Origin of the sequence: Streptomyces sp. CA-111067, from assembly GCF_050956065.1 — a bacterium.
GTDB lineage: Bacteria > Actinomycetota > Actinomycetes > Streptomycetales > Streptomycetaceae > Actinacidiphila.
Window position 1 is genome coordinate 6,973,689 of record NZ_CP192103.1, and the last position, 51,707, is coordinate 7,025,395.

The 51,707-nt window shown below is 70.8% G+C and carries 72 protein-coding genes and 1 pseudogene (2 of these 73 cut by a window edge); 21 read left to right on the plus strand and 52 right to left on the minus strand.

Annotation, left to right across the window (positions count from 1 at the left end):
• The 4 genes from ACQPW6_RS30910 to ACQPW6_RS30925 form a co-directional block, all read right to left on the minus strand.
• A protein-coding gene (locus ACQPW6_RS30910; protein WP_433892989.1) for a hypothetical protein crosses the window boundary here: on the minus strand, positions 1–67 show its start. Its footprint begins 2,003 nt before the window's first position; 67 of the gene's 2,070 nt are visible here — the first part of the coding sequence; it begins with the start codon at positions 65–67; the stop codon falls past the left edge of the window.
• Between the two features lie 280 nt (positions 68–347).
• A complete protein-coding gene (locus ACQPW6_RS30915) occupies positions 348–1,067 on the minus strand; it encodes an ABC transporter ATP-binding protein (protein ID WP_433892990.1) in 720 nt (239 codons plus the stop codon).
• A 226-nt stretch (positions 1,068–1,293) separates the two neighbouring features.
• Complete coding sequence (locus ACQPW6_RS30920) at positions 1,294–2,691, minus strand: aspartate aminotransferase family protein (RefSeq protein WP_433892991.1); 1,398 nt, start codon at positions 2,689–2,691, stop codon at positions 1,294–1,296.
• Between the two features lie 2 nt (positions 2,692–2,693).
• Positions 2,694–3,170: an Lrp/AsnC family transcriptional regulator gene (locus tag ACQPW6_RS30925; protein WP_433892992.1), complete on the minus strand. Its 477-nt coding sequence runs from the start codon at positions 3,168–3,170 to the stop codon at positions 2,694–2,696.
• A gap of 180 nt (positions 3,171–3,350) precedes the next feature.
• Here ACQPW6_RS30925 and ACQPW6_RS30930 point away from each other — a divergent pair, with 180 nt between their 5' ends.
• Positions 3,351–4,787, plus strand: a complete 1,437-nt coding sequence (locus ACQPW6_RS30930) for a gamma-aminobutyraldehyde dehydrogenase (RefSeq protein ID WP_433892993.1) — start codon at positions 3,351–3,353, stop codon at positions 4,785–4,787.
• A 96-nt stretch (positions 4,788–4,883) separates the two neighbouring features.
• Here ACQPW6_RS30930 and ACQPW6_RS30935 read toward each other — a convergent pair whose 3' ends face one another.
• The gene (locus ACQPW6_RS30935; RefSeq protein WP_433892994.1) at positions 4,884–5,594 is read right to left on the minus strand and encodes a glycerophosphodiester phosphodiesterase; all 711 of its coding nucleotides are present in this window, start codon (positions 5,592–5,594) and stop codon (positions 4,884–4,886) included.
• Positions 5,591–6,652 (minus strand): adenosine deaminase, encoded by a 1,062-nt coding sequence (locus tag ACQPW6_RS30940; RefSeq protein WP_433892995.1) that lies wholly within the window; start codon positions 6,650–6,652, stop codon positions 5,591–5,593. Before ACQPW6_RS30940 ends, ACQPW6_RS30935 begins: the two co-directional genes overlap by 4 nt.
• A gap of 225 nt (positions 6,653–6,877) precedes the next feature.
• Between ACQPW6_RS30940 and ACQPW6_RS30945 the strand changes: the two genes are divergently transcribed.
• The 8 genes and pseudogenes from ACQPW6_RS30945 to ACQPW6_RS30980 all read left to right on the plus strand — a co-directional run bounded on the left by ACQPW6_RS30945 (position 6,878) and on the right by ACQPW6_RS30980 (position 13,961).
• Positions 6,878–8,113: a polyamine ABC transporter substrate-binding protein gene (locus tag ACQPW6_RS30945; protein ID WP_433892996.1), complete on the plus strand. Its 1,236-nt coding sequence runs from the start codon at positions 6,878–6,880 to the stop codon at positions 8,111–8,113.
• Positions 8,114–8,157: 44 nt separating this feature from the next.
• Positions 8,158–9,369 (plus strand): ABC transporter ATP-binding protein, encoded by a 1,212-nt coding sequence (locus ACQPW6_RS30950; RefSeq protein WP_433892997.1) that lies wholly within the window; start codon positions 8,158–8,160, stop codon positions 9,367–9,369.
• Positions 9,366–10,310, plus strand: a complete 945-nt coding sequence (locus tag ACQPW6_RS30955; protein ID WP_433892998.1) for an ABC transporter permease — start codon at positions 9,366–9,368, stop codon at positions 10,308–10,310. Before ACQPW6_RS30950 ends, ACQPW6_RS30955 begins: the two co-directional genes overlap by 4 nt.
• On the plus strand, positions 10,310–11,107 hold the full coding sequence (locus ACQPW6_RS30960) for an ABC transporter permease (protein WP_433892999.1): 798 nt from the start codon (positions 10,310–10,312) through the stop codon (positions 11,105–11,107). Before ACQPW6_RS30955 ends, ACQPW6_RS30960 begins: the two co-directional genes overlap by 1 nt.
• An 84-nt stretch (positions 11,108–11,191) precedes the next feature.
• Positions 11,192–11,341 (plus strand): annotated as a pseudogene (locus ACQPW6_RS30965) (FAD-dependent oxidoreductase); the annotation flags it as partial.
• Between the two features lie 29 nt (positions 11,342–11,370).
• Entirely contained in the window at positions 11,371–12,918 is a 1,548-nt protein-coding gene (locus tag ACQPW6_RS30970) for a recombinase family protein (RefSeq protein ID WP_433893000.1), read from the plus strand.
• 426 nt (positions 12,919–13,344) lie between these two features.
• Positions 13,345–13,584, plus strand: a complete 240-nt coding sequence (locus ACQPW6_RS30975) for a hypothetical protein (protein WP_433893001.1) — start codon at positions 13,345–13,347, stop codon at positions 13,582–13,584.
• A 140-nt stretch (positions 13,585–13,724) separates the two neighbouring features.
• Positions 13,725–13,961, plus strand: a complete 237-nt coding sequence (locus tag ACQPW6_RS30980) for a helix-turn-helix domain-containing protein (protein ID WP_433893002.1) — start codon at positions 13,725–13,727, stop codon at positions 13,959–13,961.
• Positions 13,962–14,271: 310 nt separating this feature from the next.
• Here the strand turns inward: ACQPW6_RS30980 and ACQPW6_RS30985 are convergent, their stop codons facing one another.
• The 4 genes from ACQPW6_RS30985 to ACQPW6_RS31000 form a co-directional block, all read right to left on the minus strand.
• On the minus strand, positions 14,272–14,427 hold the full coding sequence (locus tag ACQPW6_RS30985) for a hypothetical protein (protein WP_433893003.1): 156 nt from the start codon (positions 14,425–14,427) through the stop codon (positions 14,272–14,274).
• Positions 14,428–14,481: 54 nt separating this feature from the next.
• The gene (locus tag ACQPW6_RS30990; RefSeq protein ID WP_433893004.1) at positions 14,482–14,877 is read right to left on the minus strand and encodes a hypothetical protein; all 396 of its coding nucleotides are present in this window, start codon (positions 14,875–14,877) and stop codon (positions 14,482–14,484) included.
• Positions 14,878–15,076: 199 nt separating this feature from the next.
• On the minus strand, positions 15,077–15,280 hold the full coding sequence (locus tag ACQPW6_RS30995; RefSeq protein ID WP_433893005.1) for a hypothetical protein: 204 nt from the start codon (positions 15,278–15,280) through the stop codon (positions 15,077–15,079).
• Between the two features lie 126 nt (positions 15,281–15,406).
• A complete protein-coding gene (locus ACQPW6_RS31000; RefSeq protein ID WP_433893006.1) occupies positions 15,407–16,642 on the minus strand; it encodes a helix-turn-helix domain-containing protein in 1,236 nt (411 codons plus the stop codon).
• 122 nt (positions 16,643–16,764) lie between these two features.
• On the opposite strand from ACQPW6_RS31000, the gene ACQPW6_RS31005 reads away from it, so the two are divergent.
• Positions 16,765–16,941 (plus strand): hypothetical protein, encoded by a 177-nt coding sequence (locus tag ACQPW6_RS31005; protein ID WP_433893007.1) that lies wholly within the window; start codon positions 16,765–16,767, stop codon positions 16,939–16,941.
• 1 nt (position 16,942) lies between these two features.
• Here ACQPW6_RS31005 and ACQPW6_RS31010 read toward each other — a convergent pair whose 3' ends face one another.
• Together ACQPW6_RS31010 and ACQPW6_RS31015 are read right to left on the minus strand one after the other, a co-directional pair.
• Positions 16,943–17,218: a hypothetical protein gene (locus ACQPW6_RS31010; protein ID WP_433893008.1), complete on the minus strand. Its 276-nt coding sequence runs from the start codon at positions 17,216–17,218 to the stop codon at positions 16,943–16,945.
• Entirely contained in the window at positions 17,215–17,436 is a 222-nt protein-coding gene (locus tag ACQPW6_RS31015) for a hypothetical protein (protein WP_433893009.1), read from the minus strand. The genes ACQPW6_RS31010 and ACQPW6_RS31015 overlap by 4 nt, the downstream gene beginning before the upstream one ends.
• A 103-nt stretch (positions 17,437–17,539) precedes the next feature.
• On the opposite strand from ACQPW6_RS31015, the gene ACQPW6_RS31020 reads away from it, so the two are divergent.
• On the plus strand, positions 17,540–17,914 hold the full coding sequence (locus ACQPW6_RS31020) for a WYL domain-containing protein (RefSeq protein ID WP_433893010.1): 375 nt from the start codon (positions 17,540–17,542) through the stop codon (positions 17,912–17,914).
• A gap of 18 nt (positions 17,915–17,932) precedes the next feature.
• The gene (locus ACQPW6_RS31025; RefSeq protein WP_433893011.1) at positions 17,933–18,328 is read left to right on the plus strand and encodes a hypothetical protein; all 396 of its coding nucleotides are present in this window, start codon (positions 17,933–17,935) and stop codon (positions 18,326–18,328) included.
• A gap of 61 nt (positions 18,329–18,389) precedes the next feature.
• On the opposite strand, the gene ACQPW6_RS31030 is transcribed toward ACQPW6_RS31025, so the two are convergent.
• From ACQPW6_RS31030 to ACQPW6_RS31045, 4 genes are all read right to left on the minus strand, one after another.
• Entirely contained in the window at positions 18,390–18,632 is a 243-nt protein-coding gene (locus ACQPW6_RS31030) for a hypothetical protein (protein ID WP_433893012.1), read from the minus strand.
• Between the two features lie 111 nt (positions 18,633–18,743).
• Complete coding sequence (locus tag ACQPW6_RS31035) at positions 18,744–18,974, minus strand: hypothetical protein (RefSeq protein WP_433893013.1); 231 nt, start codon at positions 18,972–18,974, stop codon at positions 18,744–18,746.
• A complete protein-coding gene (locus ACQPW6_RS31040; RefSeq protein WP_433893014.1) occupies positions 18,971–19,300 on the minus strand; it encodes a DUF6221 family protein in 330 nt (109 codons plus the stop codon). Before ACQPW6_RS31040 ends, ACQPW6_RS31035 begins: the two co-directional genes overlap by 4 nt.
• A complete protein-coding gene (locus ACQPW6_RS31045; RefSeq protein WP_433893015.1) occupies positions 19,293–19,571 on the minus strand; it encodes a hypothetical protein in 279 nt (92 codons plus the stop codon). The genes ACQPW6_RS31040 and ACQPW6_RS31045 overlap by 8 nt, the downstream gene beginning before the upstream one ends.
• Before the next feature lie 190 nt (positions 19,572–19,761).
• On the opposite strand from ACQPW6_RS31045, the gene ACQPW6_RS31050 reads away from it, so the two are divergent.
• The 9 genes from ACQPW6_RS31050 (at position 19,762) to ACQPW6_RS31090 (ending at position 23,817) form a co-directional block, all read left to right on the plus strand.
• Entirely contained in the window at positions 19,762–19,902 is a 141-nt protein-coding gene (locus ACQPW6_RS31050; protein WP_433893016.1) for a hypothetical protein, read from the plus strand.
• On the plus strand, positions 19,902–20,063 hold the full coding sequence (locus ACQPW6_RS31055; RefSeq protein ID WP_433893017.1) for a hypothetical protein: 162 nt from the start codon (positions 19,902–19,904) through the stop codon (positions 20,061–20,063). The genes ACQPW6_RS31050 and ACQPW6_RS31055 overlap by 1 nt, the downstream gene beginning before the upstream one ends.
• A complete protein-coding gene (locus ACQPW6_RS31060) occupies positions 20,063–20,257 on the plus strand; it encodes a hypothetical protein (protein WP_433893018.1) in 195 nt (64 codons plus the stop codon). Before ACQPW6_RS31055 ends, ACQPW6_RS31060 begins: the two co-directional genes overlap by 1 nt.
• Positions 20,254–21,363 carry a glycosyltransferase family 2 protein gene (locus tag ACQPW6_RS31065; RefSeq protein WP_433893019.1) on the plus strand — a complete coding sequence of 370 codons (1,110 nt, stop codon included), beginning with the start codon at positions 20,254–20,256 and terminating at the stop codon, positions 21,361–21,363. The genes ACQPW6_RS31060 and ACQPW6_RS31065 overlap by 4 nt, the downstream gene beginning before the upstream one ends.
• Before the next feature lie 42 nt (positions 21,364–21,405).
• Positions 21,406–21,570, plus strand: coding sequence for a hypothetical protein (locus ACQPW6_RS31070; protein ID WP_433893020.1), 165 nt, complete (start codon positions 21,406–21,408; stop codon positions 21,568–21,570).
• A 90-nt stretch (positions 21,571–21,660) separates the two neighbouring features.
• Entirely contained in the window at positions 21,661–22,479 is an 819-nt protein-coding gene (locus tag ACQPW6_RS31075; protein ID WP_433893021.1) for a DUF2637 domain-containing protein, read from the plus strand.
• Positions 22,476–22,643 (plus strand): hypothetical protein, encoded by a 168-nt coding sequence (locus ACQPW6_RS31080; protein WP_433893022.1) that lies wholly within the window; start codon positions 22,476–22,478, stop codon positions 22,641–22,643. The genes ACQPW6_RS31075 and ACQPW6_RS31080 overlap by 4 nt, the downstream gene beginning before the upstream one ends.
• Positions 22,640–23,185 carry a hypothetical protein gene (locus ACQPW6_RS31085; protein ID WP_433893023.1) on the plus strand — a complete coding sequence of 182 codons (546 nt, stop codon included), beginning with the start codon at positions 22,640–22,642 and terminating at the stop codon, positions 23,183–23,185. The genes ACQPW6_RS31080 and ACQPW6_RS31085 overlap by 4 nt, the downstream gene beginning before the upstream one ends.
• Positions 23,182–23,817 carry a hypothetical protein gene (locus tag ACQPW6_RS31090; RefSeq protein WP_433893024.1) on the plus strand — a complete coding sequence of 212 codons (636 nt, stop codon included), beginning with the start codon at positions 23,182–23,184 and terminating at the stop codon, positions 23,815–23,817. Before ACQPW6_RS31085 ends, ACQPW6_RS31090 begins: the two co-directional genes overlap by 4 nt.
• Before the next feature lie 142 nt (positions 23,818–23,959).
• Here ACQPW6_RS31090 and ACQPW6_RS31095 read toward each other — a convergent pair whose 3' ends face one another.
• The 36 genes from ACQPW6_RS31095 to ACQPW6_RS31270 form a co-directional block, all read right to left on the minus strand.
• Positions 23,960–24,619: a collagen-like protein gene (locus ACQPW6_RS31095; protein WP_433893025.1), complete on the minus strand. Its 660-nt coding sequence runs from the start codon at positions 24,617–24,619 to the stop codon at positions 23,960–23,962.
• Positions 24,616–24,963 carry a hypothetical protein gene (locus tag ACQPW6_RS31100; RefSeq protein ID WP_433893026.1) on the minus strand — a complete coding sequence of 116 codons (348 nt, stop codon included), beginning with the start codon at positions 24,961–24,963 and terminating at the stop codon, positions 24,616–24,618. Before ACQPW6_RS31100 ends, ACQPW6_RS31095 begins: the two co-directional genes overlap by 4 nt.
• Before the next feature lie 4 nt (positions 24,964–24,967).
• The gene (locus tag ACQPW6_RS31105; protein ID WP_433893027.1) at positions 24,968–25,249 is read right to left on the minus strand and encodes a hypothetical protein; all 282 of its coding nucleotides are present in this window, start codon (positions 25,247–25,249) and stop codon (positions 24,968–24,970) included.
• 40 nt (positions 25,250–25,289) lie between these two features.
• The gene (locus tag ACQPW6_RS31110) at positions 25,290–26,246 is read right to left on the minus strand and encodes a GH25 family lysozyme (RefSeq protein ID WP_433893028.1); all 957 of its coding nucleotides are present in this window, start codon (positions 26,244–26,246) and stop codon (positions 25,290–25,292) included.
• Positions 26,246–26,512 carry a hypothetical protein gene (locus tag ACQPW6_RS31115; protein ID WP_433893029.1) on the minus strand — a complete coding sequence of 89 codons (267 nt, stop codon included), beginning with the start codon at positions 26,510–26,512 and terminating at the stop codon, positions 26,246–26,248. The genes ACQPW6_RS31110 and ACQPW6_RS31115 overlap by 1 nt, the downstream gene beginning before the upstream one ends.
• A 34-nt stretch (positions 26,513–26,546) precedes the next feature.
• Positions 26,547–27,044 carry a hypothetical protein gene (locus tag ACQPW6_RS31120; protein WP_433893030.1) on the minus strand — a complete coding sequence of 166 codons (498 nt, stop codon included), beginning with the start codon at positions 27,042–27,044 and terminating at the stop codon, positions 26,547–26,549.
• A 9-nt stretch (positions 27,045–27,053) separates the two neighbouring features.
• Positions 27,054–29,867 carry a hypothetical protein gene (locus ACQPW6_RS31125; protein ID WP_433893031.1) on the minus strand — a complete coding sequence of 938 codons (2,814 nt, stop codon included), beginning with the start codon at positions 29,865–29,867 and terminating at the stop codon, positions 27,054–27,056.
• Positions 29,867–33,091, minus strand: coding sequence for a hypothetical protein (locus tag ACQPW6_RS31130; protein ID WP_433893032.1), 3,225 nt, complete (start codon positions 33,089–33,091; stop codon positions 29,867–29,869). The genes ACQPW6_RS31125 and ACQPW6_RS31130 overlap by 1 nt, the downstream gene beginning before the upstream one ends.
• A 150-nt stretch (positions 33,092–33,241) precedes the next feature.
• Positions 33,242–33,601, minus strand: coding sequence for a hypothetical protein (locus tag ACQPW6_RS31135; protein WP_433893033.1), 360 nt, complete (start codon positions 33,599–33,601; stop codon positions 33,242–33,244).
• Positions 33,602–33,637: 36 nt separating this feature from the next.
• The gene (locus tag ACQPW6_RS31140) at positions 33,638–34,051 is read right to left on the minus strand and encodes a hypothetical protein (protein ID WP_433893034.1); all 414 of its coding nucleotides are present in this window, start codon (positions 34,049–34,051) and stop codon (positions 33,638–33,640) included.
• 14 nt (positions 34,052–34,065) lie between these two features.
• On the minus strand, positions 34,066–34,509 hold the full coding sequence (locus ACQPW6_RS31145) for a hypothetical protein (protein ID WP_433893035.1): 444 nt from the start codon (positions 34,507–34,509) through the stop codon (positions 34,066–34,068).
• Positions 34,509–35,255: a hypothetical protein gene (locus ACQPW6_RS31150; protein ID WP_433893036.1), complete on the minus strand. Its 747-nt coding sequence runs from the start codon at positions 35,253–35,255 to the stop codon at positions 34,509–34,511. Before ACQPW6_RS31150 ends, ACQPW6_RS31145 begins: the two co-directional genes overlap by 1 nt.
• Entirely contained in the window at positions 35,252–35,713 is a 462-nt protein-coding gene (locus tag ACQPW6_RS31155) for a hypothetical protein (RefSeq protein WP_433893037.1), read from the minus strand. The genes ACQPW6_RS31150 and ACQPW6_RS31155 overlap by 4 nt, the downstream gene beginning before the upstream one ends.
• Before the next feature lie 4 nt (positions 35,714–35,717).
• The gene (locus ACQPW6_RS31160; protein ID WP_433893038.1) at positions 35,718–36,110 is read right to left on the minus strand and encodes a hypothetical protein; all 393 of its coding nucleotides are present in this window, start codon (positions 36,108–36,110) and stop codon (positions 35,718–35,720) included.
• A 3-nt stretch (positions 36,111–36,113) separates the two neighbouring features.
• Entirely contained in the window at positions 36,114–37,178 is a 1,065-nt protein-coding gene (locus ACQPW6_RS31165) for a hypothetical protein (RefSeq protein WP_433893039.1), read from the minus strand.
• 37 nt (positions 37,179–37,215) lie between these two features.
• The gene (locus ACQPW6_RS31170) at positions 37,216–37,623 is read right to left on the minus strand and encodes a hypothetical protein (protein WP_433893040.1); all 408 of its coding nucleotides are present in this window, start codon (positions 37,621–37,623) and stop codon (positions 37,216–37,218) included.
• Positions 37,623–37,853, minus strand: coding sequence for a hypothetical protein (locus ACQPW6_RS31175; RefSeq protein ID WP_433893041.1), 231 nt, complete (start codon positions 37,851–37,853; stop codon positions 37,623–37,625). The genes ACQPW6_RS31170 and ACQPW6_RS31175 overlap by 1 nt, the downstream gene beginning before the upstream one ends.
• Positions 37,850–38,287 carry a hypothetical protein gene (locus ACQPW6_RS31180; protein ID WP_433893042.1) on the minus strand — a complete coding sequence of 146 codons (438 nt, stop codon included), beginning with the start codon at positions 38,285–38,287 and terminating at the stop codon, positions 37,850–37,852. The genes ACQPW6_RS31175 and ACQPW6_RS31180 overlap by 4 nt, the downstream gene beginning before the upstream one ends.
• Positions 38,288–38,389: 102 nt before the next feature.
• A complete protein-coding gene (locus tag ACQPW6_RS31185) occupies positions 38,390–39,859 on the minus strand; it encodes a phage major capsid protein (RefSeq protein WP_433893043.1) in 1,470 nt (489 codons plus the stop codon).
• On the minus strand, positions 39,856–40,878 hold the full coding sequence (locus ACQPW6_RS31190) for a head maturation protease, ClpP-related (protein ID WP_433893044.1): 1,023 nt from the start codon (positions 40,876–40,878) through the stop codon (positions 39,856–39,858). Before ACQPW6_RS31190 ends, ACQPW6_RS31185 begins: the two co-directional genes overlap by 4 nt.
• Positions 40,862–42,652, minus strand: a complete 1,791-nt coding sequence (locus ACQPW6_RS31195; RefSeq protein WP_433893045.1) for a phage portal protein — start codon at positions 42,650–42,652, stop codon at positions 40,862–40,864. The genes ACQPW6_RS31190 and ACQPW6_RS31195 overlap by 17 nt, the downstream gene beginning before the upstream one ends.
• 224 nt (positions 42,653–42,876) lie before the next feature.
• The gene (locus tag ACQPW6_RS31200; protein ID WP_433893046.1) at positions 42,877–44,280 is read right to left on the minus strand and encodes a phage terminase large subunit; all 1,404 of its coding nucleotides are present in this window, start codon (positions 44,278–44,280) and stop codon (positions 42,877–42,879) included.
• The gene (locus tag ACQPW6_RS31205) at positions 44,277–44,807 is read right to left on the minus strand and encodes a hypothetical protein (protein ID WP_433893047.1); all 531 of its coding nucleotides are present in this window, start codon (positions 44,805–44,807) and stop codon (positions 44,277–44,279) included. Before ACQPW6_RS31205 ends, ACQPW6_RS31200 begins: the two co-directional genes overlap by 4 nt.
• Positions 44,808–44,859: 52 nt before the next feature.
• Complete coding sequence (locus tag ACQPW6_RS31210; RefSeq protein WP_433893048.1) at positions 44,860–45,117, minus strand: hypothetical protein; 258 nt, start codon at positions 45,115–45,117, stop codon at positions 44,860–44,862.
• 24 nt (positions 45,118–45,141) lie between these two features.
• Positions 45,142–45,837: a hypothetical protein gene (locus tag ACQPW6_RS31215; RefSeq protein WP_433893049.1), complete on the minus strand. Its 696-nt coding sequence runs from the start codon at positions 45,835–45,837 to the stop codon at positions 45,142–45,144.
• Positions 45,830–46,408 (minus strand): hypothetical protein, encoded by a 579-nt coding sequence (locus tag ACQPW6_RS31220; protein WP_433893050.1) that lies wholly within the window; start codon positions 46,406–46,408, stop codon positions 45,830–45,832. Before ACQPW6_RS31220 ends, ACQPW6_RS31215 begins: the two co-directional genes overlap by 8 nt.
• Positions 46,405–47,238, minus strand: a complete 834-nt coding sequence (locus tag ACQPW6_RS31225) for a DNA adenine methylase (protein WP_433893051.1) — start codon at positions 47,236–47,238, stop codon at positions 46,405–46,407. The genes ACQPW6_RS31220 and ACQPW6_RS31225 overlap by 4 nt, the downstream gene beginning before the upstream one ends.
• The gene (locus ACQPW6_RS31230; RefSeq protein WP_433893052.1) at positions 47,235–47,792 is read right to left on the minus strand and encodes a hypothetical protein; all 558 of its coding nucleotides are present in this window, start codon (positions 47,790–47,792) and stop codon (positions 47,235–47,237) included. Before ACQPW6_RS31230 ends, ACQPW6_RS31225 begins: the two co-directional genes overlap by 4 nt.
• On the minus strand, positions 47,789–48,298 hold the full coding sequence (locus ACQPW6_RS31235; protein WP_433893053.1) for a hypothetical protein: 510 nt from the start codon (positions 48,296–48,298) through the stop codon (positions 47,789–47,791). The genes ACQPW6_RS31230 and ACQPW6_RS31235 overlap by 4 nt, the downstream gene beginning before the upstream one ends.
• Positions 48,298–48,585, minus strand: coding sequence for a hypothetical protein (locus ACQPW6_RS31240; RefSeq protein WP_433893054.1), 288 nt, complete (start codon positions 48,583–48,585; stop codon positions 48,298–48,300). Before ACQPW6_RS31240 ends, ACQPW6_RS31235 begins: the two co-directional genes overlap by 1 nt.
• A 120-nt stretch (positions 48,586–48,705) precedes the next feature.
• Positions 48,706–49,071 carry a hypothetical protein gene (locus tag ACQPW6_RS31245; RefSeq protein WP_433893055.1) on the minus strand — a complete coding sequence of 122 codons (366 nt, stop codon included), beginning with the start codon at positions 49,069–49,071 and terminating at the stop codon, positions 48,706–48,708.
• The gene (locus ACQPW6_RS31250; protein ID WP_433893056.1) at positions 49,068–49,547 is read right to left on the minus strand and encodes a hypothetical protein; all 480 of its coding nucleotides are present in this window, start codon (positions 49,545–49,547) and stop codon (positions 49,068–49,070) included. Before ACQPW6_RS31250 ends, ACQPW6_RS31245 begins: the two co-directional genes overlap by 4 nt.
• Before the next feature lie 39 nt (positions 49,548–49,586).
• Entirely contained in the window at positions 49,587–49,931 is a 345-nt protein-coding gene (locus ACQPW6_RS31255; protein ID WP_433893057.1) for a hypothetical protein, read from the minus strand.
• Positions 49,932–49,942: 11 nt separating this feature from the next.
• Positions 49,943–50,548 (minus strand): hypothetical protein, encoded by a 606-nt coding sequence (locus ACQPW6_RS31260; protein ID WP_433893058.1) that lies wholly within the window; start codon positions 50,546–50,548, stop codon positions 49,943–49,945.
• Positions 50,548–51,378 carry a hypothetical protein gene (locus ACQPW6_RS31265; protein ID WP_433893059.1) on the minus strand — a complete coding sequence of 277 codons (831 nt, stop codon included), beginning with the start codon at positions 51,376–51,378 and terminating at the stop codon, positions 50,548–50,550. Before ACQPW6_RS31265 ends, ACQPW6_RS31260 begins: the two co-directional genes overlap by 1 nt.
• A gap of 79 nt (positions 51,379–51,457) precedes the next feature.
• Positions 51,458–51,707, minus strand: the 3' portion of a protein-coding gene (locus ACQPW6_RS31270; protein WP_433893060.1) for a hypothetical protein. It continues 188 nt past the right edge of the window; only the last 250 of its 438 coding nucleotides appear in the window; the start codon falls outside the window, past its right edge; it ends in the stop codon at positions 51,458–51,460.

Genomic DNA, 51,707 nt, shown 5'->3' on the forward strand with positions numbered 1-51,707 from the left:
CGACGGCGACCAGCAGCCACGCGGCCAGCCCCCATACCCGCGTCCCGCGCAGAACCCGCAGACTCAACACCCCGGCTGCCCTCCTCCGGCAAGAGCCACGGCCGCGCCGCGCGGTGAACCCGCTGTGCGGCACCTCATCGCGTCGGGCACGAATGCCCGAGGCGCCCCGCCTGCCCCGCGTACGCGTCCTCGCAGTGCGCCATGAGGTGAACGTCCACGTCCACCCGCCGCGCGGCGCCTCATCGCGTCGGGCGCCAACGCCCGAGGCGTCCGTCCCGCTCCGCGCAATCGCGTTCGCAGCCTCAACACGTCCGTCCCCCCTCCACCGCGCCCGCCCGTCGAAAGGGTCATGCCGGGGTCGCCTGGGGCTCGCGGTCCTGGGTGGGCATTGAGGTGCCGGGGCGGCCGTCGGTGAGGGGGAAGACGCGGTCGGCGTAGCGGGCCACGTCGGGGTCGACGGTGGACAGGACGACCGTGATGCCGTGGGAGCGGGCCGCGCTGGTGAGGGTGCGGAGCACCTGGGCGCGGTCGGGGCGGTGCAGCCGGGCCGTGGGCTCGTCCGCGAAGACCACCGCGGGGGAGGTGACCAGGGCCCGCGCCACCGCGACCCGCTGCCGTTCGGCCTGCTGGAGCTGGGCCGGGCGCTTGCGGGCCGCGGCGCCGATGTCCAGGCGGTCGAGCCACTCCTGCGCCGCGGCCCTGGCCTTGCGCGACCGCGTGCCGCGGATCAGCAGCGGCAGCGCCGCGTTCTCCCAGGCGGTCAGCTCGGGCAGCAGCTGCGCGTCCCCGTCGATCCAGCCGAAACGGTCCCGCCGCAACTGGTCCCTGGCGGCCTCGGGCAGCGTGTGCACCGGCGCGCTGTTGAACCACACCTCGCCCTGGTCCGGCACGCACTGCCCGGACAGGCAGTGCAGCAGCGTCGTCTTGCCGGCGCCGCGCGGCCCGAGCACGGCCAGGATCTCGCCCTCGCGCACCCCCAGCGAGACGCCGAGCAGCGCGGGCGAGCCATGATGGGAGTGCCGCAGGGCGCGAGCCCAGAGCACGTCGTTGTCCGGCGGGGCCGCCATGCCGTTACCTCCGCGAATCGTTCCCCCTGGCGCGTTGTGACACTCCGTCAAACGAAACGGGGGGAGAGCGGTCACTGCCCCGGCACCGTAGTCAGGGTGCCGGGGCAGTACCGCGCAGGCGCGGCGTCGGGACGGCCGGTGTCGTCCGGACGGGTGGCGGATCGTTACGCAGGGTGGCCGGGGTCGCCCGGCCCGACGTAAGGGGACGCGAGCCCAGCGGCAGGCGTCAGAGCTTGGTCCACGCCTGCGTCAGCACCCCGCGCAGGATCTCCTCGATCTCGTCGAACAGCGGCTGCTCCGAGATCAGCGGCGGCGCCAGCTGCACCACCGGGTCGCCGCGGTCGTCGGCGCGGCAGTACAGGCCGTTGTCGTACAGCTCCTTGGACAGGAAGCCGTACAGCACGCGCTCGGTCTCCTCGTCGGTGAAGGTCTCCTTGGTGGCCTTGTCCTTGACCAGCTCGATGCCGTAGAAGAAGCCGTTGCCGCGCACGTCGCCGACGATCGGCAGGTCGCGCAGCTTCTCCAGGGTGGCGCGGAACGCGCCCTCGGTGTCCAGCACGTGCTGGTTGAGGCCCTCGCGCTCGAAGATGTCGAGGTTGGCCAGGCCGACCGCGGCCGACACCGGGTGGCCGCCGAAGGTGTAGCCGTGCAGGAACGTGTTGTCGCCGTGGTAGAACGGCTCGGCCAACCGGTCGGAGACGATGCACGCGCCGATCGGCGAGTAGCCGGACGTCATGCCCTTGGCGCAGGTGATCATGTCGGGCACGTAGCCGAACTTGTCGCAGCCGAACATCGTGCCGAGCCGTCCGAACGCGCAGATCACCTCGTCGGAGACCAGCAGCACGTCGTAGGTGTCGCAGATCTCCCTGACCCGCTGGAAGTAGCCGGGCGGCGGCGGGAAGCAGCCGCCGGCGTTCTGCACCGGCTCCAGGAAGACCGCGGCCACCGTCTCCGGGCCCTCGAACAGGATCTCCTGCTCGATCTGGTCGGCGGCCCAGCGGCCGAACGCCTCCGGGTCGTCGCCGTGCAGCGGAGCCCGGTAGATGTTGGTGTTGGGCACCTTGCGCGCGCCGGGCACCAGCGGCTCGAACGGCGCCTTGAGGGCCGGCAGACCGGTGATGGACAGGGCGCCCTGCGGGGTGCCGTGGTAGGCGACGGCCCGGGAGATGACCTTGTACTTCGTGTGGTTGCCGGTCAGCTTGTGGTACTGCTTGGCCAGCTTCCACGCCGTCTCGACGGCCTCGCCGCCGCCGGTGGTGAAGAAGACCTTGTTCAGGTCGCCCGGCGCGTAGTGCGCCAGCCGCTCGGCCAGCTCCACCGCCTTGGGGTGCGCGTAGCTCCACACCGGGAAGAAGGCCAGCTCCTGCGCCTGCTTGTAGGCCGTCTCGGCCAGCTCGTGCCGGCCGTGGCCGGCGTTGACCACGAACAGCCCGGACAGGCCGTCGATGTACCGCTTTCCGCGGTCGTCGTAGATGTAGGTGCCCTCGCCGCGGACGATCGTCGGCACGGGGGCGTTCTCGTACGACGACATGCGGGTGAAGTGCATCCACAGGTGGTCGTAGGCGGTCTTCGACAGGTCGGTGCGCGGGTCGGCGCTCGGGCTGGCGGCGTTCGTGGACGTCATGGCTATCTGGTTCCCCAGGTGTAGGTCTGCTTCCGGAGCTTGAGGTAGACGAAGCTCTCGGTGGACCGCACGCCGGGCAGCGCGCGGATCCGCTTGTTGATCAGCTCCAGCAGGTGGTCGTCGTCCTCGCAGACGATCTCCACCAGCAGGTCGAACGAGCCCGCGGTGATCACCACGTACTCCACCTCGTCGAGCGCGGCCAGCGCCTCGGCGACCGGGTCGATGTCGCCCTCGACGCTGACGCCGACCATCGCCTGCCGCCTGAAGCCCACGGTCAGCGGGTCGGTGACGGCGACGATCTGCATGACGCCCTGGTCGAGCAGCTTCTGCACCCGCTGCCGTACCGCCGCCTCCGACAGGCCGACGGCCTTGCCGATCGACGCGTACGGGCGCCGCCCGTCCTCCTGGAGCTGTTCGATGATCGCCTTCGACACCGCGTCTATCGGCGGCGCTTCGCCGTTCCTGTCACGTGTGGCCACGCGCACCACTGTGCAGGAGAGGTTGACGGTGGCGCAAGCCCCGCACGATGGGATTCGTCGCCAGCGGCCGATTATGGAACTGAATCAGTTGTTGCGGCACAGCGGGTATGTCGAATACGGCAGTCCTCCGGCTAAGCTGGGCGGTGTCTCAGCAGTTGGACACACCAGGGAGCTAGCGCCGTGACCGAACTCCGTACTCTGCGCAACTACATCGACGGAGAATTCCGCGCCGCCGCCGACGGGCGCACCACCGAGGTGGTCAACCCGGTGACAGGGGAGCCGTACGCCACCGCGCCGCTCTCCGGGCAGGCCGACGTCGACGCGGCGATGGCCGCCGCGCGGGCCGCCTTCCCCGGCTGGCGGGACGCCACCCCGTCCGACCGGCAGAAGGCGCTGCTGAAGATCGCCGACGCCGTCGAGGCGCGGGCCGACGAGCTGATCGCCGTCGAGAGCGAGAACACCGGCAAGCCGCTCGGCCTCACCGCCAGCGAGGAGATCCCGCCGATGGTGGACCAGATCCGGTTCTTCGCCGGCGCCGCCAGGATGCTGGAGGGCCGCTCGGCCGGCGAGTACATGGAGGGGCTGACCTCCTTCGTGCGGCGCGAGCCGATCGGGGTCTGCGCGCAGGTCGCGCCCTGGAACTACCCGATGATGATGGCGGTGTGGAAGTTCGCGCCGGCCCTCGCGGCGGGCAACACCGTGGTGCTCAAGCCGTCCGACACCACCCCCGCCTCCACCGTGCTGCTCGCCGAGATCATCGGCGGCATCGTCCCCAAGGGCGTCTTCAACGTGGTCTGCGGCGACCGCGACACCGGCCGGATGATGGTCGAGCACCCGGTGCCCGCGATGGCCTCCATCACCGGCTCGGTACGGGCCGGCACCGAGGTGGCCGGCTCGGCCGCCAAGGACCTCAAGCGGGTGCACCTCGAACTGGGCGGCAAGGCGCCCGTCGTGGTCTTCGAGGACGTGGACATCGCCAAGGCCGTCGAGGACATCACGGTGGCCGGCTACTTCAACGCCGGCCAGGACTGCACCGCCGCCACCCGCGTCCTGGTCCAGGAGTCCATCCGCGAGGAGTTCACCGCGGCGCTCACCAAGGCCGCGGCCGAGACCCGCACCGGCGCGCCGGACGACGAGGACGTGCTCTACGGACCGCTCAACAACGCCGGCCAGCTGGCCCGGGTGGCGGGCTTCATCGAGCGGCTGCCGGCGCACGCGAAGCTGGAGACCGGCGGCCACCGGGTCGGCGAGCGCGGCTACTTCTACGCCCCGACGGTGGTGTCGGGCCTGCGGCAGGACGACGAGATCATCCAGGACGAGGTGTTCGGCCCGGTGATCACCGTCCAGTCCTTCACCGACGAGGAGCAGGCGGTGGAGTGGGCGAACGGCGTGGAGTACGCGCTGTCGTCCTCGGTGTGGACCCGCGACCACGGGCGGGCGATGCGGATGGCCAGGCGGCTGGACTTCGGCTGCGTGTGGATCAACACGCACATCCCGCTGGTCGCGGAGATGCCGCACGGCGGCTTCAAGAAGTCCGGGTACGGCAAGGACCTGTCCGGCTACGGGTTCGAGGACTACACCCGGATCAAGCACGTGATGACGTCGCTGGACGCCTGATCCGGCGCCCGTCCGCGGGCGGCGGGGGCGCGCGGCCCCGCAACCCGCGGACGGATGAGGCCCGTTCAGCACCGGGCCCGTTGGTATCCGGCCCCGTTACCTCCCGGTGCGGCCCGCGCGCCTGGCCGCGTCGGCCCTCAGCACCCGCTGAAGCGCCGTCAGCCGGTTGCTGGTGACCGCGTCCACGCCCAGCCGCGCCAGCCGCCCCATCGACCGCTCCCAGTCCGCCGTCCACGCCGCCACCTTCAGATGGCGGCCGTGGCACCAGGCGACCAGCGGCGCGTCGATCAGGCCGAAGCGCAGGTTCAGCCAGCGCGGCTGGATCTCGGCGAGCAGTCCCTTGCCGGGGAGGGCGGAGGTCGTCCAGGTGAGGGCGATCTCCACGTCCTGGTCCAGGCCGCGCAGCTCGCGCATCGCGGCCGGCCCGCCGCAGTAGTACACCCGGTCGCCGAGCGCGGACTCGCGTGCCGCGGCCAGCGCCGGGGCCGCCTGGGCCGGCTCGGTGAGGTCGAGCAGCATCCGGCCGCGCTCGTGGCCGGCGAGTTCGCCGAGCGCGTCGGCCAGTGACGGCACCTGGCCGTCGGTCAGCTTGAACAGCGCGTCCGAGGTCAGCGAGGTGACCGGGTCAGGACTGCCCCAGAGGCGTTCGAGCGTCGGGTCGTGCAGCAGCACCGGCTCGCCCGCGGAGGTCAGCCGGACGTCCACCTCGACCACGTCGGCACCCTTCAGCAGTGCCGAGCGCACCGAAGGCAGCGTGTTCTCGCGGTGGTGGTAGGGGTCGCCGCGGTGGGCGACCGCCTCGGTCACGCGCTCCGCCAGGCTGCCGTGTACGCGTCGATCTCCGCGGCCAGCCGGGCCTTGCCCGCGTCGTCCTGGAACGAGACGGCTACCGCGTCCTTCGCCAGCGCCGCCACCCCCGCGGTGTCCAGGCCGAGCAGCCGGGCGGCGACCGCGTACTCGGTGTTGAGGTCGGTGCCGAACATCGGCGGGTCGTCGCTGTTGACGGTGACCAGCACGCCCGCGTCCACCATCTGCCGGATCGGGTGCTCCTCCAGTGTGGCGACGGCCCGGGTGGCGATGTTGGAGGTCGGGCAGACCTCCAGCGGGATCCGGTGCTCGGCCAGGTGGTCGAGCAGCCGCGGGTCCTGCGCGGCGCTGGTGCCGTGCCCGATCCGTTCGGCGCCGAGGTCGCCGAGCGCGTCCCAGATCGTCTGCGGCCCGGTGGTCTCGCCGGCGTGCGGCACGCTGTGCAGGCCGGCGGCCCGCGCCTGGTCGAAGTACGGCTTGAACTGCGGCCTGGGCACGCCGATCTCGGGGCCGCCGAGGCCGAACGAGACCAGGCCCTCGGGCCGCAGCTTCAGCGCCAGCCGCAGCGTCTCCTCGGCCGAGGTCAGGCCGGCCTCGCCGGGGATGTCGAAGCACCAGCGCAGCGTCACGCCGAGCTCGGCCTCGGCGGACTTGCGGGCGTCCTCTATGGCCTCCATGAACGCCTGGTCCGGGATGCCCCGGCGGACCGAGCTGAACGGGGTGACGGTCAGCTCGGCGTAGCGGATGTTCTGCCTGGCCATGTCCCTGGCCACCTCGAAGGTCAGCAGCCGGACGTCGTCGGCGTCCCTGATCAGGTCCACCACCGAGAGGTAGACCTGGATGAAGTGCGCGAAGTCCCGGAAGCTGAAGTAGTCGGCGAGCGCCGCCGGATCGGCCGGGACCGCGGAGTCCGGGTGCCGGGCGGCCAGTTCGGCCACGATCCGCGGCGAGGCGGACCCCACGTGGTGGACATGCAGCTCGGCCTTGGGCAGCCCCGCGACGAATTCGGTCATCCCCCCGCCGGTGGCTGGTCCCGCGCCGGGTGCGATGTCGGTCATGCCGTGTCCTCCCTGGTGCGAAGCGGTGCGGTTCATCGTAAGCGGCGGACCCGGTCCGGCGGCCGGCGGCACGGGTGAGGCGGTTGGGCACAGATTTCGTCGCGTAACCAAAAGGCAACAACGGAATCCCTTGTTGGAGGACCGTTCCTCTGCCAGGATCAGCCTCCATTCCGGACTTTGGCCACGCTGCCAGGCGCGGGCCCCGTTCACCGGAGGGCAGCACCCATGGAGCAGTACCCGACTCCACTGTCACCAGCGCAGCGGGCGGCGAACCGGCGCAGCATGACCGGCGGCAGGGGCGCCCTCGGCCGCCGTTCGCTGCTGCGCGCCGCGGGCCTCGGCGCGGTGGCCACCGCGGGGCTGACCGCCTGCGGCATCCCGGCCGCCGGCCGCACCGGCGACAGCACGGCCTCCACCGACCACTCGGCCAAGGAGAGGACCGTCAACTTCTCCAACTGGACCGAGTACATCGACGTCAGCGACGACGGCAAGCACCGCCCGACCCTTGAGGCCTTCACCAAGCGCACCGGCATCAAGGTCAAGTACACCGAGGACATCAACGACAACATCGAGTTCTTCGGCAAGGTCAAGCCGCAGCTCGCGGCCGGCCAGGACACCGGCCGGGACCTGATGGTGCTCACCGACTGGCTGGCCGCCCGGATGATCAGGCTCGGCTGGGTGCAGCAGCTGGACCCGGCGCACCTGCCGCACGCCTACGCCAACCTGGCGCAGCGCTTCCGCAGCCCCGACTGGGACCCGGGCCGGGCCTACACCTATCCCTGGCAGGGCATCGCCACCTGCATCGCGTACAACAAGAAGGCCACCAAGGGCCGGGCGGTCACGTCGGTGGCCCAACTGCTCCAGGACCGCTCGCTCAAGGGGCGGGTCGCGATGCTCTCCGAGATGCGCGACACCGTCGGGATGACGCTGCTGGACATGGGCAGGAAGCCAGAGACCGTCACCGACGACAGCTACGACGCGGCGCTGGCCCGTATCCAGCAGGCCGTGGACAACCAGCAGATCCGCAAGTTCACCGGCAACGAGTACACCGACGGGCTCAGCAAGGGCGACATCGCCGCGTGCCTCGCCTGGGCCGGCGACCTGGTGCAACTGCGCATCGACGACCCCGACATCGAGTACGTCTTCCCCGACGCCGGCTTCCTGTTCTCCACCGACAACCTGATGGTCCCGGCCAAGGCGCGGCACAAGACCAACGCCGAGCGGCTGATCGACTACTACTACGAGCCGCAGGTCGCCGCGCAGGTGTCGGCGTACATCAACTACGTGTGCCCGGTGGCCGGGGTCAAGCCGTACCTGGCGAAGATCGACAAGTCGCTCGCCGACAACCCGCTGATCCTGCCGGACGCGGCGATGGACGCGAAGTCGCACAGCTTCCGCTCCCTCAGCCAGGACGAGGACACCCGGTACGAGGCGAAGTTCTCCAAGCTCATCGGCGCCTGACGGCCCGGCTGCCCGCACCCCCCGACGACTTCCGGGACTCCACCATGACGACCCCCAAGACGCCCGCCGTCCGCCTGACCGGGATCAGCAAGAGGTACGGCTCCTTCACCGCCGTCCACCCGCTCGACCTCGCCGTGCCGGCCGGCTCGTTCTTCGCCCTGCTCGGCGCCTCCGGCTGCGGCAAGACCACCACCCTGCGGATGATCGCCGGCCTGGAGGACCCCACCGCCGGCACCGTGCAGCTCGGCGGCCAGGACGTCACCGCGCTGCCGCCGTACAAGCGCCCGGTCAACACCGTCTTCCAGAACTACGCGCTCTTCCCGCACCTGGACGTCTACGAGAACGTCGCCTTCGGGCTGCGCCGGCGCGGCATCAAGTCGGTGAAGAAGCAGGTCGGCGACATGCTGGAGCTGGTGCAGCTCGGCTCGCTGGCCCGCCGCAAGCCGCACCAGCTCTCCGGCGGCCAGCAGCAGCGGGTCGCGGTGGCCCGCGCGCTGATCAACGAGCCGCAGGTGCTGCTGCTCGACGAGCCGCTCGGCGCCCTCGACCTCAAGCTGCGCCGGCAGATGCAGCTGGAGCTGAAACGGATACAGACCGAGGTCGGCATCACCTTCATCCACGTCACCCACGACCAGGAGGAGGCCATGACGATGGCCGACACCGTCGCGGTGATGAACGCCGGCCGGGTCGAGCAACTCGGCGACCCCGCCGACCTGTACGAGAACCCCGGCTCCACCTTCGTCGCGAACTTCCTGGGCACCTCCAACCTGATCGAGACCGAGGTGGCCGGCACCGGCGACGGCCTGCTGCGGCTGACCGCCGCCGGGCAGCAGCTGACCCTGCCGGCCGCCCGCTGCCGCGCCGAGGTCGGCGCCGGCGACCGGGTGCTGGCCGGGGTCAGGCCGGAGAAGATGACGCTGGCCCACCGCGACGACGAGGACGCGATACCGGCGGGCCGCAACCGGATACCCGGCCGGATCGTCGACTCCAGCTTCATCGGGGTGTCCACCCAGTACGTGATCGACAGCCCGGTCTGCCCGGAGCTGGAGGTGTTCGTGCCCAACGTGGAACGCGACGGCCGGCTGGTCCCCGGCGCGCCCGTCGTCCTGCACTGGAACCCCGAGCACACCTTCGGCCTGGACGCCGGCCAGGACATCGACGCCGGGATCGACGCGGGCGCCGACGGCGATCCGGGGACCGGCCCGCGATCGGAACAGGACCCGGCGCGTGACTCGGCCAAGGGGGTCCCCGCGTGAGCGCCGCCACCGCCACCGAGCCGCCGCCCGCAGGCGCCGCGCCGGGCCCGGCCCCGTCCGGCCTGAAGCGGGCCGCCCGCCGCCGGCGCGCCGTCCCGTACCTGCTGCTGCTCGCCGGGGTGGCCTGGCTGCTGGTCTTCTTCGTCGCCCCGATGGTCTACCAGGCCTCGACCTCCGTGCAGACCGGCTCGCTCGACGCCGGCTTCAAGGTCACCTGGCACTTCGCGACCTACTGGAACGCGCTCACCGACTACTACCCGCACTTCCTGCGGTCGCTGCTGTACTCCGGCATCGCCACCGTGCTCTGCCTGGCGATCGGCTACCCGCTGGCGTACACCATCGCCTTCCGGGCCGGCCGCTGGCGCAACGTGGTGCTGGTCCTGGTGATCGCGCCGTTCTTCACCAGCTTCCTGATCCGCACGCTGGCCTGGGAGACGATCCTGGCCGACCAGGGCCCGGTGGTGTCCTTCCTGAACGACATCCACCTGCTCGACGTCACCTCCTGGCTGCGGATCACCCAGGGCGACCGGGTGCTCGCCACCCCGCTCGCGGTGGTCTGCGGCCTGACCTACAACTTCCTGCCGTTCATGATCCTGCCGCTCTACACCTCGCTGGAACGGATCGACGGCCGGCTGCACGAGGCATCCGGGGACCTCTACGCGACCCCGTTCACCACCTTCCGCAAGGTGACCTTCCCGCTGTCGATGCCGGGCGTGGTGGCCGGCACCCTGCTGACGTTCATCCCGGCCTCGGGCGACTACATCAACGCCGAGCTGCTCGGCTCGACCAACCAGCAGATGATCGGCAACGTCATCGAGTCGCAGTTCCTGCGGGTGCTGGACTACCCGACGGCCGCCGCCCTGTCGTTCATCCTGATGGCGGCCATCCTCGCCGTCGTCACCGTCTACATCCGCAGGTCCGGAACCGAGGAGCTGGTCTGATGCGCCCCGTCCGGTGGCTGCGCAAGCACGTCGTGGTGCTGATGGGCCTGCTCACGCTGGTCTACCTGATCGTGCCCAACCTGGTGGTGCTGCTCTTCTCCTTCAACAAGCCCAAGGGCCGCTACAACTACACCTGGAACCACTTCTCCACCGACGCCTGGCAGCACCCCTGCGGCGTCGCCGACATGTGCGGCTCGCTGACCCTCAGCCTGCGGCTGGCCGCCTACGCCACCGTCGGCGCCACCGTGCTCGGCACGATGACCGCGTTCGCGCTGGCCCGCTACCGGTTCCGCGGCCGGGCCGCCACCAACATGCTGATCTTCCTGCCGATGGCGATGCCCGAGGTGGTGATGGGCGCCTCGCTGGGCACCCTGTTCCTCAACATGCGGATCCAGTTCGGCTTCTGGACCATCCTCATCGCGCACATCATGTTCTGCGTCAGCTTCGTGGTGGTCGCGGTCAAGGCCCGGGTGATGAGCATGGACCCGCGGCTCGAACAGGCCGCCCAGGACCTCTACGCCTCGCCCGCGCAGACCTTCCTGCGGGTCACCCTGCCGCTGGCCGCGCCCGGCATCGCGGCGGGCGCGCTGCTGTCCTTCGCCCTGTCCTTCGACGACTACATCATCACCAGCTTCAACGCGGGCAGCACCGTCACCTTCCCGATGTTCGTCTGGGGCTCCGCCCAGCGCGGGACGCCGGTACAGGTCAATGTGATCGGTACGGCGATGTTCGCGGTCGCCGTGCTGCTGGTGCTCGCCGGGCAGTTCCTCGGCGGGCGCCGCAAGGCGCGCGGCTGACCGCCGGAGCCCGACGCGAAGCGCCCGGCCGACCGCCGGGCGCCCCGACCGCCGTCAGGAGACGTCAGGGAAGTGGTGACCCGCATGGACCCGGCCGCCCGCTCGCTCGCCGCAGCCGAGCCGACCCCGTTCTGGCTCGACCAGCCCGGCCGGCCGCCGGCCGGTCCCGCGCTGACCGGCGAGGAGCACTGCGACCTGCTGGTGGTCGGCGGCGGCTACAGCGGGCTTACCACTCATTAACCCCATCCACTATTCTGCTGGGTATGACGCCAGAAGGCACACCGCAACGCGCCGGGGTCTACTGCCGGCTGAGCTACGCCCCGGACGGATCCGTCGAGAAAGTCGAGCGGCAGGAGGCCGACTGCCGCGACCTGGCCGCCCGGGGCGGCTGGGTCGTCTCGGAGGCCCACGTCTTCGCCGACAACTCCCGCTCGGCCTGGCAGCGCAACCGCAAACGGCCCGGGTGGGACGCACTGCTGTCTGCGGTCGTGGGCGGTGAGATCGACGGGATCATCGTCTACCACGGCGACCGCCTGATGAGGCAGCCCTACGACCTGGAAAAGCTCATCAGCGCGGCCGACAGCAAGGGCCTGCGGATCGCCTCGGTCAGTGGCACCCGCGACCTCGACAACCCCGACGACCGGTTCATCCTCCGCATCGAGGTCGCGCAGGCGTGCCGCGAGTCGGACAACACCAGCAGGCGCGTGCGCCGTGGCCTGGAAGCCCGGGCCGCCGACGGGCTCACACAGGTCGGCGGCCATCGGCCTTTCGGGTACGGCGTGCAGGTGGGGACTCGGACCCGCACCGACCCCGACACCGGTGAAACCATCACCGCCCCCCTGTACGACACCACGCAGATGGTGCCCGAGGAGGCAAAAGTCCTTGCCGCTGCCGTCTCCCGGCTCCTCGCCGGGCAGGGCAAGCTCGGCGTGATCCGGTGGATGAACGAGCGCTCGCGCACTACGGAGGGCAACCCGTGGACGGGGAGGACCCTCACCAAGCTGCTGCTGTCGCCGCGGATCTCCGGGCAGATCGAGCGCGACGGGATGCTGCTGCCTGCGGCGTGGCCGGGCATCATCACGCCTGAGCAGCAGGAGGACGTCAAGGCGCTGCTGCGGCGCAACGCAGAGCAGCACCGCTACCCGGGGCGTGAGCGCCGGTACCTGCTGTCCGGGGTCGCGGAGTGCTGGAACTGCCAGCACGGGCTGCGGGTGAAGCCGCGGACGGGGAAGAACCACAGTCCGGGGATGTTCTACTACTGCGCGAACTGCCGGAAGGTCGGCCGCGATGTGCCGCGTACCGACGGGTACGTGATCGGCCGCACCTTGCGGGTCCTGCACGACCCGCAGTTCCTGGCTGACATCTACGATCATGCCGACAACCCTGAAGTAGGTGCGGAGATCGTGGCGCTGGAGGCGCGGCGAAGGACGCTGACCGGCCAGATCGAGAACGCCGCAGACCACCCGGACGTCGATCCGGTGCTCGCCATGGCGGCCCTTGCCTCCTACGACCGGAAGATCGGTCACCTGCGGCGTCAACTGGCCGTCACCTCGGACACTCGGAAGCTTGCTCGCATGGCCGGTATGACGCTGGAGCAGTGGGCGGCTGAGCCGGTGGACGTGCGGTCGTGGACGGTGAAGACCTTGTTCCGGGTGACGATTCTGCCCGCGACGTGGCGGGGGCCTGGGTGGGATCCGGCGTGTATCGAGCTGCGGCGCAAGCATCTTTCACCTGTGGGTGCCGAGGCAGAGGTCGACGGCCACCACGGGGCGCAGGTCGATCCCGAGGCACAGGCCGGGGCGGGGAGTTGACGGGGCAGTAGGGGGCGGGCTGGTTGGTGGGGGAACGGTTGGTGGGCTGGTTGGTGGCTGCACTGTCGTCGGGATGGAGCTCGGCGATGGTGTGGGCGTCCCGACAGGTGGCGCCCCGGTGGGCGGCATGCCGGGGGACAGGCTCACGGCAGGTAGGAGCGGCGGCCATGACGGAGGGCCGGGGCGGACGGGTGGGGTCGTGGAAGGCGCTGCCGAGGGCGTTGGGGGGCCTGGTGCGGTGGCGGGCGGCCCCGGGGTTGGGGGCGGCGGTGTGGCCGGCCGGGGTGGCCGTACCGTGGTGGCCGGCGCCGTCACGCCCGGTGGCCGGTGCGCGGCTGGGTGGTCGGTGTGGTCCTGGGTGAGCCAGAGGGTGGCTCCCACGGCTGCTGCGGCGAGGGCTGTTCCGGCGGCTACGGTGGGGGCGGGGTGCTGTCGGGCTCGTGCGGCGATCGCGGACAGGCCGGTGACCGCCAGGCCGCCCTGGATGAGGCGCAGTACGGGGCGCCGTTGGGCTTCTTCGACGGCTTCCTGGTACTGGCGGCGGGCTGCGTCTGTGGCTCGTTCTGCGACGCGCGTCAGGTAATCCTGCCGGGCGGGGTCGGGTTCGTCGCGTATCTGCTCGATGACCAGGGCGACGGCTTCGAGTTGTCTCCCGAGCCGGGCTAGTTCGTCTCTCACTTGTTTCCTCCCCCGCCTCTTCTCGCCGTTGAGGAGAGGTGACCTGTGCGGTGGTGTGTGGTGTGGTGCTCCTCGATTTACCAGGTTTGGTAAAGACAGGATGATCAAGGTTCCCGCAGCGTGGACGGGTGTCCGATGATGATGTTCCGCCGTGGATTCAGCAGCACCGGTGGGACACGGGGCGGCGTCTGCGCGACCTGCGCCGGGAGCGGGGGCTGACGCAGATGCAGTTGGCGGACCGTTGCGGCATCGACAACAAGACGATCAGCCGGGCGGAGAACGGGGTCTTCGCGATCTCCATCGATCAGGTGGCGCGGCTGACTCGTGCGCTCGACGTCCCGTCGTGGCGGTTGTTCCGCGACTGATTCCGGCTCATGATGCCGGGCGGTGATCTATCGCATGTATCAGTCACCCACCTCACACTGCCTGTTACGCGCGTAGCGTTCAAGAGGAATGGCACAATCCGGTGCACTGCTGCCCCACTGGGTGGGCCGCCGTCGGCCATAAGCACACTCGGGGCCCTGTTGGTCCGGTGTACCGGCGGCGACCCGGCGTGAGCGCCCCGCCCCTACGCGGCCTAAGCGGGGCCAGGGGCGGGGCGTGCCTACCACCCGGGATCGCGACCAGGTGGCAAGCGGGCGCCGGAGGTCCAGGCGGCGCCCAGTGCAGGGGCGGCTACTTATCTCGGCCGCGACGTCGATCGGCCGTGATCTCCGCGGCGCGCTCGGCCAGGGCCCGCAGCGCCGGGTCGAGATCGGGGTTGGTGGCCGCTGCGGTCGTGGCGCCGAGCGTGGCGATGTCGTCGAGCTCCTGCTCGTCGTCGTTGGACATGGTCGCCTTCTCCTTGGTGATGGGTTGGGTGGCCGGCGGTGGCGGCGGCCTGGCTCAGGGGTGGGTTGCCGCGGCGAAGACAGCGCGGGCATGCGCCTGCCGCAGGTCCCACAGGGCGGAGGTGTGCAGGCCCGGATGCGCGGCGAATCCGGAGCAGGACTGCTCGCCGTCGCCGGGGCAGTCCGGGAGGACTACCAGGTGCGGGGCGCCCCCGGGGGACCACACCGCCCACACTGCGCCGGAGAGGATGCCGTCCAGGTCGAGGACGAGACCATAGTGCGGGGTGTCCGGCGCGTGCTCCTGGATGAGGCAGGCCGGCGTCTCCTCCACGTCGGCCAGACACGCGGCCCCGGGCACGGTCTCCATGGCCAGCGCCGCGGCCACGAGTCCGGCGGGGAGGCGTACGCCGCCGTCACAGACACGGGCACCGCCCGGGTCCAGGCCGGTCACGACGGTCTCCCAGCCGGCAGCACGGGCGCAGCATCACGGCGCCCTATGAATGCGGCAGCCCGTGGCACCAGCCCGTTGTCACGGATGCAGGCGTGGCAGGCGTAGACCGGGATGGGTGTACCGGAGCCGGTCTCGGTGGCGGTGATGATCTGCGCCTCGTGGTCGGGCACCGTACCCCCATGCCACCGGCACCAGCGGCTCACCACCGGGTCAGCCCCGCGCAGTGGTGCACGATCGGCTCGCCCGTCGGCGGGTGCGCAGGGGGGTGGACGACGCGGATGACGCCCTCGGTTCGGGAGCCGTCCGCGTGGATCGTGATCAGCGGCACCGTCGTCGCTGGCAGGGATGCGAACCGGGGCGCGGTGCTCGAATCGGCGATGGCGCTGGCGCTGCTGGGGGTCACGCGCTTCTCCCTGTCGCTGCCGACGATCAGTCACCAGCGACGTTACGAGGGGGCACGGTTGCCAACCAGTCACGGAGCGTAGACCTTGACCGCCCGTCAGTGGCCAGGGTCTACGGAGCGTGGACCCTACGGCGCGGCGAAGAACGCGGCCAGGTCGCGCTGCTTGCGGCTGACTCGGCCGCCCATCTCCTGGACCTGGGTGAAGACGTCCTCCGCCATTTTCTGGTGCCGCAACCACTGCGGAGTCGTGGCCTGCAACCGATCGATGACGGCGAGAGCCTGCTCGCGCTGGCGAAGCGTGGCATGGGCCTGAGCGACATCGAGGAGATGGCGGCGCAAGAACGTGGTGTCACCAGATGCGGCCATCTTCTCGGACAGGCGCAGCACACGGCCCGGTTGGCCGCCGACGAGCTGGTTCTCAATTCCCTGCAACGCGACGGTGCGCCAGTCGAACCTGCCCCAACTGGACTGGGCTACGACCGTGCCGCCGGTGAGCGCGGCGCCCGCCGTGCGCCCGAGCCGCAGCATCTCGCGGGCCTCGGTCGGCCGGTTGTTGCGGGCCGCCGCGGCGGAGCCGTGGACCAGCAGCTTCCCCCAGGCGCCGAGGCTCTTGCGGGACGCGCGGGAGATCCGCGGCTCGACGGCCTCCGCGGTGACCACGGAGACCTGCTCCGCCTCGTCGAGCCGGCCCTGCCGCATCAGCAGCCAGCCCTGCTGGTACACGGCCGCAGCGACCGCGCCGGTGTCGCCGATGGCCACCGCGTCGGTGATGGAGTCGCGCAGCGCGGTGTGGGCGAGGTCGTAGGCACGGACCTGGGTGAGGTACCGGCCGGCCATCTGGAGGACGTCGGAGCGCAGGCGTAGCGCGTCTCCGTGCGCGGGCGTGTGGGCGAGGTGGTCGGCGTGGACGTGCGCGGCCTGGACGAGGGCGGGCAGCAGGTCGGCGACGGTGGTGTAGTCGTCGCCGTGGTACGCGGCGGCGAGGGATTGGACGGTCGCGGCGAGCCGGTCGAGGTCGGGCTCGGTGTCGTCCGCGACGGGGGCGAGGCGTCCGCCGATGCTGACGGGTGGGGCGATGGCCTGCCGCAGCGGCATCAGGTCCAGGTTGGTGACGTCTGCCCGGCGCTGCTGGTGGGGCGGACCGGCGGATTCGAAGAGGGCGGAGGTGCGCACGTTCAGGGCTCTCGCGATGGCGTGGTAGGTGTCCAGCCGGCCGGTGCCGCCGCCCTCCAACTTCTTGATCACGCCAAGGGAGAGGCCGGCGCGCTCGGCGAGTTGTTCTTGGGTGAGGCCGGCGCGGGCGCGGGCGGTTTTGAGCCGGTCGCCGGTGACGGGTGCCGTGCTGTCGGAGGGGTATGGCATGCTGAACTCCGTTCTGACTCGACACCAGAACGGTACGCCGGGCACCTGCCGGGCGTTAGCGCCTCGGGTTCTTCGGGCTCCGAGGCGCTTTGGTGTTCACTGCCCGCCGATATCCTTGGCCTATGCCTGCTATCCCCGCCCTGCCCGCGCCTGCGCGCCTGCGGCCGGCTGCTGTGGTGAACGAGGAGATCCGCCGCCTGGCCGCCCGCATCGCGCTGACCGGCGCCGAGCGGGCGCAGCTCGCGGAACTGTGGGCGGAGTGGCAGGCCGCGGTCGACGCGGAACAGGCCGCGGCGTAGATCAGGCCAGCGCGGCGCGCGCGGCGATCCGAGACATCTCGTAGTCGAGCCAGCGCAACTCGGCCTCGCGGGTCACATCGTTCAGCCACCGCTCGCCGTGCTGCGAGCAGTAGGTACAGCCGTCCTCGTACCCTTCCGAGATCCGGCACCAGTCCTGCTCGTCCACCCGGGGGCAGAAGCCGCAGCTCCCTTCGCAGCACTCGTCGTCCGGCGCGCAGTCCGCGCACCGGCTGCCCACGCAGTAAGGGGCGACCTCGGTGGCCGTGGCGTCGATCACGGGCGGGGCTCCTCGGCGACGGGCGGCGTGGTGAGGGCGCGGCCGTCGGCCGTGAGTCGGCGGACGGTCTCCCGGCTGTAGCCGGTCGCTTCGATGATGTCCTTCTGTGGCATCTGGTCGGCGAAGTGCGCGATGTCCAGGGCGCGTTGCCTGTTGGCCGCCTGGATCGCCTTGTCGTACTTGGCGATGGCGGCTTCGACGTCGGTCTTGGTTGCCATCCTCCGATGATGCCACATGGGCTAGGCCCAATCCACTTGACGTGCCTTATGGATTGGGCCTAATCTATGAGGCATAGGAAGAAGCGCACCGAGGGGGACCACCGTGAAGCTCACCAAGAACCAGACCGACGCCCAGGCCCTCACGGCCCTCTACCGCGCCATGGACCGCCAGCACCCGGTGACCATCACCTACACCAAGGCCGACGGCACCGAGACGATCCGCACGATCGAGATCTACGACATCCGCACCACGTCGAAGGGCTTCACGATCGTCAAGGCCATGGACCGCCAGACCGGCGAGTCCCGCACCTTCCGCACCGACCGCCTCGTGGCCTACACGATCCACCGCACCGCCTACACCGTCCCCCGCGAGCAGCCCGCCACCATCCGCGTCGCGCCGACCAGCACCGCCGCGATGGTCGCCTACGAGCTCGCCCGCGACGAACGCACCACCCGCCACCTCGCACCCGCCGCCTGACCCGGAAGGGGGCCCGCCATGTACCTCGCCGAACTGCGCGCCGCGCTCGCTACCATCCACGCCCGCTGGGAACACGGCCACGACGGACTCACCCCCGACTGCGCCCTGTGCGCCGACGAGCAGGCCGAGGTACGGGCGCTCACCGCCATCAGCTACGCGCTCAGCCCGAACCGAACGGAGACCACCATGACCTACAAGGAAGCCCTCGCCGAAGCCGCCAAGACCGGCGCCGACCACGCCACCGACGCCGCCCTCATGGCCCTGTTCTGCAAGGGCCCGCTCCAGACCCTCGTCGGCGCCGTCTCCCCGCAGCTCGTCTGGGAGGGCGCACAGAAGGAGGGCCTGAGCACCAGCGAGCTGGGCGCGCTGTGCCTCCGGGACGTCATGGCCGTGTCCAACCTCCAGTGGCTCTGACCGTTCCGCCCTGCCCGGGCCGTGTGGCCGATTCCCCTCGGTGGCACGGCCCGGCGGCGCGTCAGCCGTCGTAGTCGTCCGTATACGCCGGCCCACCAGGCTCCGTCTCGCAACCCTGAGTAGAGCCCGGCGTACCGAAGTGCGTCACCGACAGGACGTACGACTGAGGGATCGCGTCACACCCCTTGTCCGTCCACTGCCGGGCGGCCAGCGACCAGATCAGGAACAGCAGCAGCACGATGCCGGCCTGCGTGGTGCGGCGGCGAATCCAGGGCGTCGGGGCGGGTCTCTCGGTGTCCGTCATGGCCGCGAGTATCCGCGCCGGGTGAAGACGCTGTGCGCGTTGTGACGGTCTCGTGACACGGCGCCGCCCCGTCGCCGAGCAGCCGGTGGCGGGGCGGTCGTATGCCCGGGGTCAGTCCTTGCGCTCATTGAGGTGCGCGAGCAGGTGCTCGCCGAGCTGCTGCTCGGTGGCCTGCGCCCGCCAGAGCAACGCCCGCCGGGTCTCGCTGATCACGATGCCCTGCATGGTCGTGGCCTGCGGGTCGGGCACGATACCGGCGAGATCGACGTCCGAGAGGGCGGGCTCGTCGTAGTGCCAACCGCAACCGTGCGGGCAGACGAACCGCGCCGTCCCGGCGCTCACGGCCGCCAGTCCTCGCGGTAGTCCGGGTGACCGTCGTACGCCTGTGCGAGCAGCCGGAGTGTGCCGACCATCGCAGCGCCGATGCCGCTCATGAAGATCGGCGAGTAGTCACGGGTGCGTTCGAAGATGTGCAGCACCTCCCGCTTCGCCTCGATCTCGGCGAGCACGCGATCCGGGTTCGCGAACCGCGCGATGTGGATCGCGACGGGAGCCTCCGCGTACGAGCGCGGGATGCCCGTCACCATCTCCGGTGAGGTGTTCGCCTCGCGCACGGTCAGGTCGTCCTCGTCGAGCCGTGCCCGCAGGAACTCGATCAGGTCATCCACCGTCGGACTCCTTCTTCACCCTCGGGCGCGTCGTCCCCGACCCCTTGCCGCGGAACACCGCCTGAACCGTCGTCTTCTTGATGCCCAGACGGTCGGCGATCTCCTGATACGACAGGCCCGCACCACCGTCCCACAACTCGCGGACCAACTCGTCGCGCTCCGCCGACCAGTCCTTGTTCCGCTCAGCCTGGGCGGCCATCACGCGGCTCTTGGTCCTGACCCGCTCCTCGCGGTCGGGGATCTGGTCCACCGCCTCCACAGCGTCTGTCACGCGCTGCACCTCCTCGTCGCCCATGCCAGCCCTTCCGTTTCGGCGGGCCGCTTGCGTGAACTGTAGGGGACCCCTACGGTGGTCAGCAAGCAGCACGCGCTGCCCAAGTAGAGACGGCCCGGCCGGAGTTGCTGCTCCACATGGCCGGGCCGTCAGCACCACCACAAACACACGAAAAGGCGGCACCACCGTGCAGCGTAGCGATCACCCCCCGAACCAGCCCACCCCCGCGCCGACCCTGGCCAACGCCAGCATCTGCCCCGAATGCGGCGCCCTCGTCATCAACGGCCAGTACGTGTGCCGCCCCAAGTACGCCCCGGCGAGCGCCTGATGGCGCCCGCGACCGGCGACGCTGCCGGGCAGGAGCCGCGCCCCGAGGACGCCGAGCAGCCCGCGTACTGGCCGACCGAGCACCGCGAGCCCGCCCCCACTTCCGCGCAGCACAACGCGACCGTGCAGGCCGCGCGCGCCGAACGGGAAGGCCGCCGCTGATGGGCTGGTTCCGCAGCGACCGCGAGCTGGCCGCCACCAAGTACGCCGGCCGCGAGTCCGCCACCGACCGCAAAGCCCGCAAGGAAGCGCGGCGCGCCGCCCACCGCATGGGCCGCCCCCACCGCAACGCGGCCAGCGCCGACCGGCAGGGATGGGCATGGGCCGACAACGAGCACAGAGGGCGCAGGCGATGAGCACCCCCGTCCTCGAACACCCCGCCACCCACACCACGGGCGGACGCCGGGTCATCGCGCTCATCCCCGCCCGCAACGAAGCCGACCGCATCGCCGCCGCCATCCGCGGACTCGACGCGCAGACCCGCGTCCCCGACGAGATCATCGTCATCGCGAACAACTGCACCGACGACTACGCCACCTGCATCGCCGCCCGCGACGCCGGAGCCGCCGTCCTCAACCTCCGCGGGATCCCCGGCAAGAAGGCCGGCGCGCTGAACCGGGCGCTCGACGAGATCCTGCCCGACCTCGACGACCACGACCTGATCCTCATCCAGGACGCTGACACGGTCCTCACCCCGGGGTTCGTCGAGCACGCCGCAGCCGGCATGCGCCGGAAGGTCGGTGCGGTCGGCGGTGTGTTCTACGGCGAGCCCGGCGGCGGGTTCCTTGGGCAGTTGCAGCGGATGGAGTACCAGCGGTACGCGTGGGAGATCGGCCGCCGCGGTGACCGGGCGACGGTCCTGACCGGCACCGCGTCGCTGTTCCGGGTGCGGGTGCTGCGGCAGGTCAAGGCCGCCCGCGCTGACGGGTTGATCCCCGACGGCGGGACGTCCTCGTACTACTCCCTGACCGGCTTGACCGAGGACGACGAGATCACCAAAGCGGTCAAAACGCTGGGGTACCGGACGGTGTCGCCGCGGGAGTGCCACGTCACGACCGAGGTCATGACCACTCTGCCCGCGTTGTGGTCGCAGCGGTTGCGGTGGCAGCGCGGTGCCCTGGAGAACCTCCGCGCCTACGGCGTGACCCGCACGACCGCCCCGTACTTCGGGCAGCAGATCATGATGGGCGCCGGCGCCCTCGCGTTCGGCCTGTACCTGGTGTTCGTCGGGCTCGAACTCGCCTACGCCGGGCACCTCGGCGTCAGCCCGTTCTGGACCGCGGTCGGCGGCATCTTCGTCATCGAGAAGGTGACCAGCGTGTGGCGGTCGGGCTGGCCCGGCCGGCTCATCGCCGCGGCCCTCATCCCCGAGTTGCTCTTCGACATGTTCCAGCACGCCGTGTTCTTCCGCGCCCTGGCCGACCTGGTCCTGCGGCGCGAGGAGTGCTGGGTCGCGACCTGAGCGGCCCGGCCCGTCACCACTACCGAGAGGCACACCACACCCATGTACGGCATGAACACCGTCGGCCCCGCCGGCGGCGCAGCAGCAACCGGGACGCTCGCCGCGACCGGCCTCAACGGACTCGCGATGGTCGTCGGTGCCCTGACCCTGATCGCGGCCGGCCTGTCCGTGATCAAGCTCGCCCGAGTCCGCCGCCGCGACCACTGACCCGCCCCGACCGGCTGTGCCCGCGCCACCCCCTCCCGCGCGCGGGCGCAGCCACCCGCCCCCAACCACGCCGCACCGGAAGGACCCGACGTGACCACCCCGCCACCCCGGCGCCGACTCGGAGGACTCGTACGAGCCGCCTGGTTCCTCGTCCTCCTGATGATGCTCGCCGCCGCGGCCTGGTCCATCTCCGGCCAACTCACCGGCTGGGGCATGGCCACCTGGCTCGCCTACGCCCTCTCCCTCATGTTCGACCTCGCCGGCCTCATCTGCGCCGAGTACGCCCGGCGCGCCGTCGAACGCGGCACCCCCGCCGGCCTCCCGCGCGCCGCGATCCTCGCCTTCGTCTCGGTCTCCGCGATCCTCAACTGGACCCACGGCCGCCAACTCGGCGGGCTCCCCGCCGCATACGGTCTCGCCGCGATCTCCGGCGCCGTCGAACTCCTCTTCGAACTGCACCGCCGGGACGTCCGCGACGAGCAGCGTCGCGAACGCGGGCTCGTCGCCGAGCGCATGCCGCACATCCCCGTCCTCGCCTGGGTGATGTTCCCGGACCGCGCGTGGCGGACCCTGCGCGGCGCCGTCGGCGCTCGCCTGGACCAACTCGATCCCGTCCAGCAGCCCCCTGCCGCATCAGGTGATGCGCGTGATGCGGTGCCCGCGCACCACGATGCGGAACCTGATACGCCGCAGGTCCCGGCGATGCCGCGCATCAGCGCGCAGACCACGAAGACCGCGGCGATCCTCGCCGCATCGGCCGTGCTCCAGCCCGACGCATCACCCGCGGCGATCGCGCTTCTCCTCGCGCAGCAGGGCGTCGCGGTTGATACGGCGTACATCCGCACGGTGCTGTCCCGGTCCAAGCCGAAGGACGGCAACGTCGGCCAGGGCGGGGGCGGCTACGCATGACCACCGCCATCTGCCTCGTCGTGTTCCTGATCGCCATGGCCGGGTCCGCCGCCGGCCTCCTCTCGGTTGACCGCCGCACCCTCCGCCCCGTACTCACCACCAGCGCCCTGATCGTCGCCGTCAGCGGCTACGTGGCCCTCGTCTTCCACTGGGGACTCCTGTGAACCTCAACCTCGGCAACCCCAAGGTGACGCTGGGCTGCGTCACCATCGGCACCGTCATCATCGCGCTCGTCATCCAGCGCTGGTGGCACAAGAGCGGCGGCAAGAAGGGCGAGGACGGCTCCGGTGGGCGCTCGTTCACCGCGCTGCTGCCGTTCGTCCTGGCGCTCTGCTACGGCATCCTCGTCGTCCTTGCGTCCCCGTCGATCAGCGTCCTCGGGACCATCGGGAAACTCGGTCTGTGGGGCGGCAACGGCATCGGCTACGCCTACCTCGTGTGGGGCATCGGCGGGTCGTCGCCGTCGGTGAACCGGGCCGTTCCCGTCGTGCTCAGCGACGGCGGGTACTGCGTCCTCGCGATCTGGACGGCCCTCGTCCTCGGGCATCATGCCTGGTCGCGGCGCATGCCCCGGCTGTACAGCCTGCTCGGCACTGTCGCGGGCATGCTGGTGGGCACCTCGGCCGGTGTCGCCGGGATCGCCGCGGTGCCGCTGGCCTCGGCCGTGAACCTCGCCGGGTCCTGGTACGGGGCGGTCGCCCGATGAGCGCCCGTATCGGCCAGCGCATGGCGGCCGGCTCGATGGTCCTACTGCGCGGCCTACCCAAGATCATCTGGGCGGGGGAGTGGCGCGAGACCCTCGCCCGCTGGGTCGTGTTCGGCGTCGCCGCATCCCTCGCGCTCACCGCGATGGCGCTGCACCCATGGCTCATGCCGGCTGCGTTCCTCCTCGGGTGCGTGGCTGCCGCCGTGGCCGGCGCGGCACCCGACGAGGAGGAAGCGGAGGACGACGAGCCCGTCATCTCGCCGGCCGCGTTCCTGGAGCTGCTGCACGACGTCGCCGGCGGCGGCAACGTCCACCTCCGGGCGGTCCGCGAACGCCTCGACGTCGAGCTGCCCGACTACGAGTGGACGGGGCCCGTCGTCACCGCAATGTGCGAAGAGGTCGGGGCGACCGTCCGCAAGGGCGTGCGGGTGGCCGGCGCTCAGCCTGCCGTCACCACCGGCATCCACCGGGACGACCTGCCGCCGCTCCCCCGCGTTGACGGACCGCCCCCTGTTGGTGTTGTTTCCGCAGATCAGGACTCCAACAACAACACCAACACGTGGACGGCCACCGACGTCGGGCAGGGCGGTCGGGTGCTCACCTACGGCGCCGCGCAGAAGGGCCGCCGATGATCCGCCGCCTGATCGAGTTCGCCGCCGACGGCCTCGGCTACTGCGCCAAGTGCGGGTGGTGGACGAAGCCGCGCTGCGGGCACTGACCCCGGACGCACGAAAGCCGCCCCCACCGCAACGCGCGGTGGGGGCGTACGTCTGCTCAGGGCCGGCGGCGGTCCTGCGCCACGGCCGGCGGCGACGAGGACGGGGCCGACGGTGACGACGGGCTGTCGCGCCGGCACACCAGCGCGTCCGGGTCATCGAGCGCGGGCTGCTGGGAGTACCCGGTCGGGCAGACCGGCCCCGGCGCTCCGTCGGTCCCGTCCTTGCCATCAGCCCCGTCCTGCCCCGCAGGGCCGGCAGGACCAGCCGGACCCGGATCACCCTGCGAACCGGCCGGCCCCGGGTCGCCCTGAAGGCCCTGCTGCCCGTCCGCGCCCGCCGGGCCCGTAGCCCCGGTCCCCGGCGAACCGACAGCGCCGTCGATACCGGCCGCACCCGTCGGCCCCGTCCGGCCGGCAGCACCGGGCGAACCGACCGGGCCGGGCGATCCCGGCGGCCCGGACGGCCCCGGCACACCCGCCGGGCCCTCGTGCCCTGCACCGCCCGGCTCCCCGCGGGACCCCGGCGGGCCCGCTACCGGCGACGCACCCAACCCCTGCACCTGGCGGGCCAGCTGGTCCCGCGCCGAGTTGGCGTCCCGCAGGTCGTGGGCGAGGGACTGCATGGTGATCACCACCCACGCCAGCAACGCCACCGCGATCACGACGCCGACGGCGAACACCGCGTCAGCGCGCCGATCCGTCCTGACCGACTTCATGATCCGGCCCCCTTCGTCGCCAGGTACGCCGCCAGCAGGACCATCAACACGGGGGCGATAAGCGCCGTGAGGACCAGCCGCCGGTCGGCCGCCCGCTGGGCAGCAGCCGCCTGACGTTCGTCCTCGCGTCGCTGCGCCTCGCGGCGGGCTGCCTCCTCCAACGCTGCGATGCGGGCCGCCTGCTGCGCGGCCCGCTCGTCCTGCGCCTGCTGTTGCAGTGCCAGCATCTGCGAATCGACCTTGCCGTCGAGCCGTCCCGCGAGGCTGCCGATGTCCTCCTTGAGGTCAGTTCGTACGTCCTCCAGGCGGCGCATCAGCTCGCTCGTGGTCGGCTCGTCCGGCACTGGTTCAGGCGCCCTTGACCGGGGGTGCCACCGTCGGGGATGCGGCAGGCGCCGGGTAGGCCGGCGGCCGTGCCAGGCCGAGCAGCCATCCCCAGGCCGGGGAGACGTGCGCCTCCAGGAGCCGGAACAGGGTGTAGTAGGCGCCGGAGAACGCGGCGGTCAGCCACGCGATGGCCGCGGCGGAGTCCACGTTCAGGCCGGCGTGCGCCAGCACGGTGACGAGGGTGCCGACGATGATCGGGACGGCGGTGCGCCACAGGGACGCGAGGGTGTCGTAGATGGTCATGGTGCGGATCCGTTTCTGCTGGTTGGGTTGATGAGGGGGCTCAGCCGGCGGCCGGGACGTCGCCGTCGGCGCCGATGATGGTCACCTGCACGTGCGTGTCGGCGATGGCCTGGGTGACGCGGGCGACGATGGTGTCCACGTCGTCCCCGGAGCCGATCGCCGCGGCGAGGGCCTTGATCGTGGCGGTGCTCGCAGCCTGCTGGGCGAGCAGCTGCTTGACCATGTCGTTGAGCTGGCTCACCAGCGCGGCGGTTCCGCGCAGGTGCCGGGCGGCCTCAACCTCGGCCGCTCCCTTGTCAGGGCTGACGGGGATCTTGTAGTTCCAGACGTCTGCTGCAGTCATGTCGTCCTCCGGGGTCGGGGCAGGGGTGGGGCCCGAGACCGTGACGCGGAGGTCTGCGGGGCTGGCGTAGATCACGGTCATGTCCCGGGGCTCGCTGGTGAACTGCCAGCCCCACACGGAGCCGGCGCCCGCCACCGAGGGCCGGGCCAGCGCAGCGGCCTGCGCGAAACTCCTGCCTTGGACTGGATAGGCGGGGTACCAGTAGCCGCCGCTGTTGCCGGGGTAGTGCTTGGTCACGTTGTCCCGGGGGGTGTAGACCCGCACCGGTTGGCCGGGAAACGCCTTCTGCACCTCGGCGACCCACGCTGTGGCGTACGCCTTGATCTGCTCGGCCGTCCGACCGGCGTAGTTCCGCCCGTCGCTGTACGGCTCCAGGTCCAGCAGGTGGTACATCCCCTTGGCCGCGAACGGCTTCACGGTGGCGATGTAGTGCGCGGACTCCGTCAGCGCGCTCTGGTTGGGCCACGCGAAGTGGTACGCACCGAAGACCAGGCCGGCTCCCCGGATGTCGGCGGCGTGCTTGGTGAACCATGGGTCGGTCGTCTTCTGGCCTTCGGTGGCCTTCGCAATGCCCATGTGGCACCCGAACGACTTCCAATTCTGGTGGGCAGGCTGGTTGCCCGATACGTCCACCGCGAAGCTGATGGCGGCCATCAGACGCGCTCCGGCCAGTGCCAGGTGCCGCCGGTCTGCGCACCCTCGGAGTGCCGGCAACCCTGCTTGAAGAACATGCCCTCGGGGTTCAGTACGGCCAGCGAGACGGGCTCCGGGCCTCGCATGTTGGCCAGGCTTCCGTCGCCCTCGGAGGGCTCGACGGCGGTAATAATGGCGGCGCGGCACTCGGAGGCATATGCCCCGTCCGCACTGCCTCGGCTGACGTAGTGGACGGTGCGGCCGACAGACGGCTGCTGCTCGGTCATGAGCCCTCCCAGGGCAGGTGGTTGGGGATGCAGGTCAGGTCAGGCTGGTCGCGGACGGGTAGTCCGAAGCGGGCCCGATGTCCTCCACCATCAGGTACGAGGGATCGGCGGTGGACGCGGAGATGGCGACGCTGGTCCCGGTGACCCGGAAATAGGTCATCACCAGCGGCACGGACACATCCGATCCGCTGGTATTGATCACGATGTTCTGGAAGAAGTAGCCGTACGTTCCCGCCGGGCCGCCGCCGAACCGGAAGCTGTCGAACAGTTTCGGGTTGGTAGTCGAGTTGGTTTTGCGTACGCCGATCTGCCCCTCGTCGCCTGTCGCGGTCAGTGCCATCCGGCCTTTGATCGAGAGCCGGAATGCCCGCGCGGACCGGAACAGGATCGTCGGCGTGGTGATCGCCACCACTTCGGTGGTGCTCGCGGAGGATGCCGAGTTCGCGACGATCGCCGTGTAGGCCAGGGTCCGCGCGGAGTTGTCGTTCTCCCGGGCGGACAGGATCCGCTGGCCGGCCAGTACGCCCGTCATGGTCTGGTCTCACAATCCGTAGTAGGTCGGGGCGGCCAGGCTCACGCTCTCGCCGGTCACCTGCGCTTTGACGATGCCGTTGACGTGCCGGGTTAGCGTCATCGTCTGGTTTTTGGTGGTGCCGGTGACTGCGGTGCAGGTGCAGACCTCACCTGCGATGATCACGTCGAACGGGAAATCGTCGGGGTACGTGGCGGAGTCGGCCCACCGGTCCGCCGCGTAGGCGTGGGTCACGTCGCACAGTGTTTCGCCAGTGGTCAGATCCTCGGCCAGCGTGCACGTGGCGGCGTCGTACCGGCTCGTGGTGTCGTCGTAGCTTCCGATGGACCCGTACGGTCCGTGAGGCTGACAGGCCCCGGTCCACAGCCACGAGAACTGGTCGAACGTCTCGGAGTACCCCAGCAGCATCTGGTCCACGGTCGTGGGTGCCATCTGGTCAATGAGCGGGGCCAGGATCCGGAGGCGGTGCGTCACATCGAGGCGGGCCACGTCCGGCACCAGGGACACGTTCTTCTCCAGGCGGAGGTTGATCTGCGGGAACCGGTCTGCGTCGTACGTGCCGACGAAGGTGCGCCAGCTGGCGTGGTCGGCCGTGTCGAGCCCGGATGCCAGGTTCTCGGTCAGGGACTCCGCGTAGCCGGTGCCGATCCCGTTCGGGGCCTCCTGTACAGACAGACGCCCCTCCTCTACCTGGACCCGGGACGACGTGCCGTTGACCTGCGCGACGGTGCTGTCATTGATGACGTTCTGAAGATCACCGACGGGCGGGAACGGGGCGACGATCATTTGCGCATCGTTGCCGGACTGGTACGGCAGGTCGAGCATGGATGGCTGCGCATACACGGACTGGATGTTCCGGAACCGTAGCCCTGCGAATTCCCGGGCCTCGTAGAGGACCATCTCCTCTGCGTTCACGGCGTCCTGGATGGCGTTGAGTACGGTGTCGACGAGCTGGGGCCCCATCTGTGCACCGTTGGTCACCAGTCCGGCGATGGACATAGGGATTGCTCCCTCTGATGCGAGGCGCTGGATTCGCTTGGTGGTCCGTTCCAGGTTGTACCCGGTAGCCGCTCCGGACATGGCGTCATTAGCCAGGTTGTAGGTATTGAATACGGCGATGTGCCCGAACGACATCTGGCCGAGTGTTCCGCCATGGGACTGCACCACGCTGGTAACCCGGCCCGGCAGGATACCGGACACCGTGTCCTCTACGAACCGGCCGCCGCTTGCCAATTCAATCCAGGCCATGTGGTAAAACGAGTCCGACCCGGAGGTCTTTACCTGGAAGATGAACCTTTTCCAGACTCCCACGAAATCCGTGTTCAATTGGGTAGTGCTGTATACCGATGTGCCTGTGTTGTCGAAAACATCCACGTAAATCTGTGTGGCGTCCACGGCAATCCGCCACGTGCCCGTGGTCGAGTTGATGTAGAAGAACGCGCTCTTCCCGGTGGCCGCCTCCGGCATCTTGTACACCAGCTCGACATCCCATTCCCCAGGGGTGGCGAACGGCACGGCACCTTCCGAACTGGACGCGTCGGTTCCCAGGGTCGGGAGCGGGAGCGACCCTGGCAGCGTGCTGTCTGCCGCGAACGAGACTCCGGACGTGGTCATGGGGGCGATGCCCGGGATCGGCGAAGCGGCTGTGGTGGTGTCCGAGCCGTCCTCGCACGGCCAGTACGCGACCAGAGTGCCTGGCCCGGATGGTCCGTAGTAGGACGCGATCCGGCGGCGCAGGGTGGACTGGAGGACTGTGCGGGAGCGCCCGTACCGGTCCAGTGCGGAGGCCGCGACGATCGGGACGGTGACGTCGAACCCGCCCGTGTCCCAGGTCGGGGGCCACTCGCTGACCTGCCCGGTGAACCGGCGGTGCACGTTGGTGATGGCGGCGGCCGTCACGGTCCAGGTGCGCGGGGAGGGGGCGGTGTCCGCGAAGCTGGTGGCGCCCACGGACTGCGCGGTGAAGTCGGGGTTGGCTACGATCGTCCCCGCGATCCCGGACCGCACTTCCGCTTTGAAGATCTTCCGGGCGGGGCTGGGGGACGTGAGCGTGCTCGGGACGTCGCCCACGTACAGGGGCGCGGTGCCGCTGAACACGGACGTGGGCGACGTCCCGATCACGGGGTCCCCGAGCTGCGTCCAGGGCCCGGCTGTTCCCGGGGTGGTGCTGGTGTAGAACACGATCGTGTACCCGCCGGCGCCGTTGTTCACGTCCAGGGTGGCGCGCACACCCATCCGGGTGCCCGGCGGGTTGCTGCTGAGCGACAGGGACTGCTGGGACAGCCGGCTGGCAAGGGTGCCGTCCGGGGACCATGCCAGTTGGATGTTTCCCGTGTAGGTCACGCTCAGCCGGTAGGAGATCTGGGTTCCGGCCGCGTCGTACTTGCCCAGGATCTCCGAGAACCCTGCGAGGCCGTCCACTCCGGTTCCGTCCCCCCACACGGGCAGCTCGATGTCCGCCCGCAGGTCCAGGTCCCCGATGATGTCGAGCACGGATGCGTCCGGGGTGCTGGCGTTGTTGCCGAGCACCGCCGTCAAGGGGCCGTTCTCCACGTACAGCCACGGCGCGGCCCCGATCACGGCCTGCCCCACCCGGATCGGAGTGTTGACCCCCAGGTACGGGTAGTACGGCGACAGCGGGTTGCGGATCGACAGGGCCCCGTCGTTGTTGTCCAGGACCATGGAGCAACTGGCCGGGTCAGCGACCTTCCCCCCGGACGCCTTGATCCCGTACTCCACATCGATCGCGCTACGGACCCGGGACGACACATCCGTCCAGGTCCCGTTGATCTGGAGCTGCACACTGGGTGCGAACAGGGCCATCAGCCGGCCCTCTTCCCGTACATCTGCTGCACGTCGCCGCGGCCCTTACGGAGCACGAGGTCCCGGGTCGGCTCGACCATGCGCTCGGCGAGGATCCGCCCGTCGAGCATCAGCTGCACGACGATCGGCCGCATCGACCCGCCGCCGCCCGCCACGCCGCCGGCGAGCATCTGCTTGGTGGCGTTCGCGGTGTGCACCCGGGAGCCGGCCGCGAGATCCACGAGCTCCGGGCCCTGCTCGCCCACCAGCGTCAGCCGGGAGCGGGGGCCGCCGGTCGCGGCGCCGACGACGCCGCCGTGCGCGTAGCCGCCGCCCTCGTGGTACACGGTGCCGCTGGTGGTGTACGTCTGCTGGATGATGATCGGCACGGTCTTCCCGCGGAGCCGGTTGATGCGGGCCTGCGCGTCGCGGATGACGTTCTTCAGCTGGGAGGAGTCCGCCCGCACGGCGGCGGACCGCGACTTGGGCAGCGACGCGAGCTGCTTCTTCGCCGTGTTGATCTTCGCCTGGAGGTCCGCGATGTTGCCCCGCAGGTGCGCGGTCTTGTCGGGGGTCTTCAGGATCTGATCGGCCAGCGCCTTCGCCTGGTTCTTCGTCAGGCCCATCTGCTGCGCCACGCTGATCAGCTTGGAGCGGCCCCGGTCGTAGATCCCGAAGACGGTCTCCCACGACTTGCCCTGATCCCGGGCCGCCGTGCCAGCCGCGTCGGTCTTCTCCGCCAGGTCCGACAGCGGCTTGTACGCGTCGCGCGCTGCCTGGGTGTTGAGGTCCAGGGCCCCGTGCACTTCGGTCAGCGCGTGGTGGTGCCCCTTGACCGCGGCGGTGGCGTCGTCGATGGCCTGCTCGAAGTCGGACTCTGCGGACAGCCCGGCGCGGTTCACGTCGTTGAGCGCCTGGATGGACTGGCGCAGCCCGTCGGCGCTCTGCTTCTGCGCGTCGAGCTGCTTCTGCGTGGCCTGCGCCTGCCTCCCGAACAGGCCCATGCTGTCAGCGGTCAGGTCGCTCTCGAACTTGGCGTCGGCCAGCGCCGACTTGTAGTCGTCCAACTTGGAGGTGAGCTGGCTCGTGGGCTTCCCGGTCTTCGCGTACTCCTTCGACAGGCGGTCCACGGCCTCCGCCGCAAGATCCGCATGCCCCCCGGACACGAGGTTGGCCAGCGCCTTGTCGATCCCGTCGATGTCTTTCGCGGCGGCCTTCGCGGAGTTCGACTTCGCCATGCCCAGCGACAGCACTTTGTTCATGGAGTCGTTGAAGTGATCCATCTTGGAGCCGCCGCCGGACAGCCTGTCCACCGCGGCGTTCAGGTCACCGAAGTCCTTGCCGAGCACACGGGCGGCCTCGCCGCCGAGCTTCCCTGTCCGGCCGAAGTTCCCCAGCGCCGTCGTCAGCCGGTCCACGTTCGGCGCCGGATCCTTGCTGGACGACAGCTGCTTCATCACCAGCACCACGCCGGCGACGACCGCCAGGGCCCCGGCGACCTTCGTGCCCGTGGACAGCGTCGCCAGGGCCGCACGGACACCGGCGAGACCACCACCGGCGCCGGCCGACGCCGTGCGCAGCGCACCCAGCTTCGTCGCCAGGCTGCTCGCCCCGGTGCCCACGGCGACCAGCCCCGCACTGGACAGCTTGATCAGCTTGAACGCGGTGTAGAGCTGCATCAGCCGGCCGAGCAGCGCGGGCGGGATCGCCCCGATGAGCTTCGCCAGGCTGTCGACAACGGTCAGCATCCCGGGTCCGGCGTCGGCCGCCGCCTCCGTGACGTGCGCGAGCACCTTCGACAGATCCTCCAGCAGTTCCTTCGCAGCCGGGCCCTGCGACCGGGCGTAGTCCATGAACTTCGCGATCGCGGAGTTGTCGGCGTCGCCCTGCGACAGGACCCGGGAGAAGTGGACCGTCTCGTCAACGGCGCCCTTCAGCACCTTGTTGCTGTACGTGTCGAGCTTCCCCATCAGGGTGTCGAAGCCCCGGGTTTCGACCGCCCCGCCGGCCACCGTCATCAGCCGGTCCAGCTGCCCGGCAGCGCCCTTCGCGAGCGGGGTGAACTTCGGCAGGATCGCATCGACGACCGCGAACGATTTGGTGACGGGGTCCATCGTGAAGTCAGCCAGGTCATCGGACCAGGCGTTGAAGTCGTTGCGCAAGATCCCGAAGGCGGCAGCCGCGCGCTTGGTCTCCTCGGGCACCCCCGCCAGCGCCGCGCTGGCCTTCTGCTGCTCCTCAATGGACTTCTTCGACGCCGCCCCCGCCTGACCCTGCGCCGACGCCAGCGTGTCCATCGCCGCGGACAAGTCGCTGAGCTTCTTCACCTGCGGGATCACCGCGGCACCCAGTGCGGCCAGGCCGATCACGGCGGCGCCCGTCGCGGCGACCATCGGGGCCAAAGACGCGGCGACCGGCACCGCGGCCGGGGCGAGACTGAGGAGCGCCCCGGTCAGGTGACTGGCCGAGCCGCTGGCCTGGTTACTGCTGCTGGACACCGACCCGATGCGGCCGCTGAGTCCACTGAGGGAACCACCGGCGTGGGTGGCGCTGGTGCCCATGGTGTCGAGGTCGGCGGTCAGGGTGCGGGTGTGACCGGACAGGACGGTGACCCTGCTGCCAGCGGCGTCAGCCCGGTTACGAAGAGACCCGACGGCGGTCGCCGACGACGCGGCCCGGGCCCGCAACTCCGCGAGCGCCACAGCGGCCAGGGCGGCATGGTTGCGCAGTTCGTCGAGCTTGTCCGCCGCGCCACCGGCTGCGACCTTGAGCAACTCCAGTTTCGCCGCGGACACCTCGGCCCGGGTGCCGAGGGTCTGCGTGGACAGGCCGGCGTCACGGGCGTTGTCCTTCAGGGACCGCAGCGAGTCGGAGGTGGCGGTGATGTCGCCGGCGGCCCCGCTGAAGGTGACGTCGAGTCGGACCGGGCCAAGCCGCTTGAGGTCGTCGATGGCGGCCTTGACCTGATCGGCACCGGTCGTGGTGTCGTCGTGGATCGTGGCCCGAACTGTGATGTCCCCGGCGCTGGTGCGAAGCGAGTCGAGGGCGAGCGCGGTGTCGTCGGCGGACCGCTTCATGCTCTTGATCGACAGGTTCGCCGCGCCGGTGCGGGTGGTGAGGGTCCGCATTCCGGTGGCGGCGTTACCCGCGTTGGTCTTCAGCGTGCGGAGAGAGGTGTTGAGGGCGGTGAATTCGGCGCCGCTGTTGTTGGCGACCTTGACGCTGATGGAGATGTCATTCGCCACCGTCAATGCCTCCTTCCCTGCGGCCGAGTTGTTCGATGTTCAGTAGCCGAATGAGCTCGGCCGGTTCAGCGAGGATCTCGCTGGGCAGTTTGTGAAATCGGTCGCACAGAGCGAGGATCGTTTCCGCCCGGTGCAGTTCCGGTGGCTGCGTTAGAGGACGTCCATCGGAATCGGCACCTCCGGGGACGGCCCGCCACCGGGCGAGCTCGGCACCAAAGGGGCATCCACCCCGTTGACGGCGTCGAGCCACGCCTCGACGATCACCACGTTCAGGGACCGGTCCAGAGTGAGGACGCCCTCCAGCGTCGCCGGGAGCGGCTTACCCTTGTCGTCCTCCAGGTTCCACGAGGCGAGTTGCCCGGCGAACGCGGTGACGAGCGCCTCGTGGGTGGCCTGGTCTGGGAGTTCGATGACCTCACCGGACGTCATGTCCCGCACGGTGATCTCCATCCCCGCGTGGGCGGGGTCGAACTTCAGGTCGTACGTCTTGCGCTTCGGGCGGTATCCCATGGCGCGGCTCCTCCAGTAGGGACAGGGTGGTGGGGGTCAGGCGCTTTCCCAGGTCGGCACGGTGCCGTCGCACAACGCGAACGGCACAGCCCAGGTGAATTCCCCGGAGTCGGCGCGGGTCAGCGGGTAGTCGGTGATGAGGCACTCGTTGGTCATGCTGATGCCGCCGATCCCGAATTCCAGGGTCCGCGCCACCGACGTACTAGTCACCGTCTTGAACACGTCGTGCGACTTGTCAGCCGACGGGTTGAACACCCCGTTCGCCGTCGCGGAGAAATCAGCGAGGAGCAGCAGTCGCTCCATCGCGGACTTGTCCAGACCCGTGGTGTCCTGCGTTGCGCGGGGCGTCGCGAACTGGAAGTTGGTGGTGTCGTTGACGAGATCCTGGGGCGTTCCCGTCGCGTCATCGACGTTGAACGTGTCCCATCCGAGACCGGACTGCTTCGGCATGTCGTGTCCTTTCCTTATCCCCGGTTGATCAGGGTGCTCAGCCGGTCCTGGTGGGTCGCGAACTCATCGGTCCAGTCCGCCCCGGTGGCGTGCTTGCGTGACGGGGTGCGCGCCCCGAGCCAGTGCCCCTGGCGGACGAAGTACAGCTCGGGCACGTCCTGCCGGCGCACGCGGTGCTTGTCGGCGGCGAAGCAGCTCTGGCCGGCCTCGAACGCGAAGTGGGTCAGGCCGGCGTCGTCGCGGGTCTCGGTGCAGCGGCGGCCGGACTCGCGGCGGATGTAGTACGCCTGCCGCTGCCCCAGCTCGGTGCGCTCGTCGATGACGGACGACCAGCCCCGCAGGTGCGCGGCGCAGTCGACCTCGGCGCACGATGCCGCCCGGAAGTGCGTGGCCAGCGGGGCCCGCACCTCGAACGTCTGGTAGGCGTGCAAGGGCATCTGCGGCTGGATGGTGCCCATCAGAACCTCGTCTCCACGGTGTTGACGTTGGCCATGACGGTGAGGACCAGGCTCGTGAAGCCGCCGGTGGTGGTGGTGACCGCGCGGAGGTAGCGGCGCACGGTCGCGGTGCGGCCGGTCTGGATCCGCTGCGCCTGCCGGCCTGCGGTGATCGTGGTGAAGGCGCCGCCGGCCAGGTCCGCGAACGTGACGTTGTCCGCGGAGTCCTGGACCTTCACGGTGGCGTCGGTGCCGGTGAATGCCCCGACCTGGAGGTACGCCTGCAGGCCGTGGGTGTGGGCGGCGCCGGTATCGTACGAGGCACCAGTGGTCGCCGCGGTGTCGGTGCGGCGGACGGGGGTGATCAGGTTGCCCCACTCCAGGCCGAACCCGTTGGCCTGCGCGGACACCGCGAACGTGAACGCCCCGTCGTCCCCGCGCGTTCCGTCGTAGTTGACCTGCTTGGAGGGGACGCAGGCGGCCGGGACGCCGGCCGTGGACCCGCAGCAGTACAGCGGGTAGATGTCGGTGCGGGGCAGCAGCGACAGCACGGCGTGAGCGGCGTCCGCCTCCGGCCCGGGGTTGAAGAACGCGGTGCACCCGAGGGAGCCGTCGCGGACCCCGCCGAGGCGTTCGAAGGCGAACTTGTCGATGCCGGTGTCGACGAGCAGCGCGGGGCCGCCGGACAGCGCCGGGGAGTTGACGTCACCGGACAGGTCGTAGCCGCCGACGATCAGCCGGTGGCCGAGCCCACTGGATTTGGTCATGCGCTCTGCTCCCAGATGTCGTTGCAGATCAGCGGAAGGACGATCGTCATGACCCGCTGCGGTGGGCCGTCGGCGACGGGGAGGTATCCGGCGCGGGCCCGCAGCGGCTCGCCGTACGCGCCGAACACATCGACCTGCCGCACGCTGCCGCCGAGTTCGAAGTCGCCGTTGTACTTCGCGAAGAGGACATCGACCGCGCCGGTGACGGCCGGGTCGATCGCGTCGAGGGGCTCGGACACGGCACTGGTGTAGATCCGTTGGCCGATCTCCAGCCGCACCGATGTGGAGTTCATCCCGGACGACCGGATCGGTACGAGGTCGTTGACCCACGCCGCGCACGACAGGCCGCCGGACGGCGGGGTGTTGACGGGCTCGTGGCCGTTTACGTCCTCGAACAGGCCCGTCGCCAGGGCGTGCGAGATGACCTTGTTGAGGATGGTGTTCACGTTCAGGGCCACGGGATCACCTCATCTCCGGGAGGAACCGGGTCTGCAACAGCTGCTGCGCGATCCCCGGCGCATCACGGGCGACCCGCTCCTTGGTGCGCCGCCAGTGCCCGTAGCCCGCGAACCTGGTCACCGGGGCGTTCCGGGAGCCCACGCCCTCCAGCCACGGCCCGTACACCACGCCGCCGTCGGAGACGACCGACACGTCCGGGGCCGCCCGCTCGGTCGTAACCTGCGACTCGTAGTAGCCCGACGGGTGCCGCAGCACCATGCCCAACTCGGCGAGCACCAGGGTCTCGCCGTGCTCGGCGATGTCCTCCCGCGCCTGGTCCGTGAACGCCTGTACCGCCCGCGCAGCGCGCCCGTCGAACAGCGGCCCGGTCGCGGTCACCTTCACCTCATCGGCCATCGGTCACACCGCCCTGGTGCGGGCCTTGCGCCCGTGCTTGGCGTAGCACTGGTCCCGCAGGTCATCGATCGACGACGTCAGCGCGGGCGGGGTCGACGACCCGCGGCTGCTGCTCGACTTGCCGGTGCGGGCGTACCCGGCCGGCTCCTGCGTCAACGTCGTCACGGCCAGAGCAATCGTGTACGTGTTCACCAGCTCCGGGGGCACCCACCGCACCAGCGCGGCCCCGTCCGCGACCGGGCCGGCGGTCGTGCCCAGCACGCCGCGGGCCACGTGCAGGGTGCGGGCGGCGTACACCGGGTCGCCCTCGGCGTGTGCGGCCAGGACGCTGCCGTCCCACGCCCGCCGTACGACGGCGCTGGCCCCGGCGATGTCGACGACGAGCATCCGCTCCCCGCCGACGAGGAGTACCTCGTCTTCGTGGAGGGCACCGGTGTCGCCGAGGGTCAGTACGGTGTCCGCCGCGGACTGGGTCACCGCGGCCTGGAGGGTCTGGCCGGTGTCAGCCATGCTGCGGCCGGTGACGAGGAGCCGCTCGGCGCCGGCGCGCAGCACGCTGCCGACGCCGGCGGCACCGGCATCGGAGATCGGGAGCCGTACCGCGGCGGCATCGACCCCGCCGGCCGCGCTGCTGGCCGGGGCCTCGGTGTTGCGGTAGCCCCACAGCCCGGTCGCGCCGATCGCCTGCTGCTCGGTGTCCCCGGCCTGGAAGGCGCTGGGACTGCTGAGGTTGATCGACAGGCTGCGGTACGGCGGCCCGGTGCGGTTCGGCTCCAGCACCACATCGCCGGTGGGGATGGTGACACCGCCGGACTCCAGGGCGGTGAGGTCGATCAGCTCGGAGTCGTCGAGCCACAGCCGCCAGGAGCGGGCGTACTGCCCGTTCGGCCAGTCCCAGCGCCGGGTGTCGGTGACGGGGTAGAAGCGGCGGTGGCACAGGCCGTCGACGGAGCGGCTTGCCCCGGCGAGGGCGCGGTCGATGCGGGCGTCGCTGCGCGCGGTGGCCTTGAAGTCCAGCGCGGCCTTGACGTCTTCGCGTGTGGCGTACCACGGCTCTGTGCCGATCACCTGTGTCACCTCCCTTCTGTGTGCGGCGTGCTGGCGGTCAGGCGGTGGGGTCAGAGGCGGTCGCCGACGTACCGTCCGCCGGGCCGCCATCCGTCGGAGGGGCAGTAGAGGAGTCCGTCGGGGCCGGTGCGGAGGGGCTCGCCGTCTTGCGGGCACGCTTGCGGGGGGCGGTCGCGCTCGGCGGCGGCGAGGTCGGCTCCTTCTCGGAGGATGTCGACGAGGTCGTACCATCCGCCTCCGGTGTCGGCGATGGCTCCTCCTCGTCCTGCTGCTCGGTGTCGGTCTCCGGGTCGGGGAGCGCGGCGTTGCTCGCACCCCCGTGAACGGTGATCTTCGCCATGTCCTGGCGTCCTTCCTTCACGTGGTCGGTGCTGCCGCACTGCGGGCACTTGGGGGCACCAACCGAGTACGCGGCCGTGCAGTCGGTGCAGATCCACAGGGCCATCAGGGGGCCTCCAATGCGGTGATGCGCGCGGCGAGTTCAGCGAGGATGCCCTGCACGTCCGTTGCCGTGCCCGGGCTGATCGCCTCCGCGGTGACGTCCGCCGCGGTGGGTGCGGCCCCCGGTACGGCGCCGGTGACGCCGTCCGCCGTGACCGACGCGACAGTGGTGGACGGGTCGCCGTCGTCGTAGAAGTCGAGTTCACCCGTCCGCCGGGTCCGGCCGCGGATCATGCCGACAGGGCCTTGAGGTTCGCCGGGTCCCGCTGCGTCATCAGGTCCCGGGGGATCGGGGTGACGAGGCCGGCGCCGGTGGAGGTGACCTTGACGTGGGTGAAGCCGTCGTCGAGCTGGCTGGCTTCGACCTCGAACACCGCGTGGTTCTGCACGGCGCTCGCCGCGGTGACGACGGTCGCGGCTGCCGCCTGTGTGCGGTGCGTCCAGGTGTCGGTGCCGTCGCCGGTGCAGGTGTAGTAGTCGGTGACGGCCACGAGGTTCTTCGCGCCGGTGCCTGCGGAGTCCTTGGCCTGGACGAGGGTGTACGTGTCGCCTGCGGCGGCGGCGAGGTAGCAGGAGAACGCGATGCCGCCGGCCTCTCGCATGTTGACGTACTTGCCGTCTCCGATGCCCATGATGTTGAACGACCGGCCGAGTGCCTTCTGAGACATGAGTTTCGCCTTCCGTGTCGGTGGTGCGCGGGGTCGGGGCGACGCTGCCGGCCCGGTGGTAGTCGGCGCCGGGGGTTGAGTGCCGGCGCCGACCGGGGTGGATCAGGCCGCGTCGTCGAGCTCGACGAACGGCGACAGGGTGCTGCCGCCGTTGGCGGGGGTGATCGCGCTCTTGAGCCACGGGCGCCCGTCGACGCGCTGGATGATGCGGAAGGTCGTCTTGTCCGAGCCGAAGTTGTAGTCCGTCGAGGAGTCGGCGGTCATCGTCTGGCGGTCGCCGATGAGGTAGTAGCTCATGTCGGTGAACGCGATGTCGCCGCGGGCACCGAGCAGACCGCCCTTCTCGGTGACGATCAGCGGCCGGCCGAAAATGTTCATCGGCGCCGGGCCCGCCGCGTTGACGACCCACACCGAGTTGCCGCCGGTCCCGACGGACAGGGACATCGTCAGCAGCTGCGGCAGCGCCTCCGGGGAGCACGTCCACACCGCGCGCGACAGCGACGACGGGAGCATCCGGGAGTACATGTTGACGATGTCGACGTAGGTGATGGTGTCATCGTCGCCGCGGGCCACACCGATGGACGCCGTGTTGCCCTCACCGCGGTAGCCGAGGGGCTCGCCGACACCAGTGCCAGCCTGGAACGCGGCGTCCTCGGCGAAGGCCAGGGCCATCGGCCACAGGCTTTCGAGGAGCGCGGAGAACGACACGATGCTGTCCTGGAGCAGCTCGTTCGGGACTGCGGACAAGCCGGTGAGCTTGCGGGCGTCCAGGTCGATGCGCCCGAACTTCGGGGAGCTGTCGCTGAGGGGCGCGGCCTCCTCGCCCCAACTGGCGACCATGCCGCCGAAGACGGAGCCCTGGTTGGTGGTGCTGTCGATCATCGGGAACGGAACCCTCGCGCTGTCCATGGGGACGACGGTCGCGAGCGGCCGGACCACCGACTGCTCCAGCGCGATCTGCATCAGCTGGGAGCGCAGGGTCTCCGGTACGAGGAACCCGCCGTCCGCAGGCGACACGCTGGACGCGGCGTTGCGGAGCGACGCCAGCTTCTCGTTCAGGTCGTCCGACGGCCGGGCCTTGTGCCAGATCGTCCGGACGTAGTCGACACCGGAGTTGAACAGGCCGTCGACCTTCGCACCCGCGGCGTCCGGGTTGTGGGCGGTGCCCTGCTTGTGGGAGGTGAGCATCCCGCCGGCGCGCCGGTTCTGCGGGTCCATGTCGGGGCGCTTGATCAGCGCCTTGCCGTCCTTGTCGGTGAGCCCGTTGTCGCGGAGCATCTCGGCGAAGACCCGCTTGGTCTCCTCGGCGACCGCGTTGCGCAGCTCGGTGCCGTCGCCCTGCTGCTCCTTGGCGTAGGCGGTGATGAAGTCCTTCAGCGCCTGGCGGTCGGCGAGGATGTCCTTGGACTTCGCCGGGTCGGCGAGCATCTCCCCGAGCTCGGCGTCGTTCTTCGGCACCGGCAGCGTCGCCCGGTTGAAGGCGCGGCCGACGCGGCGGGCGCTGATGCCCCGCACGCTCAGCATGTGCCGCTGCCCGGGGGTGGGCCTCGTTCCGATCACAGTTCCGATCACAGCTGTGCCTCCCTAAGGCGGGCGAGCAGGTCGTCCACGCTGGACTCCTCTGCGGGGGTCTTGAGGTGGGCGGTGAGGGTGCCCCACTCGTCGTCGGGTTCGTTGGCCGCGGGCTCCGGCTCGGTGATCTGCGCGGCGGGGATCACGGGGGTGCCGTCGGGGATTGCGACCGCCTCCGGGCCGGGCTCGCCCTGGAGTTGCGCGGTGAGTGCCACCGGCTCCGGGACCACGGGGGAGGTGCCCGGGCCGGTGGCGGGGGTCCCGGCCGGCCCCGTCCCCACGGGCTCGGCCGGGACGTCAGTGGGGGCGGCCTCGACGACCGAAGCGAGTGCGACGGGCGCGCCGGCCTCGGCCTCGGCCGGCTTGGCCGGGTCGGGCGCCGCATCACGCCCGGCGTAGGAGAACACCGACAGGTCCCACGCCTTGTCCATCGGCACACCAGCCGCGGTCTGCGGGGCGCGCTGCGCCACCTCGTCGGCCAGGCCGGCCGTCACGGCTTCCTCGGCGGTGTACCAGGACTCGGCGACCATCGCGGCCCGCCACGACTCCGGGGTGCCGCCCGCGCGCTCGGCGTACACCGAGGCGATGTTGTCGGACTGGAAATCGAGCAGGTCGGCCATGCTGCGCATCTCGCCGGCGTCGCCGATGCACAACCCGCTGGCCTCGTGGATCATCATCTGCGAGTGCGGGCCCATCACGACGGTGTCGCCGGCCATCGCGATGACGCTGGCGATGGACGCGGCGATCCCGTCGACGTACGTGGTGACCGCGGCGGGGTGCGCCCGCAGGCAGTTCATGATCGCGAGCCCGTCGAAAACGTCGCCACCCGGCGAGTTGATGTGGACGTCGATCTGCGTGACGCCGGTGAGCTGCGACAGCTCCGCGACCAGACCGGAGGCGGTCGTACCCCAGTACCCGATCTCGTCGTACACGTACAGCTCGGCCGTCCCCGCGGCGTTGCGCAGCGAGTACCACTCCCGGGCCACCCGGGCGTTGGGGCGCTTACTCTTCGTCGGCATCGTCGTTGCCTTCCTTGCCGCGCTTGACGACTTTGCAGCGGCAGTCGTTGCCGTACTGCGCGCCGATGCAGTGGATGTAGCCGGTCCCGCCGGGGTAGTCGGCGTAGGCCGCGGCCCGGTTGCGGTACAGGGCGCCGTCGTTGTCGGCGCAGGGCTGGCACACGTCGTCGTCGTGTTCGGACACCGCCATCCACCGCATGGCGTCCTGCGGCTGCTCCAGCCCGGCGAGGAGCTGCGCGGCCTGCTGCTCGAACGACGCGGGGATCGCGGCCGACGGCGGGCGGGGCATGAGGGATGCGGCGAGCGCCCCGACCTTCGTGCCGGCCGCCGCTGGTGCGGTGGGTGAGGCGCCGGGGGTGATGTCGGCGCCGGCCGCGACGAGAACCTCGCGGGCCTCCTCGGCGGACAGGACCACGCCGACACCCAGGTAGATCTTCTGCACCAGTTCGGCGATCGCGGTGGGGGTCGCGGCCTGCTGGTTCGCGGAGATGTCGAAGCCGAGCATGGGCAGGATGATCGGGGCCAGTGACGGGGCGCCGACGACCAGGCGGATCAGGAGTTCCCGGTTCGGGTCGGAGTCCGGGGCGCCGAAGTCCATGGCCGGCAGACCCACCGCGATCGCGGCGTCGGGCCCGTACACCCCGGCGTTGACGAGCGCCTGGAGGGCGGTGGCCCGGCCGACGAGCTGGGTGGTGGCGGCTTCGATGTCCTCGGCTACGGGGCTGACGAAGTCGAACTCGTAGCCCTCGCCGAGGGGCCCGTACATGGGGAGGATGCGGGTGTTGAGGGCGGCGCGGGTGCGGGTGAGGCGGGGGACCAACAGCCAGCGGGACAGCACGAGTTCCGCGGCGTCGGCGTTGGCCCGGTTGACGTCGGAGACCGTGCCCAACATGGGCTTCGGGAACCCGAACGCCTGGCGGACCTTCTCGTCACTGACCTCGGACAGCTCCGCGAACTGCATGTCGCGCTGCGTGAATTTGGTGTCGACCCACTTCAGGCCGTTCTCGATGATCGCGACGTGGTGCGCGGCGGATACCCCGCGGTGCTGCTCCGCCCACCGGTCCCGGGCCTCGTCGAACTCGTCGTCTTCGAGGCGCCGGTCGACCTCGATGATCCCGCCGGGCTGCGCGCTGTTGAGGAAGAAGTTGCGGTTCCACTCGACGCCGTAGCGGGCGGCGTCCATGTCGGTGAGGACGGTCTGCACCGGGCCGAGCCCGCGGTAGGGGTCCAGCGGGCTGGGGCGCCGCTGGAACACGACCTCGTCCAGGGCCAGCGGCACCTGCTCGCCGGCCGGGGACCGGTACCGGTAGCCGGAGATGAACTCGACTGGGTCCGGGACGGGTTCCATCCGGTCGGGGCGCGCCGGCCACAGCTCCAGCGGCATCGTGAACCGGGGGTCGCGGGCGATCAGCCACCACTGCTCGCCGGTCAACTCCTCGTGCTGCTGGGTGGCCTCACGGAATGCCTCGCCGGTCATGAACGGGTTGGGCTGCCGCCACATGTCCAGCGCGGGGTGGGAGGTGACCTCGACGCGGTCTTCGACCAGGCCGCTGGGCGCCTTCTTGTAGAGCTTCCACTCGACCTGGGAGTAGGCGGTGATGATCCGGTCGACGATCGCGAAGAGCACACCCGAGCTGCCCTGTGCCCGCATCTGGGCTTCCTGGCCGACGGGGCGGGCGAGGCCGACGCCGAATCCGCGGGCGGTGCGGGCGGTGTAGGCGACGGGGGCCTTGTTGCGGAAGGCGCGGAGGGGGTCCAGCAGGCTGTTGCCCATGGGCCCCCTCCGTTCTAACTCTTCGCCACCGTGTGCATGAGCACGACTGCCAGCCCGCCGACGATGAGCCCCACGCCCAGACCGCCGATCTTCCCGCAACCCACTGCGATGAGTGTAAATCCTCCTGTCAAGACGGTCCATGACAGGAAATTCTTCGGTACGCGGGACAGGAGCTTCCCCATGACGACCTCCGGGTTGGTGACAGACAGCGACCCTACGGCGGGTCAGAAACGGCGGATCCTCGGCCGGCCCCGCACGTCACGCTCGACAATCAGGTACCTCTTCGCGTCGCAGCCATGATCGTTCTCCTTCAACGGCTGCTCCTTCGGCGGCTTCTCGCTCGCCTGAGCCTGCGCCGAGCCCTTGTCCCAGACGTAGCCCGGCAGTTCCTCCTCCGTGCACGCCGGCTTCTTCGCCTCCTCCAGCGCCGGGTCCCGCTCTACCAGGGCGCCCCGCACGATGAACAGCCGCGACCGGCCGTCGCCCGCGATCTTGAACCGGCTCTGCACAGCCTGGATGCCGACGCTGACGCGCTTGTCCGCCGCGGTGGTGGACATCCCGAGGTGCCGTTCCAGGGTCGCCCGGTCCTCCGCGTCGTGGTCGCAAACGACGGCGCGCGGCTTCGGCTCGGTCCACTGCTTCACGCACTTGTCGCAGGCGTAGCAGTCGTGGCTGCCGCGCCCCCGCGGTTTGCAGCAGGCCGTGCACTTGGTGACCTCCTGCAGGATCCGGCGGGCGTGGTCCTCCACGAGGGTGCGGGTCTTGTAGATCTCCCGGTACAGGTAGAGCCTGCCGTCGGGGTCCTCGGCCCAGCACTGGAGGACGAACGGGTTGGTGTACCCGAAGTCCACGGACCACCACCTGGTCCAGGTCGCGGGGATGTCGAAGGGGTCGATCAGGTGGACCGCGGGGTCGAAGCCCTCGTAGATGAGGCCCTCGGCGGCGACCCACTTCCCGTAGCGCAGGCGGTCCTTGCGGACGCCGGTGAGCGCGTCGAGCTTCTTCAGGTACGCCTCGCCCTCTGCGGTCCGCTGGCCGTTCTGGTAGAGGCGGGGGTTGTCCTCGTGGCGGCAGTGGAGCATGAGGGTCTGGCCGGTGGTGCAGCGGGCGCGGAGCCAGTGGGTGGGGATGGACGGGTTGCAGTCGGCGATGAGCTGCTGGAAAGAGATCCGTCCGTTGCGGAGCCGGGTGGTGATGGCCTCCCAGTCGGCGGCGGTGAGCTCGGTCGCCTCCTGGACGTACGCGACGTCGTACTCACTGGACATGATCTTCGTGGGGTCGTCCATGCCGCCGACGACGAGCCTGCTCCCGTTGGCGTACCGGTACGCGGCGGGCTCCTGCTGCGACCCGCCGAACCACTTGACGTGGCCGGCGGCGATGGACTCCGCGGCGACGTGCTCCCGGTACGTGACCAGCCCGGTGCTGGCCAATGACTTGCCGGTCTTGCGTACGGCGAGGGCCCGCAGGTTCGGGGTGAGCAGGCACATGGCGTGGATCTTCTCCAGGCAGGCGCGGGACTTGCCGGTGCCGGCCGGGCCGGAGAGGAGCACTTCGTCGTCGCGCCGGTCGAAGACTTCCTTCGCGGCACCGTGCGGCTCGTAGGTGCGCACGAGCGCCGCGGTCGTCATGCGAGCTTCCCCGGGTCGACGCCCACCAGCTGGTACGTCACCTCACCCTGGAGCTGGACCTTCGCCGGGGCCTTCCACCCCATGAGGTCGTGGATCGTGGCGCTGATGCGGGCGACTGCGATGGCGGCCTGGAGGATCGGCCCGTCATCGGGCAGCGGCACGTCCTTGCCGGTCTCGTCGTCGCGCAGGGTGATGACCCGCCCGTTGGACACGGTGATGTGGTGCCGGCCGAGGACGTCCAAGGCCGCGTCGCGGGCGGCCTCCAGCACGGCGAGTTCGGCGGCGCGGGCGGGGCCGGCGGCGGGTTCGGCGATGTCCTTGTAGGCGCGGCGGACGGCGGTGTGAGCGGAGGACAGGGACACGCCGAGGTCGGCGGCGATGGCCCGGTAGGGGCGGCCGAGGCCGCGCTGTTCGGCGGCCCACGCGTCCCGGGCGACTTGCTCGGGGGTGCGGATGGGGTGGCCGTTGGCGTCGCGGACTTCGGGTGCTGGGGGTGGTGGCCCGGTGTGTTGGGGGTCGTCGCTCATGGTGCCTCCGTTCTGCTGTGTGATCGTCGCACGGGCCGATACCGGGCGGGTATCAGTCGAGGTGGCCCGGCCTAGTAGCGGTAGGCGTAGGGAGGGGCCCGCTGATCGGGCGCACGGTGTCGCGGTGGTGGACCTCGGTGGCCTGGTCCACGATGCGGCGGAGCTGGTCGTAGAAGTGGGCGACGGCGTCGAGCCCGGACACGGGCCGGTAGCGGTCGGTGCGGTGGCCGCACATGCACTTGGGATCGTCGCAGTGCTGGTCGCGGCCCACGCGTGCGTCGGCTGCGTCGGCGCAGGGCTTGCAGATCACGGTGTGTGCTCCTGTCTCAGCGGGTCAGACGTGGCGGAACGTGATGTCGGCCAGCTCGGTGCGGGCCTCGGCGATGGTCTTGCGGCCGTTGGCGAGGTCCCCGATCAGGCCGGCCGCCTGGTACTCGCCGTCGTCGGTGGCGTCCGTGAGGCGGCTGGCGATCTCGGAGATCAGCGCGAACACGTCACTGTCGGAGTCGGTGGGCGCGTCGTCGAACTCGTCCTCGTCGTCAGCCTCCACTTCGACGAGCGCGCTCGTGAGGACCTGGATGCGCCCGTACTTCTCGTCGGTGGTGTGGCCGTCCCACTGCGCGCGGGGGTCGTCGGGCTCGACGCGTTCGACGTGGGTGAGGAGTCCGGCGTCGCGGGGTGAGATGTGCCAGGAGAGTTGGCCGCCGATGGGCGGGGCGAGGTAGAGGATCCACCAGCCGGGTTCGTCGAGGTCGAGGGCGGGGGCGATGACGGCGGGGTGGAGTGCGGCGAGCCAGGCGAGGAGCTGGGCGCGCTCCCGGTACGCCCCGTCGCGCTGGTCGCGTGCGGCGCCGAGCTCGGCGTTGGCCTTGTCGCGTTCGTCTCCGGCCTGCCGCATGAGCTGGATTGCGCGGACGGCGACGGCCGCGGTGGTGTTGTCGTCTGCGTCGAGCACGTCGGTGAGGCGTTTCAGGTCGGTGGCGAGGGCGTCGAGGCCGGGGATTTTCAGGTCGATGCGGGCTTCAGCCACGGGGGTTCTCCTGGTGGGTGGTGTGGGTGCGGATGGTGTCGGTGAAGGTCCGGCCGGCGCCTGTCCAGTCGAGCGGCACGGTGGTGGTGGCCTGGACGACTGGCCCGCCGTCGGGCGTGGATTCGTCCACCTGCTGCGGCCCGCTGACCGGCTGCTCCGTGCTCGGGTGGGCGACGTCGGGCGCGGCCGGCCCGGGCTCGTCCACCGCCGGGCCGTTGATCCCGGTCCGTACGCACCGGTCCTGCCCGCAGCCGCAGTTCGCGCAGGGCCAGCAGAAGAGCTGCCCGCGGTAGTTCTCGTATGGGGTGTCGAGTCCGCCGCAGACGCAGCACCGTTCGCCACCGGCGTTGACCTGCTGTTCCCCGGCCGTGGTTCTCGTTTTGGGCTCTCGGATGAGGCGCCCGGACGCCGGGCCGGTCGACAGGCTGTGCACGACGGCGAAGACCAGGCTTGCCCCGACGATGGCGGTGAGGGTGGGCAGTGTCGGCCAGGTCCAGGCCGCGAGGCCGTTGAGGGTGGTGAGGGTGGCGCCGGCGATGACCCACGGGCGGGCGGCGCGTGCCGGGCTCACTGGTCGGCCTCGCCGTCGGTGAAGAGGTCCGCGTCGCCGAGCGGACGGTTGGACCACAGCACCTCGATGCGTCCCTTCGATCCGATCGCATTGCCGGTCATCGTGGCGATCTCGTGGCGGTGCCAGCCCGCGTACAGCTCGTCGTAGAGCTCGCTGCGGTAGCCGGAGAGGACCACTGCGGATTCGCAGGCCTCGAGCGCGGCCGCCAGTTCGCGGTGCTCGGCTTCGTCCTTCATCTCGACGCGGTAGTTGCGACCCCACCCGCGGGTGCTGCCGAGGTAGGGCGGATCCACGTAGAGCAGGCACCGCGGATGCGCCCCGTACTTGCCGATGAGGGTGAGGGCGGGCAGGCATTCGAGGCTGACGGCCATGAGGCGTTCGGCGGCGCCGGCGAGCCGGTCGCGGTAGGCCTCGAGGTAGCCGGGCATGGAGGTGACTGATCCGGCCGGGTCGATGTAGTGCCGCCAGCCGGTTTTGCGCAGTGTCCCGGAGCGGCCCTGGGCGAGTCGGCACCAGATGCGCCGGGACAGCTCGAGGTCGTCCGTGGCCGGTTCCCAGGTGGCGTCGAGCTCCGCGCGGGAGTGGGGCGTCAGGACGCAGGCGCGGATCAGCTCGTCGGGCCGGTCTCGCAGGGTGCGCCAGAACGTGATGAGTTCGTGGTCGAGGTCGTTGACGGTCTCCATGCGGCTGGCGGGCTTGGCGAGTAGCACGGACAGGCCGCCGGCGAACGGCTCGACGTAGTGGTCGTGGGCGGGCAGGAGGGACACGATGCGGTCGGCGATGCGGGCTTTGGAGCCGAAGTAGGGCACCGGCGGCCGGCGGGCGCTCACTGCTGCTCACCGCCGAGCAGGTCCCACTTGACGAGGTCCCAGCAGTCCTCGCATGACCCGGGCCCGATGGGGATCGTGTGCGGGCAGCAGCCGGCCCCGTCGCCGGAGCGCGCGTGCGTTGCGGGCGGCACGTACACGGCGGCCTGCGCCGCGATGCGCCGATCGACGTCCTCCGTCCACGCCACAGCCAGCGCGGCCAGGTCCATCAGGCGGGCGCGGAGACGCACCGGATGCGCCTCGGCGAGCGTCGCGTACGCCTGCTCCAGCAGCAGCCCGTCCCACGCGGTGTGCGGGTGCGGCCCGTTGCTCGGGTGCCCGTAGCCGCATCGGCCGCCGGTGATCGTGGGCGTGGCTCGCTCGGCGTTGTGGCTGGCCCAGTTGTCGGCGCGGAACTGGTACTCGCGGCGGGTGACGATGTCGATGTCGCGGGGGTCGTAGTCGGGGTGGTTGGTCTGGCCGTCGTGGTCGTCGCGGCGGGTGCGGGTGGCGAGGATTTCGCTGAGGATCCGGTCGGTGATCACCAACGGATTGCGGGCGGGCGGCGGCTGGTTCATGACCGTGCTCCCTTCGCGGCCTGCACGGCGCGGTCGATGTTGCGCTGCGCCGGCCCCGTCCACCTGCGGTCGATCCCGTCCTCACCGAGCGGGACTTCCCGGTACGGCACCGCGGGCAGCTCCTCGCCGGTGCGCAGTGCCCACCAGCCGGCGCAGACCATCGCTCCGAGCGGCAGACCGCCGAACGTGGCTACGGGCCGGTAGCTGCCGTCGGCGGACACGGGCAGGCCCTGGTGGCAGAAGAACGGCTCCTCCTCCGGCAGCCGGGAGGCGTAGTCCTCCAGCTCGGGTGACCCGGCCCGGAACGCGCAGTCCGCGCACGCCGCGCGCATCACGGCGGGCGGCCGGGGTGCCAGCTCGGCACCGCCGAGGGGGTTGTCGGTGAGGCCGGTGCCGGAGCAGTGGAGGCAGCGTTCGGTGCCGCCGTCGCCATCGGAGATGAGCCCGCCGACGCAGCCGGGGACGGGGCAGAGGTACGGGGTGATGTGGAGGCGGGAGTCGGCCATCAGGCGGCGCTCCCGTCCGCGTGCCGCACCAGCCGGTAGCCGGTGGACGTCGGCCGGAACCGGTTCAGCCGGATGCGGGTCGGAGCCTTCAGCGTCGACTCTCCGGCGGCGGTCACCTGCTTGACGAGTGCCGAGCCGTCCTCGATGGACAGCACTCGCAGGTACCGGCCGTTGCTGCGCCTGTCGTTGTCGGCCCAGATCTGCCCGGGCTCGGGTGTCTGGTTGGTGCTGCTTTGGCGCGCGGCCTGCTCGGGAACCGGGTGTGCGTCGGATGTCTGGTCGATCATCGGTTGCTCCTGCGTGATGCTCTGGGGATGGCTGTGCGGGCGTCTGCCGGGCGTTGGGGCGCTGTGTGGCTCCCAGTCCGCCGGGGGGCGTGTGCGGGGCTCAGGCGGGCGTGTAGCGGCTCAGTTCAGGCCGAGCCACGTGTACGGGATCGCGCCGGGGGTGTCCTTGATCGCGGACTCAAGGCACCAGGACCAGCCCTCGTTGTCCTGCTCGGCCTCGGTGGCTTTGCGGACGGTGCCCCAGTGCTGGGTGATGTGCTTGGCGTATGAGGCGAGTTCGGCGGCGGGGAGGGTGGCGTCGTCGACGATGTTGGCGAGCCCGAGGTATTCGGTGGCGTGCCGGTTGAACGCGGCGAGCGCGGTCGTCGGGTCGTGGTGGCCGAGGGCGATCATGTCGCCGTCTTCGCCGGAGCAGCAGACGGCGATGTCGTCGTAGGTGGCCTCGAAGTCCTTGGGTGTGAGGGTGATCGGCGCGGTGGTCGTCATGTCGTGGGCTCCTCGGTGGGCGCGGTGGGTGCGGCGTGGCTGGGGGCGCGGTCGCAGCGGTCGGTGCCGGTGTGTCCGGGGCACGCGGGGTTGACCAGTGGCGAGCAGTGGGCGACCGCGTCCGCCGTGGTGCCGAGGTGGTGGGCGATCACGTCCAGGAGGACCCCGGCGGCGTTCGCCACGGTCTCGTCGCGGCGCCGGCTCTCGCCGGTGTGGGCGGTGGTCGGCTTGATCCAGTCCTGGCACTGGAGGCGTACGGCGTCGAGGGCGACGGCGGCGGCCTGGTGGTCCTCGGCGGTGGCCTTGAGCCACGGGGCGTCGGCGGTGAACTGGTCGATGACGGCCTGCCCGTGGCGGGTCTCGGCTTCGACGAGGGGTCGGAGCAGCGGGGTCTCCGCGCCGAGGAGGTCGGTCTGTTCGACGCGGTCGATGAGCGCGGCGAGCAGCTGCCGGCGGACGGCGGTGGTGTCGGTCACGGTGGTGTCCGTTTCGGTCGGGTGAAGTTCTGCCGGGCGTCAGGTGGTGGGCGGTGCGAGTGCGTCGGCCTTGGCGCGGAGTCGGCGTGCGGCGTCGGTGAGTGCCCGGTGTGCGGACCATTCGGTGGTGGTGTTGGTGGCTGCGGCGGTGAGGTCGTTGGCGGCTTCGCGGTAGGTGGCGGCGCGGATCTCGTCGTCGCGACTCACCGTGGGCGAGGTGAGCGGTTCGTCGTCCGGGCTCCAGGGCCCGGGGGGCTCGCCGGAGCCGGGGCACTCCGGGGTGGTGCGCTTGCCGCCGGTGTTGTGGAAGCGGATTTTCCCGTCGGCGGTGAGGACGTAGGGGCGGCGGCAGGTGGGTTCGGGGCAGAGTCCGGCGGTGGTCATGGGTGGTCTCCTCAGGCGGTGCCGTGGTCGGGGAGGGGCGTGGTCCAGGCGGCCCATGTGGCGCGGTCCCGGCCGCACGGGGCGTGGTTCGTGCCGCGCCAGGCGCTGACGACCCAGTCGGCGCAGGGGGCGCAGAACGGGGCGCTGTCGGCTCCGGCGGGCGCGGCGGGGTCGGGGTTGACCAGAAGGTCGGGGCGGCAGTGAGCGCGGGTGGTGGCCTGGGCGCCGCAGCGGGCGCAGGGGGTGGTGATGATGTCGGCGAGGCCGAACAGCGGTTGGTGGCCGGCGGCGGCGAGCGCGGCCCGGCGGGTGGCGGCGGCGGTCTGGCGGTGGTGGTCGCGGTCGTAGTGCAGGTGGCAGCCGTTGCACATGGCGCGGAGGTTGGTGTCGTCGCAGTTCTCGGGCTGGTGGTCGAGGTGCGCGACAGTGAGCACCACCCGGGAGCCGGTGCCGTACGCGGGCTGGCCCTGGCGGTTGGGGCAGCGGCCGGTGTGGGTGCCGCGTCCGCATTCGCCGTGGCATTCGCAGCGGCCGGCGGCGCGTTCGGTGCGGATGCGGAGGCTGATGGCGGGCCAGTCGGCGGGGTACCGGTGTCGGTTCTCGGGTCGGATGGGCATCACGCGGCTCCGGGGTGGGCGCGGGGCTGGGTGTGGGCGGCGCAGTGGGTGCGTCCGGCGCGGAGGACGGGTTGCCCGCAGTCGGCGCAGCGGCGCAGCGCGGGTGCCTCGTCGGTCTGCTCGTGGTGCTGCGAGGGGGATGGATCTTGGTGCGGCGCGGCGGGCCCATCTACCTGTGGCTGAGGTTCAACATCAGCCGTCTCCTGGTCCCTTTCTGGGTCCCTACCGGAGGTAGGGGTGAACTGGTAGGCGTTTGTCGGGGACCCCTTCCGGAAAGGGTCCGGGGACTCCTTCCGAGGGGGTCCGGGGACCCCTTCCGGATCGTTCGGAGAGAGTCCGGGGACCCTTTCCGGACCGTTTGACGGGGACCCCTTCCGGAAGGAGTCCTGCGACGCTTTCCGGGCCGCTTCCGCAGCCTTCGCCGCGCGCGCCTCGGCAGCCTTCCGACGCCGGTACTCCTTCTGCTTCGTCTCGGTGTAGAGGTGCATGTGCGCACCCCAGTCAGGGCGTTCGGTGGGGATGACGAGCTGGAACAACGACGACTGATTCGGGCGGCGCTGCCTCTGGAGCACACCGGCCGCGACGAGCACGTGGACCGCGTTCGTCACGGTCTGCGGGGCGGCACCGGCGAGCTTGGCGAGGGTCTCCCGACCTGGGAACGCACTGGAGCCGTCAGCGTCCGCGTACGTCGAGATCCAGATGCCGATGGCCACGATGCGGGGCAGTTCGGGGATGTCGGAGCGCAGCACCTCGTTCCGCAGCGCGTTGATCCACGCGTTGCGTACGGTCTGGACGCCGCGCTCGCGGTCGCGGTCGGTGCTGGTGCTCAAGTCGGCTCTCCGGCGGTTCAGTCGGGGTGGGTGGTGCTGCCGGCCCGGGCGGGGGAGGTCGCCCAGACCGGCCGGTCGGTCAGCGCGGGGCGTTGTGCAAGTCCCGCGTGCGCTTCGCGGCCTCGCGCTGCCGGTACTCGTCCTCCGACGGATGACCGGCGAACGCCGCGTCCAGAACGCCGGCCGCCCCCCGCGGCCCGTTGCCGACCTCGTCGAGCGTTCCGTCGATACGGCGGGACCTCCACATCGCCCGCTTCGCCTCGGCGAGGGAGGCGGCTTCCTCGTCGGTGCGTGCGACCTCACACTCGGTGACGCGCACCTTGACCTGC

Excerpts from the sequence above, each read along its gene's own strand:
- ACQPW6_RS30915 (WP_433892990.1), bottom strand. The coding sequence starts at position 1,067 with ATGGCGGCCCCGCCGGACAACGACGTGCTCTGGGCTCGCGCCCTGCGG.
- ACQPW6_RS30920 (WP_433892991.1), bottom strand. The coding sequence starts at position 2,691 with ATGACGTCCACGAACGCCGCCAGCCCGAGCGCCGACCCGCGCACCGAC.
- ACQPW6_RS30940 (WP_433892995.1), bottom strand. The coding sequence starts at position 6,652 with ATGACCGACATCGCACCCGGCGCGGGACCAGCCACCGGCGGGGGGATG.
- ACQPW6_RS30945 (WP_433892996.1), top strand. The coding sequence starts at position 6,878 with ATGGAGCAGTACCCGACTCCACTGTCACCAGCGCAGCGGGCGGCGAAC.
- ACQPW6_RS30950 (WP_433892997.1), top strand. The coding sequence starts at position 8,158 with ATGACGACCCCCAAGACGCCCGCCGTCCGCCTGACCGGGATCAGCAAG.
- ACQPW6_RS30960 (WP_433892999.1), top strand. The coding sequence starts at position 10,310 with ATGCGCCCCGTCCGGTGGCTGCGCAAGCACGTCGTGGTGCTGATGGGC.
- ACQPW6_RS30970 (WP_433893000.1), top strand. The coding sequence starts at position 11,371 with ATGACGCCAGAAGGCACACCGCAACGCGCCGGGGTCTACTGCCGGCTG.
- ACQPW6_RS30985 (WP_433893003.1), bottom strand. The coding sequence starts at position 14,427 with ATGTCCAACGACGACGAGCAGGAGCTCGACGACATCGCCACGCTCGGC.
- ACQPW6_RS31000 (WP_433893006.1), bottom strand. The coding sequence starts at position 16,642 with ATGCCATACCCCTCCGACAGCACGGCACCCGTCACCGGCGACCGGCTC.
- ACQPW6_RS31005 (WP_433893007.1), top strand. The coding sequence starts at position 16,765 with ATGCCTGCTATCCCCGCCCTGCCCGCGCCTGCGCGCCTGCGGCCGGCT.
- ACQPW6_RS31015 (WP_433893009.1), bottom strand. The coding sequence starts at position 17,436 with ATGGCAACCAAGACCGACGTCGAAGCCGCCATCGCCAAGTACGACAAG.
- ACQPW6_RS31025 (WP_433893011.1), top strand. The coding sequence starts at position 17,933 with ATGTACCTCGCCGAACTGCGCGCCGCGCTCGCTACCATCCACGCCCGC.
- ACQPW6_RS31030 (WP_433893012.1), bottom strand. The coding sequence starts at position 18,632 with ATGACGGACACCGAGAGACCCGCCCCGACGCCCTGGATTCGCCGCCGC.
- ACQPW6_RS31055 (WP_433893017.1), top strand. The coding sequence starts at position 19,902 with ATGGCGCCCGCGACCGGCGACGCTGCCGGGCAGGAGCCGCGCCCCGAG.
- ACQPW6_RS31060 (WP_433893018.1), top strand. The coding sequence starts at position 20,063 with ATGGGCTGGTTCCGCAGCGACCGCGAGCTGGCCGCCACCAAGTACGCC.
- ACQPW6_RS31065 (WP_433893019.1), top strand. The coding sequence starts at position 20,254 with ATGAGCACCCCCGTCCTCGAACACCCCGCCACCCACACCACGGGCGGA.
- ACQPW6_RS31070 (WP_433893020.1), top strand. The coding sequence starts at position 21,406 with ATGTACGGCATGAACACCGTCGGCCCCGCCGGCGGCGCAGCAGCAACC.
- ACQPW6_RS31080 (WP_433893022.1), top strand. The coding sequence starts at position 22,476 with ATGACCACCGCCATCTGCCTCGTCGTGTTCCTGATCGCCATGGCCGGG.
- ACQPW6_RS31090 (WP_433893024.1), top strand. The coding sequence starts at position 23,182 with ATGAGCGCCCGTATCGGCCAGCGCATGGCGGCCGGCTCGATGGTCCTA.
- ACQPW6_RS31095 (WP_433893025.1), bottom strand. The coding sequence starts at position 24,619 with ATGAAGTCGGTCAGGACGGATCGGCGCGCTGACGCGGTGTTCGCCGTC.
- ACQPW6_RS31105 (WP_433893027.1), bottom strand. The coding sequence starts at position 25,249 with ATGACCATCTACGACACCCTCGCGTCCCTGTGGCGCACCGCCGTCCCG.
- ACQPW6_RS31110 (WP_433893028.1), bottom strand. The coding sequence starts at position 26,246 with ATGGCCGCCATCAGCTTCGCGGTGGACGTATCGGGCAACCAGCCTGCC.
- ACQPW6_RS31115 (WP_433893029.1), bottom strand. The coding sequence starts at position 26,512 with ATGACCGAGCAGCAGCCGTCTGTCGGCCGCACCGTCCACTACGTCAGC.
- ACQPW6_RS31120 (WP_433893030.1), bottom strand. The coding sequence starts at position 27,044 with ATGACGGGCGTACTGGCCGGCCAGCGGATCCTGTCCGCCCGGGAGAAC.
- ACQPW6_RS31125 (WP_433893031.1), bottom strand. The coding sequence starts at position 29,867 with ATGGCCCTGTTCGCACCCAGTGTGCAGCTCCAGATCAACGGGACCTGG.
- ACQPW6_RS31135 (WP_433893033.1), bottom strand. The coding sequence starts at position 33,601 with ATGGGATACCGCCCGAAGCGCAAGACGTACGACCTGAAGTTCGACCCC.
- ACQPW6_RS31140 (WP_433893034.1), bottom strand. The coding sequence starts at position 34,051 with ATGCCGAAGCAGTCCGGTCTCGGATGGGACACGTTCAACGTCGATGAC.
- ACQPW6_RS31145 (WP_433893035.1), bottom strand. The coding sequence starts at position 34,509 with ATGGGCACCATCCAGCCGCAGATGCCCTTGCACGCCTACCAGACGTTC.
- ACQPW6_RS31150 (WP_433893036.1), bottom strand. The coding sequence starts at position 35,255 with ATGACCAAATCCAGTGGGCTCGGCCACCGGCTGATCGTCGGCGGCTAC.
- ACQPW6_RS31160 (WP_433893038.1), bottom strand. The coding sequence starts at position 36,110 with ATGGCCGATGAGGTGAAGGTGACCGCGACCGGGCCGCTGTTCGACGGG.
- ACQPW6_RS31170 (WP_433893040.1), bottom strand. The coding sequence starts at position 37,623 with ATGGCCCTGTGGATCTGCACCGACTGCACGGCCGCGTACTCGGTTGGT.
- ACQPW6_RS31175 (WP_433893041.1), bottom strand. The coding sequence starts at position 37,853 with ATGATCCGCGGCCGGACCCGGCGGACGGGTGAACTCGACTTCTACGAC.
- ACQPW6_RS31180 (WP_433893042.1), bottom strand. The coding sequence starts at position 38,287 with ATGTCTCAGAAGGCACTCGGCCGGTCGTTCAACATCATGGGCATCGGA.
- ACQPW6_RS31190 (WP_433893044.1), bottom strand. The coding sequence starts at position 40,878 with ATGCCGACGAAGAGTAAGCGCCCCAACGCCCGGGTGGCCCGGGAGTGG.
- ACQPW6_RS31195 (WP_433893045.1), bottom strand. The coding sequence starts at position 42,652 with ATGGGCAACAGCCTGCTGGACCCCCTCCGCGCCTTCCGCAACAAGGCC.
- ACQPW6_RS31200 (WP_433893046.1), bottom strand. The coding sequence starts at position 44,280 with ATGACGACCGCGGCGCTCGTGCGCACCTACGAGCCGCACGGTGCCGCG.
- ACQPW6_RS31205 (WP_433893047.1), bottom strand. The coding sequence starts at position 44,807 with ATGAGCGACGACCCCCAACACACCGGGCCACCACCCCCAGCACCCGAA.
- ACQPW6_RS31230 (WP_433893052.1), bottom strand. The coding sequence starts at position 47,792 with ATGAACCAGCCGCCGCCCGCCCGCAATCCGTTGGTGATCACCGACCGG.
- ACQPW6_RS31235 (WP_433893053.1), bottom strand. The coding sequence starts at position 48,298 with ATGGCCGACTCCCGCCTCCACATCACCCCGTACCTCTGCCCCGTCCCC.
- ACQPW6_RS31240 (WP_433893054.1), bottom strand. The coding sequence starts at position 48,585 with ATGATCGACCAGACATCCGACGCACACCCGGTTCCCGAGCAGGCCGCG.
- ACQPW6_RS31245 (WP_433893055.1), bottom strand. The coding sequence starts at position 49,071 with ATGACGACCACCGCGCCGATCACCCTCACACCCAAGGACTTCGAGGCC.
- ACQPW6_RS31255 (WP_433893057.1), bottom strand. The coding sequence starts at position 49,931 with ATGACCACCGCCGGACTCTGCCCCGAACCCACCTGCCGCCGCCCCTAC.
- ACQPW6_RS31260 (WP_433893058.1), bottom strand. The coding sequence starts at position 50,548 with ATGCCCATCCGACCCGAGAACCGACACCGGTACCCCGCCGACTGGCCC.